Annotated in this window: 52 protein-coding genes (2 of these 52 running past the window's edge); 28 read left to right on the forward strand and 24 right to left on the reverse strand. The window is 34.6% G+C overall.

Annotation, left to right across the window (positions count from 1 at the left end):
* A protein-coding gene (locus CRT24_RS11260; protein WP_099371333.1) for an AraC family transcriptional regulator crosses the window boundary here: on the reverse strand, window positions 1-69 show its 5' end (the start). 834 nt of this gene lie to the left of the window's left edge; the window shows 69 of its 903 coding nt (coding positions 1-69); its start codon is at window positions 67-69; its stop codon lies off the left edge, out of view.
* 202 nt (window positions 70-271) lie between these two features.
* Between CRT24_RS11260 and CRT24_RS11265 the strand changes: the two genes are divergently transcribed.
* Complete coding sequence (locus CRT24_RS11265; protein ID WP_099371334.1) at window positions 272-1,033, forward strand: SDR family oxidoreductase; 762 nt, start codon at window positions 272-274, stop codon at window positions 1,031-1,033.
* 140 nt (window positions 1,034-1,173) lie between these two features.
* Window positions 1,174-2,370 (forward strand): OmpA family protein, encoded by a 1,197-nt coding sequence (locus CRT24_RS11270; RefSeq protein ID WP_099371335.1) that lies wholly within the window; start codon window positions 1,174-1,176, stop codon window positions 2,368-2,370.
* A 5-nt stretch (window positions 2,371-2,375) separates the two neighbouring features.
* On the opposite strand, the gene ppk1 is transcribed toward CRT24_RS11270, so the two are convergent.
* Window positions 2,376-4,397 carry a polyphosphate kinase 1 gene (gene ppk1, locus CRT24_RS11275; RefSeq protein WP_099371336.1) on the reverse strand — a complete coding sequence of 674 codons (2,022 nt, stop codon included), beginning with the start codon at window positions 4,395-4,397 and terminating at the stop codon, window positions 2,376-2,378.
* A gap of 326 nt (window positions 4,398-4,723) precedes the next feature.
* Here ppk1 and CRT24_RS11280 point away from each other — a divergent pair, with 326 nt between their 5' ends.
* The 4 genes from CRT24_RS11280 to CRT24_RS11295 all read left to right on the forward strand — a co-directional run bounded on the left by CRT24_RS11280 (window position 4,724) and on the right by CRT24_RS11295 (window position 7,994).
* The gene (locus CRT24_RS11280; RefSeq protein ID WP_099371337.1) at window positions 4,724-5,605 is read left to right on the forward strand and encodes a macrolide 2'-phosphotransferase; all 882 of its coding nucleotides are present in this window, start codon (window positions 4,724-4,726) and stop codon (window positions 5,603-5,605) included.
* 172 nt (window positions 5,606-5,777) lie between these two features.
* Window positions 5,778-6,521 carry a CPBP family intramembrane glutamic endopeptidase gene (locus CRT24_RS11285; RefSeq protein WP_180269120.1) on the forward strand — a complete coding sequence of 248 codons (744 nt, stop codon included), beginning with the start codon at window positions 5,778-5,780 and terminating at the stop codon, window positions 6,519-6,521.
* 75 nt (window positions 6,522-6,596) lie between these two features.
* Window positions 6,597-7,511, forward strand: a complete 915-nt coding sequence (locus tag CRT24_RS11290) for an NADP-dependent oxidoreductase (RefSeq protein ID WP_099371339.1) — start codon at window positions 6,597-6,599, stop codon at window positions 7,509-7,511.
* A gap of 123 nt (window positions 7,512-7,634) precedes the next feature.
* Window positions 7,635-7,994 (forward strand): DUF2200 domain-containing protein, encoded by a 360-nt coding sequence (locus CRT24_RS11295; protein ID WP_099371340.1) that lies wholly within the window; start codon window positions 7,635-7,637, stop codon window positions 7,992-7,994.
* A 14-nt stretch (window positions 7,995-8,008) separates the two neighbouring features.
* Here CRT24_RS11295 and CRT24_RS11300 read toward each other — a convergent pair whose 3' ends face one another.
* Complete coding sequence (locus CRT24_RS11300) at window positions 8,009-8,851, reverse strand: response regulator (RefSeq protein WP_099371341.1); 843 nt, start codon at window positions 8,849-8,851, stop codon at window positions 8,009-8,011.
* A 378-nt stretch (window positions 8,852-9,229) separates the two neighbouring features.
* On the opposite strand from CRT24_RS11300, the gene CRT24_RS11305 reads away from it, so the two are divergent.
* Window positions 9,230-12,214 carry a SusC/RagA family TonB-linked outer membrane protein gene (locus CRT24_RS11305; protein WP_099371342.1) on the forward strand — a complete coding sequence of 995 codons (2,985 nt, stop codon included), beginning with the start codon at window positions 9,230-9,232 and terminating at the stop codon, window positions 12,212-12,214.
* A 43-nt stretch (window positions 12,215-12,257) separates the two neighbouring features.
* Window positions 12,258-13,832, forward strand: a complete 1,575-nt coding sequence (locus tag CRT24_RS11310; RefSeq protein WP_099371343.1) for a RagB/SusD family nutrient uptake outer membrane protein — start codon at window positions 12,258-12,260, stop codon at window positions 13,830-13,832.
* A gap of 161 nt (window positions 13,833-13,993) precedes the next feature.
* On the opposite strand, the gene CRT24_RS11315 is transcribed toward CRT24_RS11310, so the two are convergent.
* Window positions 13,994-14,722 carry a hypothetical protein gene (locus tag CRT24_RS11315; protein WP_099371344.1) on the reverse strand — a complete coding sequence of 243 codons (729 nt, stop codon included), beginning with the start codon at window positions 14,720-14,722 and terminating at the stop codon, window positions 13,994-13,996.
* A gap of 31 nt (window positions 14,723-14,753) precedes the next feature.
* Complete coding sequence (locus CRT24_RS11320) at window positions 14,754-15,356, reverse strand: DUF2306 domain-containing protein (RefSeq protein WP_099371345.1); 603 nt, start codon at window positions 15,354-15,356, stop codon at window positions 14,754-14,756.
* Between the two features lie 171 nt (window positions 15,357-15,527).
* Here CRT24_RS11320 and mgrA point away from each other — a divergent pair, with 171 nt between their 5' ends.
* Window positions 15,528-16,556 carry an L-glyceraldehyde 3-phosphate reductase gene (gene mgrA, locus CRT24_RS11325; RefSeq protein WP_099371346.1) on the forward strand — a complete coding sequence of 343 codons (1,029 nt, stop codon included), beginning with the start codon at window positions 15,528-15,530 and terminating at the stop codon, window positions 16,554-16,556.
* Window positions 16,557-16,628: 72 nt separating this feature from the next.
* On the opposite strand, the gene CRT24_RS11330 is transcribed toward mgrA, so the two are convergent.
* A complete protein-coding gene (locus CRT24_RS11330) occupies window positions 16,629-17,159 on the reverse strand; it encodes a hypothetical protein (RefSeq protein WP_099371347.1) in 531 nt (176 codons plus the stop codon).
* A gap of 187 nt (window positions 17,160-17,346) precedes the next feature.
* On the opposite strand from CRT24_RS11330, the gene CRT24_RS11335 reads away from it, so the two are divergent.
* The 3 genes from CRT24_RS11335 (at window position 17,347) to CRT24_RS11345 (ending at window position 19,497) form a co-directional block, all read left to right on the forward strand.
* Window positions 17,347-17,928 (forward strand): Crp/Fnr family transcriptional regulator, encoded by a 582-nt coding sequence (locus tag CRT24_RS11335; RefSeq protein WP_099371348.1) that lies wholly within the window; start codon window positions 17,347-17,349, stop codon window positions 17,926-17,928.
* A 91-nt stretch (window positions 17,929-18,019) separates the two neighbouring features.
* Window positions 18,020-18,457 carry a carboxymuconolactone decarboxylase family protein gene (locus CRT24_RS11340; RefSeq protein ID WP_099371349.1) on the forward strand — a complete coding sequence of 146 codons (438 nt, stop codon included), beginning with the start codon at window positions 18,020-18,022 and terminating at the stop codon, window positions 18,455-18,457.
* Between the two features lie 131 nt (window positions 18,458-18,588).
* Entirely contained in the window at window positions 18,589-19,497 is a 909-nt protein-coding gene (locus tag CRT24_RS11345; RefSeq protein WP_099371350.1) for an NAD(P)/FAD-dependent oxidoreductase, read from the forward strand.
* Window positions 19,498-19,555: 58 nt separating this feature from the next.
* Here the strand turns inward: CRT24_RS11345 and CRT24_RS11350 are convergent, their stop codons facing one another.
* Window positions 19,556-20,338, reverse strand: coding sequence for an NIPSNAP family protein (locus CRT24_RS11350; RefSeq protein WP_099371351.1), 783 nt, complete (start codon window positions 20,336-20,338; stop codon window positions 19,556-19,558).
* Between the two features lie 150 nt (window positions 20,339-20,488).
* Between CRT24_RS11350 and CRT24_RS11355 the strand changes: the two genes are divergently transcribed.
* From CRT24_RS11355 to CRT24_RS11390, 8 genes are all read left to right on the forward strand, one after another.
* Entirely contained in the window at window positions 20,489-21,520 is a 1,032-nt protein-coding gene (locus tag CRT24_RS11355; RefSeq protein ID WP_099371352.1) for a tetratricopeptide repeat protein, read from the forward strand.
* A 65-nt stretch (window positions 21,521-21,585) separates the two neighbouring features.
* The gene (locus CRT24_RS11360) at window positions 21,586-22,881 is read left to right on the forward strand and encodes a voltage-gated chloride channel family protein (protein ID WP_257214026.1); all 1,296 of its coding nucleotides are present in this window, start codon (window positions 21,586-21,588) and stop codon (window positions 22,879-22,881) included.
* A gap of 164 nt (window positions 22,882-23,045) precedes the next feature.
* Window positions 23,046-23,711 (forward strand): MarR family winged helix-turn-helix transcriptional regulator, encoded by a 666-nt coding sequence (locus tag CRT24_RS11365; protein WP_099371353.1) that lies wholly within the window; start codon window positions 23,046-23,048, stop codon window positions 23,709-23,711.
* Between the two features lie 21 nt (window positions 23,712-23,732).
* Window positions 23,733-25,217: an NAD(P)/FAD-dependent oxidoreductase gene (locus CRT24_RS11370; protein WP_099371354.1), complete on the forward strand. Its 1,485-nt coding sequence runs from the start codon at window positions 23,733-23,735 to the stop codon at window positions 25,215-25,217.
* A gap of 6 nt (window positions 25,218-25,223) precedes the next feature.
* A complete protein-coding gene (locus tag CRT24_RS11375) occupies window positions 25,224-26,060 on the forward strand; it encodes a phytoene/squalene synthase family protein (protein ID WP_099371355.1) in 837 nt (278 codons plus the stop codon).
* On the forward strand, window positions 26,060-26,512 hold the full coding sequence (locus tag CRT24_RS11380) for a hypothetical protein (protein ID WP_099371356.1): 453 nt from the start codon (window positions 26,060-26,062) through the stop codon (window positions 26,510-26,512). Before CRT24_RS11375 ends, CRT24_RS11380 begins: the two co-directional genes overlap by 1 nt.
* 14 nt (window positions 26,513-26,526) lie before the next feature.
* The gene (locus CRT24_RS11385) at window positions 26,527-26,994 is read left to right on the forward strand and encodes a sterol desaturase family protein (RefSeq protein WP_099371357.1); all 468 of its coding nucleotides are present in this window, start codon (window positions 26,527-26,529) and stop codon (window positions 26,992-26,994) included.
* Entirely contained in the window at window positions 26,991-27,674 is a 684-nt protein-coding gene (locus CRT24_RS11390; protein ID WP_099371358.1) for a lycopene cyclase domain-containing protein, read from the forward strand. The genes CRT24_RS11385 and CRT24_RS11390 overlap by 4 nt, the downstream gene beginning before the upstream one ends.
* Window positions 27,675-27,701: 27 nt before the next feature.
* On the opposite strand, the gene CRT24_RS11395 is transcribed toward CRT24_RS11390, so the two are convergent.
* Window positions 27,702-28,661 (reverse strand): hypothetical protein, encoded by a 960-nt coding sequence (locus CRT24_RS11395; protein WP_099371359.1) that lies wholly within the window; start codon window positions 28,659-28,661, stop codon window positions 27,702-27,704.
* Window positions 28,662-28,824: 163 nt separating this feature from the next.
* On the opposite strand from CRT24_RS11395, the gene CRT24_RS11400 reads away from it, so the two are divergent.
* Window positions 28,825-29,892 carry a nitronate monooxygenase family protein gene (locus CRT24_RS11400; protein WP_099371360.1) on the forward strand — a complete coding sequence of 356 codons (1,068 nt, stop codon included), beginning with the start codon at window positions 28,825-28,827 and terminating at the stop codon, window positions 29,890-29,892.
* A gap of 224 nt (window positions 29,893-30,116) precedes the next feature.
* Here CRT24_RS11400 and CRT24_RS11405 read toward each other — a convergent pair whose 3' ends face one another.
* From CRT24_RS11405 to CRT24_RS11455, 11 genes are all read right to left on the reverse strand, one after another.
* Entirely contained in the window at window positions 30,117-30,443 is a 327-nt protein-coding gene (locus CRT24_RS11405) for a hypothetical protein (protein ID WP_099371361.1), read from the reverse strand.
* 130 nt (window positions 30,444-30,573) lie between these two features.
* A complete protein-coding gene (locus tag CRT24_RS11410; protein WP_218962616.1) occupies window positions 30,574-31,242 on the reverse strand; it encodes a response regulator transcription factor in 669 nt (222 codons plus the stop codon).
* Window positions 31,235-32,023: a sensor histidine kinase gene (locus CRT24_RS11415; RefSeq protein ID WP_099371363.1), complete on the reverse strand. Its 789-nt coding sequence runs from the start codon at window positions 32,021-32,023 to the stop codon at window positions 31,235-31,237. Before CRT24_RS11415 ends, CRT24_RS11410 begins: the two co-directional genes overlap by 8 nt.
* Window positions 31,984-32,622, reverse strand: a complete 639-nt coding sequence (locus CRT24_RS11420) for a hypothetical protein (protein WP_144034569.1) — start codon at window positions 32,620-32,622, stop codon at window positions 31,984-31,986. The genes CRT24_RS11415 and CRT24_RS11420 overlap by 40 nt, the downstream gene beginning before the upstream one ends.
* Window positions 32,623-32,624: 2 nt before the next feature.
* Window positions 32,625-33,368 (reverse strand): hypothetical protein, encoded by a 744-nt coding sequence (locus CRT24_RS11425; RefSeq protein ID WP_099371365.1) that lies wholly within the window; start codon window positions 33,366-33,368, stop codon window positions 32,625-32,627.
* Window positions 33,369-33,636: 268 nt separating this feature from the next.
* Window positions 33,637-34,800 (reverse strand): Gfo/Idh/MocA family protein, encoded by a 1,164-nt coding sequence (locus tag CRT24_RS11430; protein WP_099371366.1) that lies wholly within the window; start codon window positions 34,798-34,800, stop codon window positions 33,637-33,639.
* Between the two features lie 46 nt (window positions 34,801-34,846).
* Window positions 34,847-35,611, reverse strand: a complete 765-nt coding sequence (locus CRT24_RS11435) for an SDR family NAD(P)-dependent oxidoreductase (protein WP_099371367.1) — start codon at window positions 35,609-35,611, stop codon at window positions 34,847-34,849.
* 13 nt (window positions 35,612-35,624) lie between these two features.
* Window positions 35,625-37,331 (reverse strand): IlvD/Edd family dehydratase, encoded by a 1,707-nt coding sequence (locus tag CRT24_RS11440; protein ID WP_099371368.1) that lies wholly within the window; start codon window positions 37,329-37,331, stop codon window positions 35,625-35,627.
* 10 nt (window positions 37,332-37,341) lie between these two features.
* Window positions 37,342-38,232: an SMP-30/gluconolactonase/LRE family protein gene (locus CRT24_RS11445; protein ID WP_099371369.1), complete on the reverse strand. Its 891-nt coding sequence runs from the start codon at window positions 38,230-38,232 to the stop codon at window positions 37,342-37,344.
* Between the two features lie 8 nt (window positions 38,233-38,240).
* Window positions 38,241-38,927, reverse strand: coding sequence for a sugar phosphate isomerase/epimerase (locus CRT24_RS11450; protein ID WP_180269121.1), 687 nt, complete (start codon window positions 38,925-38,927; stop codon window positions 38,241-38,243).
* Window positions 38,928-39,218: 291 nt separating this feature from the next.
* The gene (locus CRT24_RS11455; RefSeq protein ID WP_144034570.1) at window positions 39,219-40,541 is read right to left on the reverse strand and encodes a hypothetical protein; all 1,323 of its coding nucleotides are present in this window, start codon (window positions 40,539-40,541) and stop codon (window positions 39,219-39,221) included.
* 400 nt (window positions 40,542-40,941) lie between these two features.
* On the opposite strand from CRT24_RS11455, the gene CRT24_RS11460 reads away from it, so the two are divergent.
* Window positions 40,942-41,808: a mechanosensitive ion channel family protein gene (locus tag CRT24_RS11460; RefSeq protein WP_218962617.1), complete on the forward strand. Its 867-nt coding sequence runs from the start codon at window positions 40,942-40,944 to the stop codon at window positions 41,806-41,808.
* A 74-nt stretch (window positions 41,809-41,882) separates the two neighbouring features.
* Here the strand turns inward: CRT24_RS11460 and CRT24_RS11465 are convergent, their stop codons facing one another.
* The gene (locus CRT24_RS11465; protein ID WP_099371372.1) at window positions 41,883-42,782 is read right to left on the reverse strand and encodes a helix-turn-helix domain-containing protein; all 900 of its coding nucleotides are present in this window, start codon (window positions 42,780-42,782) and stop codon (window positions 41,883-41,885) included.
* A 136-nt stretch (window positions 42,783-42,918) separates the two neighbouring features.
* On the opposite strand from CRT24_RS11465, the gene CRT24_RS11470 reads away from it, so the two are divergent.
* The 6 genes from CRT24_RS11470 (at window position 42,919) to CRT24_RS11495 (ending at window position 51,327) form a co-directional block, all read left to right on the forward strand.
* A complete protein-coding gene (locus tag CRT24_RS11470) occupies window positions 42,919-43,320 on the forward strand; it encodes a heme-binding protein (protein WP_099371373.1) in 402 nt (133 codons plus the stop codon).
* A 36-nt stretch (window positions 43,321-43,356) separates the two neighbouring features.
* The gene (fdhA, locus tag CRT24_RS11475) at window positions 43,357-44,550 is read left to right on the forward strand and encodes a formaldehyde dehydrogenase, glutathione-independent (RefSeq protein ID WP_099371374.1); all 1,194 of its coding nucleotides are present in this window, start codon (window positions 43,357-43,359) and stop codon (window positions 44,548-44,550) included.
* Window positions 44,551-44,860: 310 nt separating this feature from the next.
* The gene (locus tag CRT24_RS11480; RefSeq protein ID WP_099371375.1) at window positions 44,861-47,551 is read left to right on the forward strand and encodes a hypothetical protein; all 2,691 of its coding nucleotides are present in this window, start codon (window positions 44,861-44,863) and stop codon (window positions 47,549-47,551) included.
* 142 nt (window positions 47,552-47,693) lie between these two features.
* On the forward strand, window positions 47,694-49,712 hold the full coding sequence (locus tag CRT24_RS11485; protein ID WP_099371376.1) for an FUSC family membrane protein: 2,019 nt from the start codon (window positions 47,694-47,696) through the stop codon (window positions 49,710-49,712).
* 69 nt (window positions 49,713-49,781) lie between these two features.
* Window positions 49,782-50,276: a DinB family protein gene (locus tag CRT24_RS11490; protein ID WP_099371377.1), complete on the forward strand. Its 495-nt coding sequence runs from the start codon at window positions 49,782-49,784 to the stop codon at window positions 50,274-50,276.
* A 145-nt stretch (window positions 50,277-50,421) separates the two neighbouring features.
* Complete coding sequence (locus CRT24_RS11495) at window positions 50,422-51,327, forward strand: hypothetical protein (RefSeq protein WP_099371378.1); 906 nt, start codon at window positions 50,422-50,424, stop codon at window positions 51,325-51,327.
* 117 nt (window positions 51,328-51,444) lie between these two features.
* Here the strand turns inward: CRT24_RS11495 and CRT24_RS11500 are convergent, their stop codons facing one another.
* From CRT24_RS11500 to CRT24_RS11515, 4 genes are all read right to left on the reverse strand, one after another.
* Entirely contained in the window at window positions 51,445-53,460 is a 2,016-nt protein-coding gene (locus CRT24_RS11500; protein ID WP_099371379.1) for a BCCT family transporter, read from the reverse strand.
* Window positions 53,461-53,537: 77 nt separating this feature from the next.
* On the reverse strand, window positions 53,538-55,532 hold the full coding sequence (locus CRT24_RS11505; protein ID WP_099371380.1) for a hypothetical protein: 1,995 nt from the start codon (window positions 55,530-55,532) through the stop codon (window positions 53,538-53,540).
* Between the two features lie 11 nt (window positions 55,533-55,543).
* A complete protein-coding gene (locus tag CRT24_RS11510; protein WP_099371381.1) occupies window positions 55,544-57,073 on the reverse strand; it encodes a sialidase family protein in 1,530 nt (509 codons plus the stop codon).
* 7 nt (window positions 57,074-57,080) lie between these two features.
* Window positions 57,081-57,671: the 3' portion of a glycoside hydrolase family 43 protein gene (locus CRT24_RS11515; protein WP_257214027.1), read on the reverse strand. 324 nt of this gene lie beyond the right edge of the window; the window shows 591 of its 915 coding nt (coding positions 325-915); its start codon lies off the right edge, out of view; the stop codon is at window positions 57,081-57,083.

Raw genomic sequence — 57,671 nt, forward strand, 5'->3', positions numbered from 1 at the left:
ATGCAGGTTTTCTTTATGGTAGAAAGCATCATGCTCACTCACTGTTTTGATTTTAAGAATGTCGTCCATTATAATTATTTGAATATCCTAAAATTACCAAAATGAATCAATCCATCATTAAAATACTCAACTATCTGTGGAATTGGTAGCATATTCCGTGAATTGTATAATTTATTCTTTAAATCAATCATGACCTTTGTATTTAAGATATCGTACAAACAAAAACTTACACCACGGTGTATAATTTTAAAAACAAGAAAATCACATTACTATGAAAACAATGGAAGGTAAAGTTGCATTGGTTACTGGTGCAGCACAAGGAATAGGATTTGCTGCTGCCAAAGCCTTTGCGGAGGCAGGCGCATCCGTTGTATTGTCAGATTTAGAAGGAGAAATGCTGGATAATGCCGTACAAAAATTAACATCTAATGGGTATAATGCTATTGGTATACCATGTGACGTATCAAATGAGAGTCAGGTTGAGAACTTGATTAATAAAACAGTATCAAAATATGGTCGACTTGATGCAGCTTATAATAATGCTGCAATTCAAAACAAGCTTGCCGATGCTGCCGATCAAAGCAGTGAGGATTTTGACAGGGTGATCAGTATCAATTTAAAGGGCGTTTGGAATTGCATGAAATATGAGTTACAACAAATGCGCAAACAAGGTCATGGAGCAATCGTAAACTGCTCTTCCATTGGCGGTATATTAGGCGGTGCCCAAAGAGGGACTTATCATGCTGCAAAACATGGGGTAATAGGCTTAACAAAAAGTGCAGCTCTCGAATATGCTTCACAAGGAATCCGAATAAATTCGATCTGTCCTGGGATTATCCATACTCCGATGGTTGATAAAATGATGGCGGAAGGACAACAAGATGTATTGGATGCTATGATTGCTACCGTTCCGGCAATGCGTTTGGGAAAATCTGAAGAAATTGCAAATGCAGTTGTTTGGTTATGTAGTGACTCCTCGAGTTTTGTTATCGGACATACACTAGTGGTAGATGGAGGTTATAGCATTCAGTAAGCGTAAATACTTAATATTTAGTTAATTATAAATCGTTAAATTTTATTTTTATAATCAAAATACTTGATTTTCATTATTTGTTTAAGCAAATTTGTATTCAAAATTAACCAATACGAATATATCAGCTATTTGAGCAAATTATGAAAATTATATATTTTATCTTTACTTTCTGTTTAGTTTTATCCACTTCACAGGTTTATGCTCAAAGCTATTCTGAATTTTACAGGTTTTATCTCTCCGCTCAGGGCGGTATACCTGTATTCTGGGGAGACTTATCTACTATTGGAAAAAAATTCCATCCAGGATATACATTCAATATTCAACCAGGATTTAGATTCAACGATTGGATTTCCCTTGAATTTGATCTTGGAATTGGGAAAGGAAAGCTAGGTCCAAAAGACTGGCAAAAAGATTACTTGATCCATAGCAATGGAGTTATAGCTAAAGAAATCGGGGAATTTCTAGTCAAGGATATTTATAGTGAAATAAATTTTTATAGAGCAGGATTTCGTGTCCCTGTTAATCTAATGAATCTTACTTCAAAAAAGCATCGTTCCTTTAACATTGAATTAGCCCCTACTCTATTTCTAAATAATTTTAATCCTGGACTTTACAGTAAAACCAACTACAAGAAAATCAGTGATGGTCAAAACTCAAAATTCTTGAGTTACTCTTTTGGTGGAGATCTAAGTTTTATAAAGCAAATTAATCACAGAACGTTCTTGTATTTTCGACCAGGTTTATATTGGTTAGAAGATGAAAGATTTGAAGGTATCACGAGGCATGATCCCACAAATTCTAATTTGCAGTTTGATTTGGCTTTAGGAGTAAGAATAAAATTAGGCTATGATCGGAATAGAAATATTGCTATTAGCACTTCTAGAGTGAGAGTATCTCCTGCTCATATTAGAATACCGAAGGTTGAAAAATCAACTAAAATAATTTCAATGGAAATTAAAGCTGATCCCGTAGATTCAATTCCGATAGCCTTGACGTTGAAACCAATCACAAAAATAGATACTGTGTTTTACGAATTCGATAGCTTCGAAATAACTTCCAACATACAAAAAGACGTTTTGAACGAGGTTATTTCTTTTGCAAAACTTCATCCAAAAGCAACTATTCATATTGAAGGTTGGACGGATTTGAGCGGTTCCAAAGGCTATAACCAAATTCTTTCAGAACGTAGAGCCAATACAGTTAAGAACTATCTCATAGAAAATGGAATAGACCAATATCGAATCCAAACCAAAGGAATGGGAATAGATTACGATAATGGAATATCGGAAAAAGGAAGAAAGTCAGTAATTGTTGTGAAGTTATTGACTCCCCAATAATCAAACTATTTCTCGTCCAAAAAATCCCGGATAGCTATTTGGGAATTGATCCCTTTTATGGTCTCTATTTCAACATTTTTTCCATCTTCACCAATAAGGGAAGCATTTACGTCATCATCAATCTGGATTTGCAGATAGGTCAGTATTTCCTTTTTCTGCTTTTTACCATTAATCGGGAAGCATACCTCTACCCTGTTGAACACATTGCGGAACATCCAGTCCGAAGATCCTAAAAACACTAAATCATCTCCTGCATGGTAAAAATTAAATATCCTAGAATGCTCAAGGAATCTGCCTACAATCCTTTTGATTTGGATATTTTCACTCATCCCTTTTATACCCGGAATCAATCGACAGATCCCACGTACGATCAGCTCTATTTGAACTCCTTTTTGAGATGCCTCATATAGTTTTTCTATCAAACTTTCTTCTTCCAAGTTATTGAGTTTGATTCGAATCTTTCCTTTTCTACCGGCTTCAGCTTCCTTGATTTCGAAATCAATCAACTTTAGGAATTCTTCGTAAAGATTAAAATGAGCAACGAGAAGATGTTTGAATTCAATATTATCGTCGACTGTTTTCCTTCTGTTCTGGCTCAAGAAGACAAACAACTGGTGCAACTCTTCCAAAATTGCTTGATTGGAAGTCAGCATGGAATGGTCAGTATACTGTTTGGCTGTATTTTCATTCAGATTACCGGTGGAAAGCAAACCATAATATTTATTGTTCTTTATGACCAAGGCGACTTTCGCATGAACCTTTATCTTGGGGATACCATACGAAATATGAACACCTTCAGATTTCAGTCTCTTAGCCCAAAGGATATTGTTGCTTTCATCAAAGCGAGCTTTCAGTTCTACAAATACAAAAACTTTTTTTCCGTTTCTTGCGGCATTTAATAAGGCATGACCAATTTTTGAGTCTTTAGCAAGTCGATAAACTGTCGTATAGATATGCGAAACATTTGGATCGAGAGCAGCCTCATTGAAAAACCTGAGCACCAAATCATAATCATGGTAAGGCGTGTGCAGCAGAATATCTTCGTGATCAAGGACATCGAAAATATTAGGCATTTCAAAATTTGAGGAATCCAACTGAGAAACCGGCTTAAAGGGTTCGAATTGCAAATCTTGATTGTCTATTGGAAAAGAAAAAAAGTCTTTAAGGTTGTGATAAAGACCACCTTTCATGGTATTTGATTTCTTAAGATTCAAGTATTCAAGGGCATTTTGCAATTCCGATTCCGGCAGGTTAAAAGGATAAAGTAACCTTGTTGCTAATCCGAAATCTCTTTTCTTCAATTCTTTGCGCAGTTCTTCACTCAGATCTTTACCTGCTTCTTCTTTTATGTTCAATTCAGCTTCACGCGTAACCTTAAAGCTATAAATCTGACTTAAATTTTTAAATAGATCATTCTCTTGAATAAAATGCTTGATAATATCATCTATAAAAAAGACATAATCGTATCCATCATGATGAATAACTTTAAATCGGGAAGCATTTTCACTTGGGATTTTAATAATATAAGCGTTCTCCTCTTTGGTAGTACAATAGAAGTAAATTTGATTGTTTAGAGGAAAAAAATCAGGTACTTTCTTAAGGTCCACAATGTGTATATATGAAGCGAGATTCACCTGAAAATGCTTTCTGAGTTCAGGTATTGCAAACTCAGGAATTTTATTTCCATAATTCAAGATTATACCTTCTTCCCTTAATTTCGGAAGGATACTTTTCACCAGAATTTTACCGAATAATTTCTGTTGCCTTCTGATGATTTGTTTGATCTCCTTATAAGTACTTGGCTGAGAATCCTCTACTTGACTTTTAGTTTTGTTTTTCTTGATGATTTTTCGCTTCCCATATATCATGGGTATTCTAACGCGAAAGAATTCGTCGAGATTAGAGGAATAAATGGCAAGGAATTTCATCCTTTCCAAAAGTGGAGTTGACTCTTTTTTCGCCTCCCCTAAAACTCGTTCATTAAAATACAACCAACTGATATCCCTGTCAATGAATTTCGCTTCCATATTTATCTTGAATCTATTCTAAAACTAATTTTTCTATAAGCAAATATGATACAAGATAATTGTAAAAAATGATAATAAAATGTTAAAAGAGTCATAAAAATGGGGAATAATTATTCGATTAAATTTTATTCATATATCATCGGAATAACTTTTGAGAGTTTAATGCTAATGCTAATTGAGGAGAAATTTATCTTCTCATTTTAGAAAATAAATTACCAAATTTTTCAAGATAAATTTATTTTTATTGTTTTATATTAAATAGGTTACGATAAATTGAAAGATTTATCTAAAATCGAAGGATATAATACAACAACCATCAAAAAATTATGACTAGAGAAGAAATTCAAAACCTTACTGAAAAACATGGTCTTGTAATAACAGATGATATTACCTTCAATGATATGGGAATCGACTTTAGGGTTGGAATGGTTACAGATATTAACGGTCAAAAATGGATCCTCCGGATTCCTAGACGGGAGGATATGTCTGTTCAAATTGAGGAAGAAAAGCATATTTTGGATCTAGTAAAAAAACATCTATCAGTAGAGGTACCTGATTGGAGGATTGCAAACCATGAATTGATAGCTTACCCCCTTCTTACAGATAAACCTGCTTTAACTTTCGATGCCAATACTTATGAAGTGACTTGGAATTTGGACAAAGAAAGTCCCAATTATGTTCCTTCTCTAGCAAAGGTACTTTTAGAACTTCATGGCATTTCTGAATCTGAAGTGAAAGAAAAGGAATTAAAGATAAAATCTAGCTCAGAAATCAGAAAAGAAATCGAAGATCAACTTAAGCTTGTAAAAGCTGAAATCGGTATTTCAAATGAGTTGGAAACACGGTATAAGAATTGGCTTGACAATGAACGTCTTTGGCCAGCATTCTCAAAATTTATCCATGCTGATCTCTATGCGGGCCATATCCTAACCAATGAAAAAAATGAAGTTTCCGGTATTATTGATTGGACTACTGCACATATGGGTGATATAGCAATGGATTTTTCTGGTCATTTAAAGGTTTTTGGGGAGGAGAGCTTAAAACTGTTGATTGAAGAATACAAGAAACTTGGCGGTCAAACTTGGGAACATCTCTATGAACAATCGGTCGAAAGAGCCGCGGCCACCGCCCTAGCTTATGGATTTTTCGCCGTGGAAACAAAAAATGATTTTCATATAAAAGGAGCAAAAGAAATGTTGGGAGTATAAATTTGATTTCAAATTTATTTCATATCTTCCATCACAAACCAATTATATGCTAAGGATTATTTACCACTTTTTACAATTCATTAAAAACCCATCGGATCATAAATTAAGACCATTAACAAAAAATACAGTCTCTAAAATATTTTTCAGCTTATTTCTGTTTAATATAGCTATAATGGTTCTTATTCTTCCTTTATTATATTACATTGATTTTTTGGTGCCATTAATAAATCATCCGGATTTATTATTTGAATCGCCAGTTGGTGTTATAATAGCTATTGGAATATTTGCTCCACTAATTGAAGAATTTATTTTTAGATATTTTCTGTCATACAAAAGGTTTTATGACAATTTCATTTCTAGAAATAATTGGAGAAAGAGATTCAGATGGATAGTATACAGCAGTACTTTGATTTTTGGACTTATTCATTTAGAGAACTATATGAACGACAGCTGGATCTTCTATTCGGTTGCCTTAATCATCGTACTACCTCAAATAATAATTGGATTTATATTAGCATATATTCGAGTTAGATTGGGTTTCCGATATTCAATCTTTTATCATGCTCTATGGAATCTTTCAATTTTAACTTTCGGGGTTACAGCCACTTATTTAATGAACCCAGTTATAGAGTATAAAAAAAACAATATAGAATTAAAAGTTGATTGTACTCCATTTAGAGATCGATATATTGATAAATTTGATATTGATAAACAGCAGGACACCATCTATAATATTGACATCAAACAATTCCCTTTGCAGGTCATAGTTGATAGTATTTATGGAAAAGGAGTATATCATGTAAATGATCAGTTCCTAAATATTCAATTAAAATCAGAAGCAGGAATTCACAAGGATGAATTTCTGAAAATAATGGATGAAGAATTTACGATTATAGACAAGGTTACCTTGAAGTAACCGGTAACCAAAAAGTAAGTCATAGTAATCTTTCTTTACAGTATCTTTAGTTTTGTCTCAACAAAAAAAAGCAATATGAAAACTAACAATCATACTACAAAAATTCTATTAGCAAAATCCTACGGTCCATCTGAAGTTTTGGAAATTCAAGAATATAAATTAGAGTCTTTACCGGAAGGTTTTGCGAGGATACGGACGAAGGCTGCCGGTATCAACCCAATTGATGCACGCAGAATGACTGGTGAATTCAAACATGCAGGATTACCACAAACATTTGGAACTGAATTCAGCGGTGAAATTATAGCTGTCGGTCAGAATGCTGAGGGTTGTAAAATTGGTGATGCAGTATTAGGTTCTGGCGGAAGTTTCACCCATGCCACGATCATCGATGTGCCTATTGGCAATTTAATCCGTAAGCCTGAGAATATTTCTTGGGAAGTGGCAGGTTCAATTCCTGGGGTTGCACAGACTGCGATGACGATTTTGGATGAAATTGGTCCTGTTAAATCCCTGTTGATACATGGTGCTTCTGGTGGTGTTGGTTCAATTACGGTCCAACTAGCCAAAGAAAGAGGAATTGAAGTTATAGGAACTTCTTCAAAAAGAAACTTAGAATATGTTCAAGGCCTTGGAGCAATAGCTATCGAATACGGTGAGGGATTGATCGATAGAATCCAAGCTGCCCATCCAGAACCAATTGATGCAGCTGTAGATATGGCGGGAACTGAAGAAGCTACGCAAACTTCATTGGCGACCGTTAAAAAAGATGGTATAATCAGTACAATCGCTGGAAAGAAAACTTCTTCGGATAGGGTTATTCCGATTTGGGTGAAACGCAATCCTAAAAACCTTCAACATGTAGTTGATGGTATTGAAGGTGGCACTTTCAATTGGGAAATTGATAGCGTATTTCCATTTGAAAATGCAAGTGACGCATATAGCAAAGTCTTGGAAGGTCACACCAAAGGAAAAACAGTGCTATCATTCTAGACAGGAATATGAATGTAGTTCAAAAAGATAAAATCTGAATAAAATAATGAGAAAATATAGCATATGAAGGTTGATGGAGACATCAACCTTTTTTGTATTTTTATTCGTTTAAAAAATCATACCATGAAAGCAGGCGCTAACGAAAGAGTTTATAAAATGTCCTTTGCGGGGGTCTATCCCCATTATATTGCTAAGGCTGAAAAAAAAGGTCGGACCAAGGAAGAAGTTGATGAAATCATTTTTTGGTTAACTGGATACAATGAAAATGATCTCAAGAGAATATTGGAAGATAAGACCAATTTCGAAGATTTCTATAATAATGCTCCCCGTTTTAATCCGAATGCCTCACTTATAACTGGGGTAATTTGTGGATACCGAGTTGAAAACATCGAAGAACCACTCATGCAAAAGTTAAGGTATTTAGACAAACTTATTGACGAGTTGGCTAAAGGCAAATCTATGGAAAAGATTTTGAGAAAATAATTCTTCAGCTAGGCTTAAAGGTAAACACTTGGCCTTACACCAAAGTATTTATTGAAATCTCTGGAAAAATTAGATTGAACCGAATAACCAACCATAGAAGAAACTTGGGTCACGGTATATTTCTTTGTTTGAAGTAATTCGGCTGCCTTTTTTAATTTTGCATGCCTGATCAATTCATTAGGCTTAAGGCTGGAATATTTCTCTACCTTTCTATATAAGGTTGGTCTACTCACATTCATCAGTCTTGCCAGAAGGTTTACCGTAATATCCATCATTGAAATATTCTCTTCTATCAATAAATTCAACTTATCCATAAAGTGGTCTGTTGAAATTTGGTCGTTCTTTTTGGATTTGTTATTTCTGGTGTTTGTGAAAAAATTTTTTATTTTCTGTCTGTTAAGGAGGATATTCTGTATCTGAGCTTTTAAGAATTCCAGGGAGAATGGTTTTTCAATATAAATATCAGCGCCGTTATTGAGACCTAAAATTTTCAATTCAATTCCATACTGTGATGACATGAAGATAACGGGTATATGACTTAACTGGGGGTCGCTTTTGATTTGCCTACACAGAAGTATCCCATCCAAATCGGGAATCTTGATTTCCGACAATACCAAATGAACTTCTTGTTGATTAAGAATTTCGAGCGCCTCTTCTCTGTTACTAGCTCTCAAAATAGCATAATCCACCTTTAATTCCTTATTCAAATATGCCAATAACTCCTTATCATTTTCTACTAAAAGTATGGTCGGATTTGAGGCATCCAAATTGGAACAAATTGCCGGGAACTGCACTTTATTTTTTTCTAAGTTTTGGTTGGATAGGTATATAAAATTTGAATTAAGAGCTGAATCCATAACGTAAGTTTAATGTATGCTTATAAGGTTACTGTAAAATACAAATTAATTCTAAAACCTTTAGTAAAGATGTTTAACCACGTAATAAAAAATACTAATTAAGTAGATTTTTACCGACACCGTTCCCAATGATACGGTTTGATATAAGATTGAGACCATTTGATTTCTTGATTGTAACATATTTGTTGATTTTTATATATATAAATAACCAAAAACTAAACAAATATGAAAAAGACTACCCAGTTCGACCATGTTTGGAGCTTCACTTCATGGAGATCCGCATTACGAAAGTGCTTTAATTAAAAGCAAAATTTTCAGGATTTTATTATCCTACCCAATTCTATAAACCATTCATTTAAAACATTAGATTCTAATTGTATGAAAAAGACATTACTTAAAATGTACGTCCTTACTCTTATGGCCCTAATCGTTTCCATGCCAGTTTTTGCACAGCAGAAAACTCTTAATGGATCGGTTCAGGATGACACCGGCAGCCCATTAACAGGTGCTACAGTCAAGGTTAAGGGTACGAACGTTGCAACCACAACAGCTACCGATGGATCATTTACATTGGTGGTGCCTGAAACCGCAACAACCTTAGAAGTTTCCTTTATAGGTTACCAGACCAAGGATGTTGCCATTACCGATGGAAATATCAATGTACAACTTGCAGCTTCAGATGACCAAGGTCTTGATGAGGTCGTTGTTATCGGTTATGGTACTGCCAGGAAGAAAGACCTGACAGGATCCATGGTAACCATTCAGGCAAAAAACTTTAACAAAGGATTGATGACAGCACCAGATCAATTGATTCAGGGTAAAACGCCAGGTGTTATGGTGATCAATAATACTGGTCAACCAGGTGGCGCGGCCACAGTTCGTATCCGGGGTAACTCGTCAATCCGTGCGAGTAACAACCCTTTGTTCGTATTAGATGGTGTCCCAATGGCAGGAAACTCCCCTCTTCCTGAAGGTCGTGGCGGATTTTCTTCTGACCGAGGCAATCCATTGACATATTTAAATCCTAGTGACATTGCAAGCATGGACATCTTAAAAGATGCTTCTGCAACTGCAATTTATGGTTCACGTGGTGCCAATGGGGTTGTAATTATTTCAACTAAAAAAGGAAATGCAGGATCACCGGTTATTCAAATTGGTGCATCGGCTGGTATTTCAGGAATGCGTGAATATCCTGATGTTCTAGATGCTGCAAGATTCAGAGAGGCATTGCAATATTACACACCAGGCGAAATCGCAGAGGCAGATTTTGGAGGTAATGAGGATGCATTTAAAGCAATCACCCGTCAAGCCCTTACCCAAAACTATTATGGAGATGTTTCTGGAGGTACAGATCACGGAAAATATAGGCTTTCAGGTGGTTATTTAAATCAAAATGGTGTCATCAATGGCTCTCAATTGAAAAAATATACTGGAAACTTCACCGGTAACTTTAACTTTTTGGAAAACAAAAGATTAGGCTTGGATTTTTCATTGTTCCTAACACAATTGGATAACCGATATGCACCTATCAATGCAATGGTAGGATCAGAAGGTAATGTGATCTCTCAAGCAATGCAATGGAATCCAACCCGTCCATTAAAGGACGATCAAGGTAATAATACTTTTGTGAGTACGACAACAAGAAACCCATTGACAAGTATTGATGCATTCAAGGATCAAGCAACAACCAATACTTTCGTTGTCAATGTAGCTCCATACTATAAGATCACTGATGATTTGGAATATCGCTTTATTTATAGTGCAATGCGCCAAATAGGTAGTCGTGAAGGTATGTATCGTTCAGGATTGATCGACCCATCTGCGGCGGAGAATGAACAAGCATTTATTTCCAACAACAATGAGACGAATTTGCAAATGACGCATACCCTATCTTATAATAAACAAATCAATGAAGATTGGAACGTTAATGCATTAATAGGTTATGAATATTTGAATTTCAATTACAGAAACAACATGACCTTTGGAGGTGGATTTAAATATTTGGGATTAGATTATTTTGATTATTTGCAATATTCTCCAGTTTCGACACGTGATATTTCATCTTACCGAAGTCCAAAGAATGAACTTCAATCCATGTTTTTACGTGGAGGATTCAACTATAAAGACCGATATTTATTGACAGCCACAGTTCGTAGAGATGGTTCAACTAAATTTGGTAAGAACAATAAATACGCCATCTTCCCTTCTCTAGCGTTAGCATGGAATATTGCCGAGGAAGATTTCATGGAATCGAATGAAATTTTTGATCAATTAAAAATCCGCTTAGGTTGGGGTATGACTGGTAACCAAGAATTCCCATCAGGAGCTTCATTGAACAGGTTGGTATTTGGAAATCAAAGTGTTAGTCAGGTCAATTACGGTAATGATGACTTGAAATGGGAAACCTCATCTACTATCAATGCGGGTATTGATTTTGCCATTCTTAAGAGCCGTTTATATGGATCCATTGATTATTTCAACAAGAAAACAACGGATGCTTTGTTTGAACAAACGTTGGCACAACCAGCACCAGGCGGACGTATTTGGGTGAATTTGGATGGAGAGATTGAAAACAAAGGTGTTGAAATTGCGTTGACCGGAACTATCATCAACAATACAGATTGGACTTGGGATTTAACAGCAAATGCGACTTTCTTAAAAAACAATGTAAGTGGATTGATAGGCTACTATGAAACAGGTGCCTTGAGAGGTCAAGGGTTTTCAGGAGTATTAGGTCAACGTATGGTTAACGGTCAACCGTTGAATGTATGGTATTTGGCAGAATATACAGGTATTGACCCTACGACTGGTATGAGTATGTACCGAGGTCTAGACGGTAGTTCTAGCACGGAAAATGACCCTGCCATCAATAAATTTTATGCCAATAGCCCTAACCCAACCACATTATTGGGATTATCAACTAACGTAAGTTATAAAGACTTTACGCTATCTGCTAATATGAACGGTGCAATGGGTCATTATTTATTCAATAATACGGCAGCGACCGTTTTAGGTATCAGTAACCTGTCTTCGCGAAATATTGGAGGTCAGTTTTTTGACACGTCGGTTAAAGAATCCACATCTAATTCTGCGGCACCATCCACAAGGTTCTTGGAAAAAGGTGATTACCTGAAATTGGCAAACTTAACATTGAGTTATCGTGTTGGAGATATCGGGAAAACATTCAAAAACTTCAATGTTTCATTGACAGGCCAGAACTTGTTTATTATAACAAAATACACTGGTTTCGATCCTGAAGTGAATACAGATGGAGCAACCAATGGAATTCCATCTTTAGGTATTGAGTATTTACCTTACCCACCATCGAGGAACATTCTGTTGGGTGTGAATTTTTCACTTTAATCCGTAGATATCAACGTATTTGATCATTAAAAAATTTAGACAGATGAAATTAAAATCAATATTATATTTAGCTTTAGCGGGAACCCTAATGGGAGGTACAATTTCCTGTACAAAGCTTAATGAGGAATTTAATAGCGAGTTGGAGGAAGGAGATGCTTCGAATGTAGATGCTGCGGGATTATTGATCACGGCCTATAATTCATTGAATACACCATACCAACAGGAGCAGCGTTGGGTATTGCAGGAGATTTCCACTGATGCAGCGATGGCACCTACAAGAGGTGGTGACTGGGATGATAACGGTATGCACCGTGCTATACATCTACACACTTGGAATGCCGACAACGGTTATATGAACAACACCTTTGTTAGTTTAGGGAGTGCGATTTTCAATGCTACTAATGTTCTGCAATTCAATCCTAGTGCACAACAGGCGGCTGAAGCTCGATTTTTGAGAGCATTGACCATGTTTGACATGTTAGATTTATGGGGTGTTGTGCCTTTGAGGGAAGGAGAATCATTTGAAGATTTCCGTATAGCTCCAGAAGTTTTGCAACCTCAGGCTGCAATGGATTATATTATCAAGGACTTGGAAGAAATTATAGCCAGTCTACCCGACAATGGGCCGAATGCAGCATATATTGCGAACAAAAATGCTGCGAAAACCTTGTTGATGAAGGTATACCTGAACAAAGGAACCTTTTTAAACAGACAGGCTCCTACTTATCCGGCTGAGGACATGAATAAAGTAATTTCTTTGGCCAAGGAGATTACAGCATCTGGAAAATACAGTGTTGCTGCAAAAGGCAAGTATTTCGATAATTTTGCGCCTGACAACGATGCAAAATCCACAGAAAACATATTCACCCTATTCAATAAAAATGGCGAACGTGGCGGTAATGTAGATCGTACCTGGAACACGATTGCTCATTATAATATGAGGCCAGGAGGCTGGAACGGATGGTGCACTCTCTCGGATTATTATGATAAATTCAGTGCCACTGACGAGCGCAGAGGTATTTATTATGATTATCCAGCAGATACAACATCAAATAGAAAGAAAAACTTCCACAGACAAAATGTTGGTTTCTTTGCAGGTCAGCAATATAATTGGACTACCAACCAACCGTTAATGGCTCGTAACCCGTCGTCGGCACCGCTCTCATTTACAGCAGCAGTTACTATCAGAACTTCTGGGGCAACACTTGAAACTGCAGGGATTCGTCCTATGAAGTATGCCTTTGACTATGCTGTAACAGGTCAACGGAATAATGATTGGGTAGTTTTCAGATATGCTGATGTATTATTGATGCAAGCTGAAGCCATACTACGTGGCGGAACAGGATCTCCTGCAGAAGCATTAACACTTGTGAATTCTATCCGAGCCAATAGAAACGTACCAGCATTTACATCATTGACGCTGGACAATCTGTTGGATGAGCGTGCAAGAGAACTTTACTGGGAAGGATGGAGACGTCAAGACTTAATCCGTTTCGGAAAATTCTTGCAGCCTTGGCAAGAGAAACAAGTAACAAACGACCCTAAAGTCCTTGTTTTTGCAATACCAAGTCAACAAATCGCTGTTAACCCTAATTTAACCCAAAATGAAGGGTATTAAGGTTGGAAATTTAGATAAGAGACATAAGACACAAGACAAGAGACATAAGACAATGGACAAAGACAATAGTTCTAGATAAGTTCTATTGATGGAAAATCAAGTAAAGGGTCGACAAAAATGTCGACCCTTTTTTCATGACACTCTAGTTTTGAAGAATTAAGTTAGCCTTCTCCTACCTCAATTGTTTTTTGAACTTTAGGGGTTATTTCTTTATCTACCAACAACAATTGGACACCCTCTAGTTTATAAGTATGTTTTTCTGTCCAGTCCCATCCCCTAGCCTCTCTAAGATTAAATCCACTCGCTTTAAATGAAATTATAATCTGACTGCCTTTGACATCCATATTTATTTCATCAAAAGTATCTTGTATAGTTGCCCCATCAGGCATAGTCGGACATGCTTCCAGGCTTTCCATTATTTCTTTATCTCCGCGAAACCATTTCCTTAAAAAATCCAAGTGGCTTGGCGAACATTGATAACCTAAATTCAAGGCCCACAAAACCTTGCATTTTAAATTGCTTCTATTTTCATCCGCTTTCCCATCCCATTCACATTCATTGCCTATAAATGTTGATGCTAATCCGAGAACAGCTTTTTCAGGTTCAGAAATGGTACTTAGATAGTTTTCATCCAAAACAATCGTATTGATATCAGTCTTATATTCTTCACTGTATTTTGTTTCACGCCAAAGTACCCTAACACTTTTATCAGTAAGATTATATTTAATAATATCTTTATTGATAGAATTTAAAGTATCAGAAACTATTTCTTCCTTCTTTATTGAATCTTTCCCTGTAATATCCGACCCCCTTTGTGAATTTGAATCACAAGAATGAAAAACCAAAGGAATTAAAAATAAGAGTATGCTCTGTTGAATTAATTTTACCATAAAAAATCAGTTTTTGGGATTTAACCTATTATTACAGCTTCAATTTTCTGCTAATAAAAGCTGCAACCATTATATTTGGAACCCAACATAACCATGCCACAATTTTATAAGCTGATGAAGGTTCAAATGAAATATTTAATAATGGAAGATAGATTCTAAGTGTAACAGCGGAAAAACATGCAGCATAACTAAAAATCATCCATTTTTGATGTGAATTTATTCTGCCTTTTTTAATTTGGTTGAAAGCCTGTAGCGTACTTCCTAGCCAAATTATTCCCAAAATGACAAAGCCTAATGATGCGACAGCACCTTCATTTGCAAAGAATCCCATATATATACCTGCAATTGAACTTGTAAAAACAGAAAGTATATATAACAAACCGATATTTCGATGAATAAAAGGTTTATTAAGTCGAATTTTTGGAAGGAATTGAATCCATCCAACCAATAAAGCCAACCCACCAAAAACAATGTGAAAATAGAATGCTGCCATCCATAGATTGTCTTTTAACAATTCAGAGATTTTTGTTCCAAGAAAAGTATATTGATGAGGTACAAATACATACATTAATGGATATAAACCGATCAAAATTGCCATGATGGCAATGGGAACAAAAAATACTTTTCTAGACATTTTTCAGAAAACAATAAGATCACGATTATTTTATAACTCACTTAAAATTAATCATTAATAAATAGAATTAGATTAAAAATCCTTTCGCAGATTATAAAATGATATTGGCATCGTTGAAACCAAAACAATAATGATTATTTTCAGGTTTTAAATTCAATCAATTTAAACTATATGGACTGGAAAGCTAAGAGTGACCGTTACGATCATATGCTCTATAATCGCTGTGGCAAGAGTGGATTAAGTTTGCCTGCTATTTCTTTGGGGTTGTGGCACAACTTTGGGGATGACACAGCACATTCAAAAAAAGTGGACATCTGCACAACTGCATTTGATTTGGGGATTAATCATTTTGATTTGGCCAATAATTACGGCCCTCCTCCCGGCAGTGCGGAGCTTGCCTTTGGCCGGATTTTGAAAGATCAGTTTGCAGGCTTGCGTGACGAACTTATTATTTCTTCAAAAGCAGGATACCTCATGTGGCCAGGACCTTACGGCGAGTGGGGAAGCCGAAAATATGTTATCGCAAGCTGTGATCAGTCTCTAAAGAGGATGGGTGTTGACTATGTTGATATTTTTTATTCGCACCGATTCGACCCCAATACACCTTTGGAAGAAACTATGATGGCATTGGATCAAATTGTACGATCTGGCAAGGCTTTATATGTTGGTATATCTTCTTACAACTCTCAAAGAACCAAAGAGGCTTATGATATTTTAAAGTCTTTGGGAACTCCTTTTATCATCCATCAACCGAGCTATTCCATGTTGAATCGTTGGGTAGAATCTGATGGCCTATTGGATACTTTGGATAATTTGGGCTTAGGTTCAATTGTATTTTCTCCCCTTGCTCAGGGAATGCTGACCAATAAATATTTGAATAAAGTACCTGCGGATAGCCGTGCCAGTCAGGACAAATCATTGAGTAAGGAATTTCTCTCAGAGGATAATCTCAAGAATATTTGGTCTTTAAATGAAATTGCCTCATCAAGAGGGCAATCATTGGCACAAATGGCCATATCTTGGGTTTTAAAAAATAAAAGTGTAACCTCCGCATTGATTGGAGCAAGTAGGCCAGAACAAGTTGTTGATTGCGTTGGAGCCTTGAAGAATTTGGAATTCTCTGAGCAGGAGCTTCATCAGATTGACCAATATGCAAAAGATGCTGGCATCAATATTTGGCAACAATCAGCTGAACTGTAAAAAATTCTAAAAAACATAAGTCGTATACAATGCATACGACTTATGTTCCTACTCAATAAATAATTTTATCAATTAATCGATTCTTAATTTCAACTCTTTAATTACTTTTTCCATCCATTCATCCTTTTCCTCAAAGGTGCTAAGTTCATCATTGTCTTCAGCTTCCGACAAGCTTTCGATAATTTCCTCTGTGTATTTTAAGTTGAGTAAATTTCCTAGGTGAAATATATCCTCTTCAGACATCTCATTTTCAAACCAAAAAGATACTTCATCCAGAAAAGCACCATCCCAAGTAAAGCAATTAGGTTCTTCAATGTTTTCTTCCAATGAATATAATATAAATCCGTTACGATGAGTATCAAATGCGAGGATCGTCGATCCTCTTATTTCCAATATTGGTTTATATCTATCTAATTTGTAATGTTCTTGTTCATTGGGAGATAGGTCCAGAATAGAATAAGGTTTACTATAATCATATCCTAATTCTTCCCTGAAAACTGGATCACTAATCTTCTCATTATAAATTTCTAATATAATTGGTGGAAGATCTAATTTTTGGATCCATTCACGTAATTCTGCTTCTGTAATTTTACTGTTTTCCATAGTAAATATTTTTAATGTTTCTTTATGGGAATTACTGGTTTGTTATTTTCAAATATGCCTAACAACAGTCTAATTTAACAACAACTTTTCATTACAAACTGTTTACTAAGGCGAAACATGTATCTACTAATTATCTACCATCACATTATTTTATCTTAATTTGCATATTAAATCCATTTTTGATTACATGAATTCCAGTAAAATTATTAGTCATTTCAGAAAATTTATTGAACTAAGTTCACAGGATGAAAAAGAGTTGGATAAATTTTTCAAATCAAAAATTTTCTCCAAGAAAGAGCATTTATTACTGGAAGGAAGTCGCTGTAAATATCATTATTTTGTCTTGGCAGGCTGTTTAAGATTATACTATATCAATGAGAAGGGAATTGATCAGACTATTCAGTTTGCTATTGAGGATTGGTGGCTTACTGATTACAATGCATTTTCACATCAATCTAATGCAAATTTTTCTATTCAAGCTGTCGAAAAAACAGAGGTAATAATTCTTGACCACAAGGATCAAGAAGAGTTATTATTGAAATTTCCAAAATTAGAACGATACTTTAGATTACTGTATCAAAAAGCCTATGCAGCTTCACAATTTCGGATTAAATACCTTTTCAATTATTCCCGGGAAGATATCTATCATCATTTTAATGATAATTTCCCTGAATTCACGAATAGAATTCCTCAGAATTTATTAGCCTCGTTTTTAAATATGACTCCAGAATATTTAAGTGAAATCAAAGCTAAAAAAAGGAAAAAGTAATTAGCCTGGATTCTTAAACTGGCTTAAGTTTTCTTTGTTAATTTACCTGTAATTTTGACTTATCAAACAAAAGAACTTAATAAAATATTCAATGAACAAAAGAATAAACATCCAGGATCTTGAACCTAAAGCCTATAGAGGCATGCTTGCCTTAGAAAGCTTTTTAAATAGCTGTGGGCTTTCCAAAACACATTTACACCTAATTAAAATTAGAGCGTCTCAAATGAATGGTTGCGCTTATTGCATCAATATGCATACACAGGATGCATTGAAAGATGGTGAAACAGCTGCAAGATTATTTTTATTGGATGCATGGCGAGAAACAGAAAGTTATTCATCAGAAGAAAGAATAATTCTAGCGATTACTGAGGAGGTTACTTTTATCCACAAACATGGTTTATCAGATAAAACATATGATGAAGCAAAAAAAATCTTTGATGATAATTATATAGCGCAAATCATAATGGCAGTGGTTACCATAAACGGTTGGAATAGAATAGCCATTAGCACCCTGAAATTACCTGAATAAAGTAATGCTTCAATAATGAGGCTTTATTTTATGACAATATTATTAAACGCAACTTAGTAGCATTTACATTTGTATATCTATATTTGTTAAGTTTTAGCTCATTAGTCTGATTACTGATTTATAATCACAATATGAAAACGGATAATAAATATGATGTCATTATAGTTGGAGGAAGTTATGCTGGACTTTCAGCCGCTATGTCCCTAGGACGTTCCAGAAAAAATGTTTTAATACTTGACGGTGGTTTACCTTGCAATCGCTATACACCCTATTCTCATAATTTCATAACACAGGACGGTATAGTTCCAAAAGAAATTGCTGATAAAGCTAGGGAGCAGGTTTTAAAATACAAAACGGTTGACTTAAAAAATTCTTTAGCGACCGAAGGTGGAAAAGTTAATGATTATTTTGAAATCATTACCGACACAGGTGAAGTTTATAATGCTAATAAATTGATTTTTGCAACCGGTATTAAAGATTTGCTTCCCTCCATCAAAGGTTTTTCAGAATGTTGGGGAAAGACAGTTATTCATTGCCCTTATTGTCATGGATATGAGTTCCGAGATAAAAAGACTGGAATTATGATCGATAATGAAAAGGCGTTTCATATTGCTCAACTTGTAAACAATTTGACTGATAAAATCAGCATTATTACAGGTGGGAAGAATTTTTTAAACCCGGAACAATTAAAAAAATTAAAAAAACACAACATCTCAATAATCGACAAAGAAGTTGTTGAAATGGAACAAACCGAGGGAATTATTAAAAATGTAGTTTTCAGTGATGGAAGTAAAATTGCTTTCGATGTTATCTATTCTTCAGTACCATTTGAACAAAATTCAAATATACCTAACCAACTAGGTTGTGCATTGACCGACCTGGGGTATCTTCAAGTAGATAGTTTCCATAAAACAACGGTTCAAGGCATTTTTGCTATTGGTGATAATTCAAGTCCTATGAGATCCGTAGCCAATGCTGTAGCAACAGGAAATTTTGCCGGCGCTATAGTCAATATGGAGTTGACAGCTGAAAGGTTTTAAAAATGGAACTAAAATATATAAGGCCGATTTAATTCTTTAATCAGCCTTTTTACTTATTTTAAATGTCTGAATAGTCAGCTGGGATACAGAGGATTGTTACATTTTTTGAGACATTATTTTGATACTTAGGCATCTCTGCCATAGGTTTATATAGAGGACCAAAAGCTTTCCAATGTTCATCTCTATCTTTCATGTTTTCAAAGGTTGTCAAATAAATAAGATTTGGCATTGTACTACCTGCTATCACCTTCCCATAAAAAACTGCATTGAAGTTCAATTTTTTGAAAATACCTATTTCACCATCATTGAACATTGATATTTTATTCAAGGATAATTTTTCGGTTGGTCCCTCATAGCTTCTTAATTCATATACACGTTCATTTTTATTTGATTTTAGCTTAGGAATATCCATAAATGGCATGCCCTCAAAAGCTTGCATCCATATAGTTTCGACTCGCGTAAAAGGAGGATTACTATGAGATGCATCTAAGTACGATTTTCCTGCTTCCAGATATTGTTTGTCCTTTAATAGGTTTTTCTCTAAATGGACAAACTTTTCAAGGTCGTTGGCTGAAGTAAATACATAGATTATTTTGTCCTCATTATTTTTATTTTCAATGGGTTTAAAAACAGCAATATGCTTAAATCCCAATTTATGCATTGCAGGTAAATATGCCTTTTCTAAATATTGATCAATGGAATGCTCTTGGTCCAAACTTTTAAAATGATATACTTTAAGTTGAAAGTAAGCTGATTTTGAAATAGAATAAGAGGTAGAAACGCAGAAAAAGAACAAGAATAGAATCAATATTCTTAATGGAGTATAAGAAATTTTTAACATAAACTTTGATTTTAGGTTTAGTGGAATTCAAGATAAATGTGTTTTATCTTAGGTTTCACCTAACAATGTTAGGGAAATTTATAAAATCCAGCAATTTATTTTTATTATCTTTAACGTAAAGAACCAATCTGATTATTAATAACCCTGATTATGAGAAAATTAATTTATGTTTTCCTCTTATTTTTCTTTGTACATTCTAATTTATTGATTGCTCAAGAAACTGATTCAAGAACTGAGGAATTAGAGAAGCTTTTTATTGGGGAAAAATACGATGATATAATTGCTAAATATTCAAAGGATTTTGAGAACCTAGAAGCTGGTTCGTTATTTTATATAGCATACGCTCATTCGATTAAAGAAAATTATGAGAAAGCCCTAAGCCTTGTAAATTTAGCATTAGAAAAGGAGGATAATTCAGCCAGTCATTTTCTAAAAGGGACTATTTTAAAGAACATTCATAGACCATCAGAAGCTATTACATCCTTTCAAAAATCAATAGAGCTTGACCCGAATGACCTCTATGCATATAATGAAATTAGCCTGATTTTCGTGGATATGGAGAAGTTTGACCTTGCGGTAAATATAGCTCAAGAAGCCTTAAAACATGTTGAAAAAGGTTCTGATGAGGATTTAATGTACAATTATAATTTGGGACTTTTTGAATCATTACAAGGCAATTTTGAAAAATCAATTCCTTTTTTCGAATATGTAATTCAAATGAATCCGAAAGATTATACTGCTCAATCCAAATTGATTCAAAGTTATTACCATCTGAAGGAATATGAGAAAGCAGAACCCTTAAAAAAGAATATTTACAAGGCTTATGCAGACAGTTTGCTTGTAGGAACTGAACAAGAAGATATGTTTTGTGTTGAGCAATTTAATATTGCTGGAAAGAAAATCTTAGCATTTGAAAGATATGAAGATGGGAAAAGTACTAAAATATACAATAAGCATTGTTTTTATATTTTAAAACCTGATGGCACACTTGATTTTAGAGTACAGTCTGAATACTCTCCTTTTGCTGAAAATGGTGAAATGTTGTATTATTTATGTGCTACTTATTCTGTAACTTCTAGATATAATTCAGGAATTGCATATACAAATGATTATTCTTATCAAAAGGTCTCAAAAGATGCCAAAAAATTGATTGAAGAAATCTTAGCCAAAAGGACGAAATAAGATTGTCGATAGGGTCTTAATTGATAAATTTTTATAAATTTATCAGGTATTCTATTTCAACAAACGTGCAAAAATCAGCTTTTAAGAAATCTAAACTTTCTTTACGATTTTTCTTTCGACATTATCCGGGATTGATTTATATCCTTAAATGGACACTCTTCAGTCTGATCATTGGATCATTTATTGGTTCTGCATCAGCTGGTTTTTTGATCTCCTTGGATTGGGTCACAAATTTTCGGGAAGATCATATCTGGATGATTGCATTTTTACCTGTTGCGGGTTTATTGATTGGTCTACTTTATCACTATTATGGAAGAAATGTAGAAGCTGGAAACAATCTTCTCATCGACAATATCCATCATCCTAAGGACATTATTCCGTTGAGGATGGCACCTTTTGTATACTTAGGCACAATTGTTACTCATTTATTTGGAGGGTCAGCAGGACGAGAGGGTACTGCTATTCAAATGGCGGGATCAATAGCGGATCAATTTTCAAAGCCTTTCAGGCTAAGTTCATCGGATAGAAAGATTTTATTGATTGCTGCAGTCGCCGGTGGATTTGGTTCTGTCTTTGGTACTCCGTTGGCAGGGGCAATTTTTGGAATGGAATTCTTTTTGCTGGGCAGAATAAGATATAATGCAATCTTTCCAGCATTCCTAACCGCAGCATTTGCAGATTGGATCACCAAATTATGGCAGGCAAAGCATACCCATTATCATATTGATTTTGTACCTGAATTATCACTTCCAAACCTACTCTATGCAATCATTGCTGGATTAATCTTCGGAATTTGTGCATCAACATTCAGTAAATTAATGCATAAAACATCTGATATCTTCAGAACGAAAATCCAATATCCGCCATTGCGTCCTGTGGTTGGCGGTATTATCGTTGCTGCTGCAGTATTCTTGATGGGGAGTTCAAAATATATAGGATTAGGAATACCAGTTATTGTTGAGTCATTTTCCAATCAATTGCCATCCTATGATTTTGCTTTAAAAATGATTTTCACCATTATCACCCTATCCGCAGGATTTAAAGGTGGAGAGGTCACTCCTTTGTTTTTTATTGGAGCAACCTTAGGAAATGCTTTAGCCTTATTCATTCCTCTACCTTTGGCTTTACTGGCAGGAATGGGCTTTGTAGCCGTATTTGCTGGCGCAACTAATACTCCAATTGCCTGTACGATAATGGCAATCGAACTGTTTGGTGTAGAATGTGGCGTATATGTGGCAATAGCATGCGTAGTATCCTACTTGTTATCTGGGAATACAAGTATTTATAAAAATCAGCAGATCGGAGAAGCCAAAAATCCCAGATTTTCTAGCCTAGAAGGTAAAAGAATAAGTGATTTGTAAGGTACAGTTTCTTTTTTAAGAACTAAAAGGGGTTACTTAAGTATTCCCCTTTTTTTGGTTTATACATATTAAAATATTAACCAAGAACTATTTAGTATACTTTTATACTATTTTTAAATTATTTAAAACATTTTTAGTTTATATTTGTACTATATTAAATATTTATGGAAATCAACTTTCTAAAAGATTTAGTCGAGCTAATTGCAGAATTTGAAGAAGAAAGCAAAGAATCAGCTCTTTATCAAAATGATATCCAAGGATTTAAAGAGTGGATTGCAGATACTCAAAGGAGATCAACTGAAGAATCAGAACCGGATTGGGAAGGTAAGAAAAATGGAAGAAGTGCGGATAGTGTAATAAGTACTTTTATTGTTCATATGAATAGATATGGCAAATCATATTCAAAAGCAGCTATTCAAGGGTCTGATTTTTCAGGACAGGAGGATTTTATTTATCTGATCAATCTAAATTCTTTTGGTCCCATGTCGAAAATGGACCTAATACGTAAAAATGTTCATGAAAAGCCTGTGGGTAATCAAATTATAAATAGGTTAATCAAACATGGATGGGTAGATCAGGTAGAATCTGAAAAGGACAAAAGGAGCAAGTTGATATTTATTACAAAAGCTGGGAAAGATGAATTAGAGAAACATATGGGAAAGATTAGAGAGGCTACTAAAATTGTTTCTGGTGACCTCACCCTTTCAGAAAAAATGACATTGATTCAGTTATTAAATAAATTGAGTGTATTCCATAAAGAGATATATGATAAAAACATCGAAGGAGAAGATTTGCTCAGGGAAGGTTTGAAAAAACAAGCGGATACATAAATCCAGATATACAAGATCGAAATGTTGAATAATAAATCAAAAAAGAGGATTGCAATAATTGGTTCTGGTTTTTCGGGCTTATCGGCGGCTGCCTATACTGCTCAAGCTGGTCATGAAGTTCATGTTTTTGAGAAACATGATCAGCCAGGTGGACGTGCAAGGCAGTTTACCACTGACGAAGGTTTTGTTTTTGATATGGGACCCAGTTGGTATTGGATGCCAGACATTATTGAGGATTTCTTTTCTGATTTTGGATATAAGACCACTGATTTTCTAGATTTAGTATCCTTAAATCCACAATTTGAAATCAAGTTTGACAGTCAAAGCATTTGTATTCCAGAAAAGTACGATGAATTGAAGGAATTATTTGAAGAACAAGAAGCTGGTTCCGGAGCTCAGCTGGATAAGTTCATGGAATCTGCGAAATTCAAATATGAAGTTGGAATGCGGGATTTTGTTAGGAAACCATGTCACAATTGGCTCGAATTTGTAAGTCCAGAAATAGCCAGCTCTGCTATAAAATTAGATCTTCTAACAAACTTCAGGAAGTATGTGTCCAAATATTTTACCAACCAAAACCTAAGGACTATCATGGAATTTCCGGTGATCTTTTTAGGAGCATCTCCAAAAAATATACCTGCTCTCTATAGTTTAATGAATTATGGAGGGTATGCACTTGGCACTCATTATCCGATGGGCGGTTTTTATCAGTTAGTTTTAGCTATGAAGACAGTGGCAGAACATCAAGGCGCCAAATTTCACTTCAGCCAAACGGTAGAAAAAATTGATGTAGAAGAAAACAATGTTTCCTATTTAACCATAAATGGTGTAAGGCAAAGTTTTGATGTTATCATCTCCTCATCAGATTATCATCATACAGAATCTTTACTGCCACAGGAATTTCGGAATTACAGAGAAGATTATTGGCAAAGTAAAACCTTTGCTCCCTCCTGTTTGATTTATTATCTCGGAATTAATGAAAGAATCCCGTCCTTAAAACATCATACGTTATTTTTTGAACACGATCTGAATGAGCATATTGAAACCATTTATGGTGAGAAAAAGTGGCCAGAAAATCCATTGTTTTATTGTTGTTGTCCTTCAAAGACTGATCCGAATGTAGCGCCTGAGGGATGTGAAAACATATTTCTGTTGATGCCATTGGCGATTCATATCGAAGATTCTGAAGAAACTCGAGAAAAATATTTATTTGAAATGATTTCAAGGCTTGAAAGCCATGCTGGAGTCGAAGATTTGGCCTCCAAAATAATCTATAAGAGAAGTTATTGTGTCAGTGATTTTATACATGATTATAATGCATTTGGCGGAAATGCTTATGGTTTGGCAAATACCTTAAGTCAAACTGCTGTTTTAAAACCAAAAATCAAGAACAAGAAAGTTCTGAACTTATTTTACACAGGTCAGTTGACAGTACCAGGTCCCGGCGTTCCTCCATCTATTATTTCAGGAAATATTGTAGCAAAAGAAGTTAATAATCTTAGATAAAAAACTATGAAAAAACTATTTGATGAGTTGGCCTATGAGGTTAGCAAAAAAACAACAGAAAAATATAGCACTAGTTTTTCTTTAGGAATATTGGCCTTAAGTCCATCAATTCGTAAGGCTGTCTATGCTATTTATGGTTATGTTCGCTTAGCCGATGAGATAGTAGATAGTTTTCATGGATATGACAAAGAGAAGCTATTACGAAGGTTAAGGATCGAGACCGACCATGCTCTTCAAGAAGGAATCTCTTTGAATCCTATTTTACAGTCTTTCCAAGAAACTGTCAATCATTATAAAATTGACCAATATTTAATCGAACGGTTTTTACATAGCATGGAAATGGACCTTCAAAAAATCACTTATGACTCGGAGCTCTATGATGAATATATTTATGGTTCTGCTGAAGTAGTGGGTCTAATGTGTCTACAGGTTTTTACAGAAGGTGATAAAGTACGCTATGAAGAGTTAAAACCTTATGCCATGAAATTAGGTTCAGCATTTCAAAAAGTAAATTTCCTAAGAGATCTTAAGGACGATTATCAAATATTGGGAAGGAGTTATTTCCCAAATATCGATATGAGCATTTTTGACAACGATATAAAAAGTAAGATTGAAAAAGAAATTGAACTGGAATTTAAAGAAGCTTTTATTGGGATCAAGAAGTTGCCAAGCTCATCGATATTTGGAGTTTATCTTGCCTACAAATACTACCTTTCTTTGTTTGAGAAGATTAAGAGTAAATCATCTCAAGAAATACTCCAGAGTAGAACTCGGATTCCGAATACCCAAAAAGCTTATGTTGCTTTGAAGAGTTATTTGAGATATAAAACAGCTTTTTTATAATGAAAATGATCTCGATACTGTTATTCTTGATCAGTTTTAATATTAATGGTGTTGATATTGATTTTGTCAGGACAAATTATACTGCTTCGATTAAAGACAAGCAATTATGTTCAAGAATGATTTCCGAATTGAAGAAAAAAAATGATAGTCCGATCAATTTGGGTTATTTAGGCGGGTTGCAAACTATTTGGGCAAATCATGTTTTTAATCCAATAAATAAGCTCAAGACTTTTAAGGAGGGAAAAAATAATATTGAAAAGGCGATTAAATTAGATCCCGAGAAAGTTGAACTCAGGTTTATTCGATTATCGATTCAAAAAAATGCCCCTTCATTTTTAGGGTATAATTCGAACATTAATTCAGATAAGGAGTTTATAAAATCCAATCAGAAGGCAATCAGTTCAGCAATAGTCCGAAATAATATCAACGAGTTATTTTCAGTCGGTGATTAATAAATTGTAATACCATGATTTTAAACATATTCATATTGATTTTGACCTTTATTTTGATGGAAGGTGCGACATGGATCATTCATAAATATATTATGCACGGATTTTTATGGTATCTACATAGAGATCATCATGACCATAGCAATACAACGGTTATGGAAAAAAATGATTATTTCTTTGTCATATTTGCTTTACCGACTATCGCATTGATGTATTTTGGATCATTGGATAATTACAATTACTTATTCTTTATTGGACTAGGTATTATGCTATACGGTATTGCCTATTTTTTTGTTCATGATATCTTTATCCACCAACGGTTTAAAATTTTCAGCCATACCAAAAACCCATATTTTTTGGCTTTAAGAAGAGCTCATAAACAGCACCATAAGCATCTTGGAAAAGAAGATGGAGAATGCTTCGGGTTTTTATATGTACCAATAAAGTATTTCCAAATGTATAAGAACAAAACTGATAACTCATGAAATACACTTATTTATTAATATTATTTTTCACGGTCATCATTTGTTTTATAGCATCTTTTGATAAAAGAATAAAATTCAACAAACAGTTTATACCCTTTTTGAAAGCAGCTATAATTGTAGCTATACCATTTATTGCATGGGATATATGGTTTACAAACCATGGAGTTTGGTGGTTCAATGAAAATTATACAATCGGATTAAACATTGGCCCCTTGCCTTTAGAAGAATGTTTGTTTTTTATCTTTATTCCTTTCTCCTGCATTTTCACTTATTTCTGCATTGACAAATTCTTCAAATTAGAATGGACATCAGCATTTAACAATATTATTGTTTTTGTAAGTATCATTGTTTGTTCTTTGATAGCACTGCTTCATTACGATAAAATATATACCCTAATAACAGCTATTGTAACTATCTTCACATTAATATATTTGCATTTTATAGTTCGAGTAAAATGGATTGGACAAGCCTCCTTAGTATTCACGATATTAATGTTAGGATTTTTCCCTGTGAATGGAGTTTTAACTGGTACAGGGCTTGAATCCCCTATCGTAAATTATAACCCAAATGATTTTCTAGGAATTCGAATGCTAACCATTCCGATAGAAGATGCTGTTTATGGATATAGTCAGTTTTTGTTGGTTCTCTTTTTCTTCAAAAAATTTGAAATTAAAGATTGAGGCGTTAATATAAAAAATTACAAAAATTTAATTTTCGAGATAAAAATACATTCTGTGAAAATTATAGAAATCTTCGTTGGGTATTCCTCTTTCATTATTGCTCAACTTAAGGACAAACTCAATAAGTTCTTTTCCTTCTATTGGGTCACCTTTGTGAATTAATGGATCACTTAATTTGTTATTCGAATGATCAACCATCATTGAAATTAATGTTTTGCCATTATTTTTCGGTGAATTTGAAAAATAAACTGGTTTATCTTTAAAAAATTCATTTAAGACAAATGCATATGACAAAAATTGCATATTATAATTRGCATCTATTTTATTATTTAATATCCAATTTTTATCTAAGATTTTAATTTTTATCACCGTATTTATTAAGCCTGAAGCATAATATATTGCAGGCATCCATTTATCGAAAATCAAAGTATCTAATATTGGAATTAGCTCATTGTCCTTATTATTTAAAAATCTTGTACCTCCTTTCGTATCAACCAGAATCTCTATGGGATCATACCAATTTTTAATTTGTGTGGAATCTATATTTTGATGAAGGGCGGAAATTAATTTATTTAAAAATATATTCATTCCTCCTTTATAACTAGGAAAATACTCATGTGGACCAAATGAATATATTTTATTATCAACCGTATCAATTTCTGAATAAGAATGGCTAAAATGAAGCTTGCCATAATCCCAAATAAAACTAAAGTGGTGCAAATGGTTTTTTAAAAGTTTATTTGAGTAGTCCTTAAAAATTTTCAACAATTTTTCCTTTTGATTTCTTTCCCATAAATCGGTCGCTGAATCCATTGAAACTATTCCTTCTTTATCAATTGTAATACCAGCTGAAAATCTATAATTAACTAATAATGAATCATTGAATTCTGAAATTACTTGTTTATCTAATTCTTTTATTAATGAGTCTTGTTGAGGATACACAGCAAAACAAAATAATAATTGTGCAATAATTAATAATGGTTTCATAATCTAATGATGAAAATCATTGAGAAAATGCATATTTATTTTTAATAAAAAACATCAATTGTCCACCCTTTATCCTCTCTATTAATCAGCTCTTTGTAATTTTGACCTTAAGGATTTTTGTATTTCTTCTAATCCTGTTAAATTTAATGTAAAACTAATTGCTATGTGGAAAGACACGAAGCTTACCGATCTTTTAAATATTGATCTTCCAATAGTTCAAGGACCATTTGGGGGAAGAATTTCTTCAATAACTTTAACAACAGCTGTTTCAAATGCAGGAGCATTGGGTTCATATGGGTGTCAACCCTTTTATGCCCATGAGATTATAGAGATATCAAACAATATTAGAAAGGAAACTTCAAAGCCTTTCAACCTGAATTTGTGGGTTAACGATGTGGACCCAGAAACGATGAATTTCAATGAACAAAGCTTAACTGATATCATCAAGATATTCCAACCTTACTTTGATGAAGTTGGCGCCGAACCACCTACATATCCTTTACCTGAAAGCCCCACCTTTGAGAATCAAATAGAGGCAATTTTTGAAGTAAAGCCGGCAGTTTTCAGTTTTGTGTTTGGGATTCCCTCTGAAGACATTTTGGAAAAATGTAGGCAATTGAACATTAAGACAATTGGTGCTGCAACCACATTAGATGAGGCTATAGCGATTGAAAACGCTGGTATAGATGCTGTTGTAGCTACTGGTATTGATGCTGGAGGTCATAGAGTTTCATTCTTGGATAAGCCAGAAAATTCCTTGGTAGGGACTTTTTCTTTAATACCTCAAGTTGCTGACCATGTAAAAATCCCTATCATTGCTGCTGGAGGAATAGTTGATGCTCGAGGAGTTAAGGCAGCTTTTGCTTTGGGAGCAGACGCTGTACAGATAGGTACAGCATTCCTAGCGACGGAGGAATCAGGCACAAGTAATATACATAGAAAAAAATTGTTTTCAACTGACGCACGCTATACAACTTTAACTAAATTGTTTACAGGTAGATTATCTCGAGGACTCAGAAATCGATTAACAGAAGAACTAAAAGATTATCAGAATTCAGTTGCTCCTTATCCATTGCAAGGGAAGATTGTTGGTAAACTTGGAGCATATCCCGCGAATACGGAATCAAATCCTGATTTTAAGTCTTTTTGGGCTGGCCAAGCTGCTCCCCTATTAAAATATCATCACGTCAATGAAGTTATTGAAAACATTGTCAATGAAATGGACAAATAAAAAAAGCCTTCAGTCGAGCGGCCGAAGACTTTATTAACTAAACTTAATCAATAAACATCTGTGATGCTTATTTGAAATACCCAAACATTCCAAATTTTCAAGTTTTTTTCCTTGAATGTGGAGAGAAGAATATAGGGTTTAACAATTAGTGTGATTTTAGATAAATAAAAACTATGATTGATTGGTTTTAAATTACGCTCTATTCCATATTGAATGTTTACATATTAAGCAATTGAAGATTGATTTTTTAATCCTATTGTCTTTTCGAGAATTTGCTTGGCATCTTCTAAAAAGCGACTGTTTTCTTGATCCAACCTATTATAAATGGTTCTAATGTTGTTCTCAAGCTGAACCTTAATATTATTCCATTTCTGTTCTGATTGTTCTTTTATTTTTTCAGAAGGAGAACTCAGATCTTCGAGATATTTTTCTTGCAAAAAATTATAGGCAACAATCGTATTAATATAATTCGACATGGTTGGGTCGTAAGAATCTACATTATTGTTCAACAGTTGTTGATTGCTGAAAGTATTATTTTGTAAGGTTGACATAATCGAATTCTTGAGGTTAAAATAATATTCAAGCTATTACTCTCTTGATATATCAAATTTAAGGACTCAATCATTCAGTAGCTAGAGCGAAAAAACTGAAATTTAGGATTCAGTATTTATACGCAATCACTTACTTTTTGGGGACGAATATTTCATTGGCTAAGGCATATATTACTAACCCAACAGTGTTTTTCAATCCTAATTTATCTAATATCCGCTGTCTGTGACTTTCTACAGTACGCTTACTGAGAAACAATTGTTCAGCAATTTCTATATTGGTATATTCTTCACAGATTAAACGGATCACTTCAATTTCTCGTTCTGTCAATTGATCTTTTAGGTCAAATGATACTTTTTTATTTGGATTGTTTAGATATTGATGCAGTAATTGATAGTCTGACGCTGAAACATATACTCCAGTTTGATAAACAGTTTGAATAGCATTTTTTAATGTTTCGGTATCAATTACTTTAGGAAGAAACCCAGAGACTCCAAGCTTCAACATATGACCAATCATATTAGATTTATAATGAGAAGAAAGGATCAGGATTTTAACCTTGGGAAAATTTGGCAAAATTTTCTCTACCAACTCAAGCCCTGAGATTGGTTCCATCTGAATGTCCAAAAGTAGAATATCCGGAATTTCAATTTCAGGCAAGCTGTAGAAATCGTCCATTAAAGTGGATGAATCACTGTTTTTATAAACAACCTTACAATTTGGAATTCTTTCTATAAGCAGACTCAATCCTTCGATGAATAATGACTCATCATCCATTAATGCAATTTTAATCTCATTCATGACCTTCATGCTTAGAGAAAACCATAATTAACCTTGTTCCCTTTCCAATCGACGAGCTCAGCTTTGATTTACCATTAAGTAATTCTACCCTTGTATTCATATTCGAAAGACCCATTCCTTTTTTATTATCCATAGAAAACCCCCTCCCATTATCTTTCAATAAAAATGATATGTTAGTACCTGTATCTCTGATATAAATTTGCAATTTGTTTGCATGGGCGTGCTTAATAGTATTATTGACAAACTCCAGGATTATTCTGTAGACTTGAACTTCAAAGCTTAAAGGTCTTTCAGTATATGGCCGTAATAAGAATAGCTTATAATCATATCCGACAAGATTACTTTCCATTTCTTCTAACGTGAGTACCAATCCAAAATATTCTAGGTTCACCGGATACATTCTATGAGATATCTCTCGCGTTGTATCTATTAATCCGTCCAATTTTTCTCTAAAAACCAAAAATTGATCTGAATCCAATTGCTCCTGGAAACTGTTTAAATTAAGCTTAAGCACTTGCAATTTATTACCTAGTTCATCATGTAGCGTCCTTGCAATTCTTTTTCTTTCTTCTTCCTGCGTATTGATTGCCAATGCCTTCGAATCTACCTCAAATTGCAATTCCTGTTGATGTCTCAAATTATTCTCTTCTTGTAGTCTCCTATAATATTGATTATACAATAGGAAAACAAATACGACAATAATAATTGCCAATATCAACAATATAGAAATTTCATAGATCTCTATATAGATTTTCGCGTAGAGTAGAAATAATAAAGGCATACGGCATATAAACTACAAGACAATATATTATTGATGGACCATAAATATCCGGCATATTCTATGTTCAGAGATTGCAATTGATTTAATACAAGAAATAATATCGTTGATACAAAATAATAAAGAAAGAGGGCAAATTGCACATAAAACAATTTCTTAGAGTGGTTTTGATAACCTGCTTTCAATGAAAAGAGCAGACATCTTCCAAGTTCAAGCACAATAATAATATTCGATATTGGTTTGATCCATTTCATCCAAAAAATGGGTTGAAATTCATTGTACACTGAAGCGGCAATCAATAAAAGGAATGTTCCCAAATATAATTTTGAGAATTGATTTTTATGAGGTGCAAGACTGTTGGTGAAATTTGTTAATAGTAAGAGTTCCCCAGCTACAAAAATATTAAATAGGAATTTCATATCTGTAGCATACAGAAAGTAGATAAAGAGTTTTGATATGATTTCAATTGCCAACAAAAACATCAAGAACATCCTTAGATTTCTTCCTGGGTCGGAATATTTAAAATGGTCTTTAATATTCCAAATACTAGCCAAGAATAACATGACGTTAGAAATTCCTATGGTCACGTATAAAAACAACATAATTAATCTTCTTGAATCGTTAATTTATCCTTATCTCGACAGAATGGCGGGCATGGCTGAGACCAGTTGAAGACATTACTTTGAACAGATAAAAAGTTAGAATTTTCGAATAGTTCACTTTCATCTTGTACAAAAATGATGGTCGGAAGGAATTGATTATAAACCTTGGAATATTTAAATGCAAATAATGCGATTACATCACATTCTCCTGCTCCGATATCTTCAATCGGAACGGTAAACATATTGAAAATCCCTTCACCTTTTGACTCACTAACCTGTTTAAAGAACCAGTCAGCAGCATTATTTCTCCAATCTTCAATTTCTTTTAAAATAAGATCTTGACATTCGATATCATGTGATGGAAGAGGTAATTTTTCTTTGTTAATTTTAGAAATAACTTTTAGGTCTTTGGAAAGGATTGCAATTTTTGTCAGTGTAGTGACTTCTTTTTCTACAAATCTCAATTCCCTATCAAGCTCAGTTAAGTATGAAAATGGATATTCTTGGAGTTTGACATCTGCACCTGAGGCATCAATAGGAGAATAAATTAAAACAGCCTTGCGTTCATGTACTCCAACAAAAATATGAAAGTAATCTGCTTGGTTGTTTTTCTTAATCCATTGAATATCTTCCCTTGTAATTACGAAAACATTATTAGATGGAAAAAGCCGTAAAACTTCATTTAAATTTTTTTTAGAAGATTGCCACTTTTTGAGTGCTTTCTGACAGTCTTTTCTAGTTAGCATGATTGATTAGTTTAATTGTATAAATATACATAATCTATACCTGTCAAGCAATCAACCCATCCTATTATTTAAATTACAACATATTGATTATTAATAATTTATAGAATTATAATTATTCAATTTATAGATTTTTATATCATAATATTTTATAATTAATTTTAATAGTTAATCCAATGGATTAACTATTAAAATTTGTTTATATCTCGTAATGGAAAAATTTTTAATATGAAATCTATCCTCTCAAAAAATTCATTTTTAAAGTTTTAATTTAAAATCTTGTCCATTTTTCATCTGAGTCATTGGATTCGATTATTTTATCAATAAATTTCATTCCTCGGATTCCTTCTTCTATTCCTGGATATTCAGGGAAATCCACCTGTTGGTTATCTCCGTTAATTTCCTTCAAGAGTCTTACCGCAAAAGACTGATAGATATTTGCAAATGCTTCCAGATATCCTTCTGGATGTCCGGTTGGTGTTCGCGTAAATGCTGAGGTATATTTTGCTAAGGGATAGCCTTGGTTTCCACCGGTTCTATAAATCTGAATTGGTTGATCCACCCATTTAACCAGGAGTGTATTTGGTTCTTCCTGTCGCCATTCCAATCCAGCCTTTTCTCCATATATCCTCAATTTTAAGGCATTTTCTTCACCGGTTGCTACTTGCGAGGCACTTAAAACACCAGTTGCCCCATCCTCAAACTTAAGCAATACATCGCCGTCATCATCCAATAACCTTCCTTCTCCATAAATATTGAGGTTTGCGCATAGATGTGTAATTTTCAATCCTGAAACATGTTCAGCAAGGTGAGCAGCATGCGTACCTATATCTGCCATACAACCACTTTTACCACTTCTTTGAGGATCTGTTCTCCATGCTGCCTGAACACTGCCTGTATTTTCAATTCCTTTGCTCAACCAACCTTGTGGATATTCCACCATGATCTTACGAATTTTACCGATTTTATTTTGATCAACGAGTTCTTTTGCTTGCTTCACCATTGGATATCCTACATAGGTATGTGTCAGACATAGCATCATGCCTGTTTCTTCCACAACCTTTGCCAATTCCTCTGCTTCTTGGAGTGTAAATGTAACTGGCTTATCTATTACAACATGAAAGCCATTTTTCAACGCAAGGACTGCGGGTTCAAAATGAACGTTGTTTGGAGTTACGATTGACACAAAATCCATCCTGATATCTTCTGGCAATTCTCTTTCTCTCTCAATCATTTCCTGAAAAGAGGAGTAAACTCGATCAGAAGGAAGTGCAAGATCTTTCCCAGAATCAATTGCAACATCTGGCCGAGAGCTGAAAGCTCCACAAACCAAATCAATTTTTCCATCTAACAGAGCAGCAGATCGATGTACCGCTCCAATAAAAGAACCTTGTCCGCCACCAATCATTCCCATTCTCAATTTTCTATTTTCCATAATCAAACATTTAAACCAGTATTTATCGAAATTCAAAATTGCTTTTTTAAAAAGGTGAAGGACTAACAGATGTCCATCCACCATCCACCACTAAGGTCTGTCCAGTAATATGTCGAGCTTCATCACTCACCAAAAACAAAGCTGCCTGTGCGATATCATTAGGACTTGCAGCAGAGCCTATTGGAGTTAAATTAGCCCAGGTTCGAACATAATCAGGATCTTCCAATGTTCTTTCGGTCAATGTGGCTCCTGGTGCTATTGCATTCACATTAATTCCATAAGGTGATAATTCAAGGACCAAATGCTTAGCCAACAACTCAATCGCTGCTTTAGTCATCCCATAAGCAGCAAGATCTTTATGCGCCTGATGTCCTGTAACTGAAGAAGTGAACAAAATCGATCCTTTCTTTTTATTATCGATCAAATATTTGCCTGCAGCTTGAGCCAAGAAAAACGCTCCACCAATATTTACTTGTAAAACTTTATATAGATCCTCCGGCTTATAGTCCAAGAAACCACCGAATAATGTAATTCCAGCATTTGCCATCACAATGTCTAGTGAATTCGTCCGAGCTATAGCAAATTCCACAAGTTCCTTATTAAAATCAGCTTCAGCTACATCACCAGAAAAAGGTATACAAGTGCCTAACTGAGAAATTTCATTGGCTGCTTTCTCGCTTAATTCTAGGTCCACGTCATTTAAGATTACCGTAGCACCTTCAAGAACTAAACATTTGGCTATTTCATAGCCAATACCTTTGCCCGCACCAGTAACTATTGCTGTTTTATTTGCAAATCTTTTTTTATCCATTCTTATTTAATTATTAATGTGAATCTCTTAACACTTCACTGCCGGATCCTCCTTTTAAAAAGTCTAGGTCAGCTCCTAAATGCGATTGTTCAACATGATCCACATATAATTTGCAATATCCTCTTGTATATTTATTAAGGTCTAACTTTAAATTTTGTTTTCTTTTTGCCAATTCCTCATCTGCCACCAAAAGATTCAATTGTCTAGCTTTTACATCAAGTTCAATCATATCACCATTCTGCACAAATGCTAACATTCCACCTACTGCTGATTCTGGTGAGATATGCAGAACAACGGTTCCAAAACCTGTCCCGCTCATTCGACCATCTGAAATCCTCACCATATCGACAACTCCTTTATCCAATAGTTTTTTAGGGATCCCCATATTACCCACCTCGGGCATTCCGGGATAACCTTTAGGCCCTACATTTTTTAGCACCAAAACACTGTTTTCATCAACATCCAAATCTAAAGAGTCTATTTTGACTTTATAATCCTCTATATCTTCAAAAACAACTGCTTTACCAGTATGTTTCATGAGTGCTGGAGTTGCAGCAGAAGGTTTAATGACAGCGCCATTTTCACATAAATTTCCTTTCAATACAACAATGCCGGACAATGGATTGAAAGGATTTTCAATGGTTGATATAACGGTGTCGTTGAGGCTCTTTTTGTCTGAGCTATTATCTCCTACGGTTTTACCATTTACTGTCAGTGCATCTGTATTCAGGAATTTTTGAATACTATTCATGACAGCAGGAATTCCACCTGCATAATAAAGATCCTCCATAAAGAATTTCCCTGAAGGTTGTAGATTAGCAACTAATGGAACACCCTTAGAATATTTGTCAAAATCTTCAAGATCAAGCTCGACACCTATCCTACCGGCGATTGCCATCAAATGAATAGCAAAGTTGGTAGACCCACCTATAGCAGCGTTTACCATGATTGCATTTTCAAAAGCCTCGCGTTTCAGGATTTTAGACATTTTTAAATCTTCCTTAATCATTTCAACAATTCTTCTTCCTGACATTCTTGCCAATACTTTTCTATTCGCATCGACTGCAGGGATTGCTGCATTTCCTGGCAATGTCAATCCTAATGCTTCCACCATACTTGCCATCGATGATGCCGTACCCATTACAGCACAATGACCCGCACTCCGACACATTCCTGCCTCTGCTTGATTCATTTCCTCTTCTGTTATTGTGCCTTGTTTGGAAGCATCCGCAAAACGCCATACATCACTAGTACCTATATCCTTTCCTTGAAATTTACCAGTTAACATTGCTCCTCCAGAAACTACCAATGTAGGGAGGTCAACACTGCAGGCCCCCATCACCAAAGATGGAGTTGTTTTATCACAACCACATAACAATACCACACCATCAATTGGATTTGCCCGGATAGACTCTTCAACATCCATGCTCGCCAAATTCCTGAACAGCATGGCAGTTGGTTTCATCAATGTTTCCCCAAGTGACATCACTGGGAACTCAACAGGAAATCCCCCTGCTTCTAAAACTCCCTTTTTTACGGCCTCCGCCAAATCACGGAAATGAGCGTTACATGGGGTTAGTTCAGACCATGTATTACAGATCCCAATAACCGGCTTTCCTTCAAACATATCCGCAGGAATACCCTGATTCTTCATCCAGGCACGATAAATAAATCCGTCCTTTCCTTTTCTACCAAACCATTCTTTACTTCTGAGTTTCATAATTAGGTGTTTAAAATTTCTTATTAAATGCTTTCATCTCCATTCCTTTGGAGTCCATCTGAACCATAAATACTTTTCCACTATCAGGGTATTTTTCCAATTCAGTATCTGTCAGTCCTTTTCTTGAACTTGTTATAAATAAGGTGTCTAAATTTGGACCTACAAATGCACATGATGATACATGGGGAACAGGCAGATCGATTTTTGCAACCATTTTACCAGTATCAGTATCATAACCTACAACAGCAAATCCTCCCCAAATGGCTACCCATAATACTCCATTTAAATCCATTGCCATGCCATCCGGAAATCCAAGGTTTTCAGAAATCTGAATCTGCCTAGATGTAGCCCTCCATTCATTATTGTAAAGATTGTATTCTTTAATAATTCGACTCCCACTATCAGTATGATACATATTATTCGCAATAGGAGTCCAACAGGGACCATTTGAAATGCTCAGCTTCTCCAAAATTTTAATAATCTCGCCATTAGGTTTTAAATAAAATAAATCTCCTGCTCCTTCTTCATGATCAATATGAGTTGTACTGAACCATATATTTCCATCTGGATCTACTGCACCATCATTGCAGCGAGTTTCTTTCCAGTCTATATTCAGGTCATTAAATACTATACACGATTTTTTATTTAGATCATATTCTGCAAGACCTCCTTGTATAGTTGCCAACAAAAAATCATTTTGTCCCTCTATTTCAAATATGGCAGAAACCATTTTTGCATTCGGATAAGTAAAAACTTGTTTTTGATTCCAATTATATTCCAGGATTTGATCAGAAAGAATATCAACCCAAAAAACTGATTGACGCCCAATATGCCAAATTGGCCCCTCACCATGTTGGTTAATGGGAGAATGCAGGGTTTCAATCGTTTTTTGTGTATGCATAGTTTAGTTTATTTTGATACTTGGGTGATATAATTTACGGATTCTTTTACATCTTTTAAATTATCTTCCCAATCATGTTCACATTCTATGAAAACATACCCATCAAATTGTTGCCGTTTCAGTTCTTCAAAGATTTTGGGATAATCTATAATTCCAGTGCTGATATTGACATCTGTTGCATTTAGGTTTCCAAATGAGTCTAAATCTTTTACATGGACGCTGATTACATTTCCTTGAACTTTTTTCAAACATTCTACAGGGTCCAATCCACTACGTACCCAATGACCTATGTCAGCACAGATTTTCAGATTTTCTCTGTCTTTAATAGCTGCCAATGCAGAATCTGGATGCCAATATTTACTTAATCCTTTAGCATGCTCATGTATGGCGAACTTCATTTGATATTGACCAGCCATTCTATTGATATCATCTAGAAATTGAGGGTCAGGTTCACCAACCATAAATTTTAATCCAATTTTTTTTGCTTGATCAAATAGATGCTTCCATTCTTCTAGAGTCTTGGCATCAGCATAGATAGACGGCATGGTCATCTTAGTTGAATCTAAGGTTTTCTTAAGTTGTCCAACTTCTTCATCAGATAGGTCTAACAATCTTTTTGTTCCAAATTGTCCTCCCAGTTCATGGAATGAAAATCCCTCCACTAAATTAACATCTGCTGACTTAGCCTTTTCCACAGCATCAACAAATGAAAATTTATTGAAAGAGTATAACGCAACTCCAATCTTGATGTTTGAAGGAGTTTCCTTTTTTATATTAGAACAACTGAAGGTGAGAGTTGAAATACATATTAATAACAGATTAAAGGCAATTTATTTTAAGCTATTAATTTTCATGACATTTGTGGTTTAGGCTGCTGCAAAAAATTGCGAGCAATAATTGTATATCATTAAAAATACATAATAAAAAAACACCTTTATAAAGTTTAAAGGTGTTTTTATGAAATAATTTAGATACTTATAAATTATTTAACTCTTCAGTTTATCAATAGATTCAAATGCGCCGCTTTTTTTCAACAGCCACATTCCCAATTTTTCTTCAGCCACTCCTTCTTTGATTTTATATGTAAAAATAGGGAGTCCTTCGGGGTCACTTTCAATATTCATTTTGAAAAACCCTATGGATGGAATATGTTCCAGTTCTTTTGAAAGTTCAGTGATATGGGATGAAACAATTACATAAGGTCCGTCTACAGAGGCAAGATTTTCAAGCACTCTCAAGATTGCGTTTGAGGCGTCGCTGTGGTTAGTCCCCTTAAAGAGCTCATCTAGGATGATAACGGCATTTGAGTCTTTGGGCAATTGGTCTACTATGGTTTTCAGACGCATGGCCTCTACATAAAAGTGGCTATACCCAAGTTCTAGATTATCCTGTAAATTGATACTTGTAAATACTCCATCGATTAAATCCGTTTTTATAGATTCCGCAGGAACAGGAAATCCAATATGCGTAAGATAAAGAGCCGTTGAAATGGTTTTTATAATAGAAGATTTTCCGGCCATATTTGCTCCTGTCAAAAACCAAATCTTTTTGTCCCTTTCCATTCTGACATCGTTTACCACTGGATTTTTATGAAAGATATGATATACTCCATTCATTTCTATAACTCCGGTTTCGTTTTTTGGAAATACCTCTGGATAGCAGAAATTATGAGCTTTAGAGACTTTGGCAACAGAAAGGAAGGCATCAATTTCATAAAAGAATTCAATTATCTTCTTGATTTTAGGTGCCAATGTGTATCGGATCATTTTATCAAAATTCTCAATATTAAATATATTGATCCTTAATTTATCAGCATCATATTTCTTTTTCTTAAAGATCAAGGAAAGACAATCTTCAATCAACTGAATAATATTTTCAACATCTGGATAAGCTACATCTTGATTGATTTTCTTATAATAATTCTGACATTTAATCATAAAATCACAGGCTTCTTGTATGGATCTCTTTTTATAATAATATGCCGGAGTTCTGACTCCTATAAAATCCATCAGTGTTAATGAGGCGGCCCGTCCGGAATGAGATGATTTCACATATTTCTCTAAATCCTTTACTATCACCCGATAAAAAAGGAAGTCTTCATCTGCAACAGGTTCCAATCGGCGGATTTTGATCTGCCTATCTTTAATAATATTGACATCTAGCACGGGGTTATAAAAGATATCCATTAGATAGAACATGCCTCCATCTGTGATGGTATTGTCAAAAAATTCTAAAATGGTACGGCTATGTCTATCCCGGAGTTGAATGTCTTTTAGAGTTTGTTCATCAATTAAAAATTTATCGCTCATAATATGTGATTTGACAGATGCAGGTTTTATAAGGTATTCAAACAATTTTTTGATGTATAATTAAAAATACAATTTTCAATTTAGGAAATGGTGATAATAATGTTTTATTATTATTTGCATTTAAAAAATCAGTCATCAATTTTTTATAAATGATGCAAATGGATTAAAAAATGCACAGGAAAAAATTAAAAAATATACAATCTTATATTTTCAGAGAAGTCAAAGCTCGGTAATCACCTTTATTTTTTAATAAAATTTAAACAACACAGTACTTAACTATTTAAATTTTAAACTATTACTCCCTGTTTAACTTATTAATTAAATTATTAGTAGATATTTTACTACATAAATTCATTAAAATGGCATGAATTTTTCTTTTAGAGAATTAAAAAGTTCTATTATGAAATTATTACAGATTGACAGTACCCTTCCCGTAGCAAGCGGCCTTCTCGACCAAGGCAGCATATGGATGGAGAAGATTAAAGACATGGCTCTTGCCTACGCTCCGAAAGTACTTGGCGCTATTTTGGTCTATTTAATTGGACAATGGCTTATTGGTCGTATCGGCGCAATTATCAAAAAGATGCTATCGAACAAGAATTTCGATGTTTCCCTTCAAAAATTCTTGGTATCAATTGTCAAGGTTACATTAACTATTCTGATGTTCCTTGCTATAATTGGCATGTTGGGAGTAAATATTACAAGTTTTGCTGCACTATTGGCTGGAGCAGGTCTTGCTATCGGGGCAGCACTGAATGGATCATTGGGAAATTTAGCAGGTGGTGTTATGTTAATGGTTTTTAAACCTTTCAAAGTAGGCGATTTAATTGAAGCACAAGACAGTTTGGGTCTTGTCACTGAAATTGGAATTTTTAATACTACCATCCTTTCTCCAGAAAATAAAACAATTATTCTTCCAAACGGAGCCCTTTCAACAGGTGTAATTACTAACTATAATACTCATGGTAATCTAAGGGTAGATTTGAAAATGGCTATTTCAGTTAATCAAAATATCGATCAGGCCAGAGAAGTTGCTATTGGGGCTATGAAGCAACATGCTATGGTATTGGCAGAACCTACTCCTGAAGTAAGCGTATTAGAAGTTGCCGATGGCATGACTACATTGGCAATCAGACCCTACACTACCCAAGACAATTATTGGACAGTTTATTTTGAAGTTCAAGAATTAGTAAAAAAAGCTTTTGACAGTAATAACATTGAAGGACCAATCCCTCATAATGTCATTGTCAACAGATCAAACAATTAGACTAAACTACATATATTTATATCCAAGTTACCCCGACCATTGTTGGGGTTTCTTATTTTATAAAATCTTAGATTTTACTTGCCAAATTTTTTAATAAAATCCCCGGGAGTACAATTATGAAAAGCCTTGAATTGTTTTACAAAATAGCTTAAGGAACTGAATCCTGTCTGATAGGCTACGTCAGAAATATTTGAATCTGCCTGCAACAATAAATTCCGGGCATTCACCATTCTTTCTTGTAGGATATATGCTCCAGGTGTTTTTCCACAATAGGTTTCAAACATTCTGTGCAAGGTACTTTTGCTACAGTTGCCAACCTTCATCAAAATTTCTGAGCTCAATGTCTGCCCTAAATTTTCCTTAATATAATTCTTGATAACATGCAACTGGCTCTTTGCAGTAATGCTATTCTGTTCTTTTAAGTGTTCCTTTTGGGATTCAATTATGCGAATCAGCAAAGACTTCAACAATAAGTCACTCAAAGGAAGGTTAGGTTCGTCTTGAGTAGCGACATGTAACAGTTCGTTGAATGCACGGACCAAGCCTGAATTATTGTTGAAGTGAAAGTTCGAAAAATCCAAAGTCCAGTCTTGGCCTTCTGGATAATTAATATTCAAGAATTTCAATTGACTTTCAAGGGAGTCCTTTGAGATCAGGATGGTTGCACACTGGACTGGATTTTTAAGATCTGCCTCTGGAAAATCAGCGAAAATAGTCTCTCCTTCAGGCAATATTAGTGAAGAACCAGGCAAGAATTTAAAGGTTTCCCCTTCTTTGGTGTAAACTGTTTTATGCCCCCGGATCATACTTGAAATGGACAGGCCTTCATAGGTGATTTTCACTTTGGTAGATGACTGGAACGTTTCAAAAATATTGACCTCAAACTCGCCACAATCGAAACGTGTTTGATGCTCTTGCCCACTTCGTAGATGTTCGGGAGTTTGAATGGACAATAGGTCGATGGTATTACTCATAACAACTATTGATTAACGGTAACATAAAGTTAAAATTTTATTTTGGGACTATAGTAATACTTAATGAAACTATACTTACACAATCCTTCTTGCACATAGAATAACTTTATGGATATAAACTTAAAATTTAAAAACTATGAGTAACATCACATTAGAGCAAGCACGAAAAGTTGTGGATGCTGCTATTAAAAAATCGGAAGAATTAGGCGTAAAAATGAATATTGCTGTTGTAGATGCTGGCACCAATCTGGTTGCTTTCAACAAAATGGACGATGCTTGGTTGGGTTCAATTGATATTTCCCAAAAGAAAGCTCGTACAGCTAGGTATTTCAATATGGACACTGGCGAGATTGGCAAACTTTCTCAACCCGGGGGTTCACTATACAACATCGAACATTCCAACAATGGGTTGATTACATTCCCTGGTGGCGTGGTAATCAAAGATGGAAGTGGCAATATCATCGGAGCCGTAGGTGTCAGTGGAAGTACGGTTGAGGATGACCATGCTGTAGCGTCAGCTGGAGCTTCTGCACTGTAATTTAAATCAATTTTTAAACACTTAAACTCAAAAGTTATGTGTCAAAATCATGGAGTTGTGTACATGGGTCCAGGCGAGGTTCAAGTACAAGAAATAGATTATCCTAAATTGGCATTAGGAGATCGAAAATGTGAACACGGGGTTATACTAAAAATTGTTTCCACGAATATCTGTGGTTCGGATCAGCATATGGTTCGAGGCAGAACAACTGCTTCCGCAGGCCTTGTCTTAGGGCATGAGATTACGGGCCAAGTTGTGGAGGTAGGTAGAGATGTGGAATTTATAAAAGTTGGAGATATTGTTTCAGTACCTTTCAACATTGCTTGCGGAAGATGTAGGAACTGTAAGGAAGGCAAGACAGGAATTTGTTTGAATGTAAATCCTTCGCGTCCTGGCGCGGCTTACGGCTATGTGGACATGGGCGGATGGGTCGGAGGACAAGCTGAATATGTAATGGTTCCGTACGCGGATTTCAACCTGTTGAAATTTCCAGACAACGACCAAGCATTAGCTTACATCAAGGACCTGACTATGCTTTCCGACATCTTCCCTACTGGATTTCACGGTGCTGTTTCAGCAGGTGTTGGTCCAGGTTCGGTTGTATATGTTGCGGGTGCTGGCCCAGTAGGATTGGCATGTGCTGCAAGTTGCCATTTGCTGGGGGCAGCAGTTGTCATAGTTGGCGACCTTAATGAGGAAAGATTGGAACAAGCTAGAAGTTTTGGCTGTGAAACCGTAAACCTTAACACAGATGTAGAACTTGCAGATCAAATAGCAGCTATTGTCGGAGTACCAGAAGTAGACTGTTTTGTTGATTGTGTCGGTTTTGAAGCTAGAGCGCATTCCCATGGCGGCAGTTCTGAAGAGCAACCTGCGGTTGTATTAAATCAAGCTATGGAAATTACGCGCGCAGGTGGAGCAATAGGAATTCCAGGTCTTTATGTGACTGAAGATCCCGGAGCCGTAGACGGAGCTGCAAAACAAGGAAACCTAAAAATAAGGTTTGGTTTAGGTTGGGCGAAATCTCACTGCTTCCATACTGGCCAATGTCCGGTGATGAAATATCACCGTCAATTGATGAATGCCATACTATATGATAAAATTAAGATTGCAGATGCGGTTAATGTACAGGTGATATCATTGAATGATGCACCACAAGGATATGCTGACTTCGACAAAGGAGCAGCTAGGAAATACGTGATCGATCCGCACGGAATGATTAGAGCATAATTGTTTGCATAGTACCAATCTAAGGCAAGGAGCTCGCAGATTTTTTCCTTGCCTTTTTTTAAAACTATGCAATAACACATAAAAATTTTTGACCTTTCCGAAGACTATTATCTTTAATAATAGTTAAGGACTACATCTACATTTACACATGAAAACAAAACCTCAACAATAGTTGAGGTTTTTTAAATTAATTACGATTGAAAAAAACAATTCTCAGACTTGAGATAAATGCTAAATAATGTTAAATCAATTTCTCCTGAATTAAATTTCATTTTTAAGTATTAATTTAGGGTAACCAAATCTAGCCTTTATGCCGAAATTCTACCTGACCTTTTTACTGAGTATTATACTTTCACTTTCTTATGCCCAAAACAATGCAACGATTAAAGGCGCTGTTTTTGATTTTGAGAGAAAACCTTTAGAAAAAGCAACTGTTAGCATAGTCTCAGAACAAGATTCCATAGTATTGACATACGGCCTTACAAACTCAAAGGGAGAATTCGATCTAGTCAGAATTCCAACTAATAAAAATCTAGTATTCTTTATATCTCATGTTAATAGTTTACCATTTAGCAGGCGATTGAATCTAAAACCCAATGAAAAATTAAATCTTGATAGTATAATTTTAGGAGGTAATTCCATTGAGGAGATTCAAATCACTGTTTCACCTCCTATCCGAATGAACGGAGATACATTAGAATATAAGGCTGAATATTTTAAAACTCGCCCAAACGCTACTGTTGAGGAACTTTTGAGCATTTTACCAGGACTTCAAGTAAATGCTGATGGTTCTATTATTTATCAAGGGAGAGAAGTGACTGGAATTCGGGTTAACAATAAAGATTTTTTTGCTCAAGATTTGAAGATTGCAACCAAGAATCTTGATGCGTCCTTAATCGATATTGTCCAATTTATTAAGGATAAAGGAGAATCTAAGAGAGAAATTATAGATGATTCAGAGCTTCCTATCGTCTTAAACCTAAAAATGAAAAAGGAGTTTCTCAAAGCTAATTTCGGAAAATTTTACGGAGGTGCTGCCACCCGTGACAGATACGAATCAGGAGCTTTGGTGAATACCTTCAGAGATACGCTTCAGGTAAGTTTTATAGGTTTTGCGAACAACATCAACAGACAGGGATTTGATTATTCAGAATTAAGTGAACATGGTGGAATGGGTAGAGCCGAAAACCATAATTATGTCAGTTATGGGAGCAACGGTCTTATGAATCAAATATCTGCCGGCATTAACTTGAACTATGACATTAAGAAAAAATTAAAGACCAATCTCATGTACAATTTTCGTCAGAATGACTTTTACGATGACAGTGAAAATAACTCTGAAATTTTCTTGAATGACATTCAAGAAAATTCTACTGGGAAATCGAATAACGAAAACCAAAATTCCAATCATGAACTCAGAGCTTTGATAAGGTACCATATCGACACAACCTCGCAAATATCCTATTCTACGAACCTAAACAATAATAAACATACTTCTAATTATTCGGGTTCGTCAAATAGATGGAGAGGAGAAAATATTTCGATACTAGAAGGCAATAACAATTCCGTCTCCAACAACCACAGCAACAACTTTAATCATAATTTTAATTACGAAAAGAAATTCAAGAACAAATGGTTTTTAAGCATTAACAATTCAATAAGTAGCCGTGATGGCAAGGTAAATCGCGATAATATAACCAACGAACGGTACTATTTATTTAATGACAGTCTTATTAACCAACATCAAATATTGAACTCTACGACAGGATATTTAAATTTAGAAAACAGAGTAAATATTCAGATTCCAATAAAGAAAAAAGCAAATATTGATTTTTATGGAAGACAAATAATAAATAATCAAAAATCCGTCGAGGATATACAGAATAAAGTTAATTCGGACATTTTCCAGGAAAGAAATGATATAGCTAACAATAAAGGTCTAAAGATCAACACCTATCAGATAGGGACAAGATGGAATATCACCGCAGTAAAGGACCTACCAATAACCTTAGGCATCAAATGGCATTATGTATCAAATTATTTTGATTATTATCAAAAACTAGAAAATATTAAAGATAAGAATACTTATTGGCTACCTGATTTAAGATTATCGTTTAAAGGATTTGTTTTCCAATATGAACGTTCTGTTGAAAACCAATTTTTTAATAGAATAATCACAGTCAATTCTGACCTGTCACCAACCTATACAACTTTAGCAAGCCCTTATTTTGAAAATTCTATTCACAATAAATTTTCTGTACGCTATCAAAAAACCTTCACCAAATCAAAAATCAATTTTTCCACTTACATTTCGCAAAATAATGAGTCAAACAGTATTGGAAATATTTCAACATACAATATTGAAAACAGTTTTTCTACAAACGGCGCATATCAATCCGGGCCAACTAAAAATAGAAATTTCAATCTTTCTTTATCCAAAACATTTTTACAGAATAAAGATTGGAACCTCAGCTATCGTACTTATGTCTATGCTAGCATATTTAATAATTATGCTATAGTTAATGGAGAGGAAAATAAATCTGACATGACCTATGGTTCATGGAATAATACGATCACTTTTAGTTATAAGAAAGCTTTTACTTTCACTCCAATGTATGCTTATGGACTTAACAGCACAAAATTCAAATTTAGCTCTGAAAACTTTAGAAATGTAAATAATGATTCTCATAGTATCGGGGCTACTTTATTATTGAACAATGTCAAAAAGTTCAGATTAGAAAGTTCATACACGATCAAAAATCAGGTTGTTGGGGTTAATGAACAAAGACAAAATCTCCATTTAGTCAATGCATCAATTTATTACCCAGTTTTCGGAAAAGGAGAATTGAAATTATCAGCGTTTGATATCCTGAATCAAAATGTTTCCAATTATTACGGGTCAGGCGGGAATAGAACATATTTCTTTAGGACCTCGACACTTCGACAATATTTTATGCTTGGATTAGTCTATAAATTCTTAACTACTGACAATAAAAAATAAATTAGGAACAGAACAAATAACACTAATTCTGTTATAAAACAGAATTTAATATTGGTTAAAAATAATTAATCAATATCATATTTTAAAAACCATTAAAATTTTGTATTTTTGCGCCAAAATATATTAATTCAATTATAAAATATTGATTACAGCTGCTTTTTCACAGCTTGCATCATTTTTAAGGACAGAATCAAGTCTGGATGCACTGCGGAACATTTTGGTCGTTATAATTCCAAGTACTTTCATCTTTTATTTCATAGATGGTCATATTGCAATCGCCTTCGCTGTTGGCGCACTATTGGCGGCATTGACGGATGTTCCTGGAAATAAGACTGATAAACTTTCTACAGCAGCCTATTGCCTACCGATATTCTTTATTACTGCTCTCAGTATTTCCTTCGCACTCCATTTTCATTCTTGGACAATAATTTTAATGCTTGGCATCTTTGGTTTTATTTATACCATTATAGCATTACTTGGATTCAGGGTAAATGTCGTTGGGAACCTAGGATTGATCGTTGCAAGTTTCACAATTGGTCTGCGTCCAGTTGACCCCATGCAATTCAGTTTGTCTTTAACAGCAGGGGCACTATTCTTTTTCGTTGTCTGTATTATTCAAGTTTACCTTAGCCCATACAGATCACTCCGTTTCGCGGTAGAGAGCGGCATCAAAACTATGGCTAAGCTCATCAGTCTTAAAGTAGATTGTTATGATGAAAAAGTCCCCTTAACTAAAGCTTACAAAGAATTAAGCGCATTGCATATCAAGGTCAGCGACCAATTAGAAACTATAAGAACTATTCTTTTAAGGGACAAAAAATTGCATTCTGAAAAAGACCAAGAAACAAAAATTTGGCTTGCGAAACTATATCAATTAATCGATTTATATGAATTGCTCATGGCAATCGACAATGATTATGAGCAAATCCGAGAAACATTAAAAGGCGGAAATACGCTTAAATTAATCCGAAAGTCCCTATCCTTGCTTTCAAAAGAAACAAAGTCTTTGCGTATTTCATCCAAAGTCAGGAAGAGCAATCCTTCGAGGAGATTAAAATTAGAGGAGCTGTTACTCCAATTGGAAATGGAAGAAGCAGAAGCTTCCCCTGCTAAATGGAACCTGATATGCTCTATAAGCACTCAATTAAGACATATTTCAGATATTTTGCAAAACATCCAAGTAAAACAGGTTTATCAGGATAATACATTGGTGGACAGCAAAAACTACATTGATTTTGTCGCACCACCAAGTAACATAAAAACAATTCAAAAGAATCTTTCTTTTAAGTCCCCAATCTTTTCTTATGCTGTACGTATGGCGATTTTATTGATGGCAGGAGGACTTATCGGTTATTTTCTACCAGAGTATCGATATGCATCTTGGATTTTATTGACCATTATTTTAGTTGCTAGACCCAGTTATCATATTACTCAGAAAAGAAATTATCAGCGTATTATCGGTTCAGTAATTGGCATTGCAATAAGCTTGACTCTATTACTGTTGATCAAAAATCTATTGATATTGGTTATTATTGCTGCATTTTGCCTTTATCTTTTCTTACTATTCAACAAGCCGAATTATTTAGTATGTTGTATTTTTATTACAATTACCATTCTTGTAGGTCAGCATATTCACGAAGGTGAAATTCACGACATTCTAGGAAGCAGATTTGCTTTTACTTTGTTGGGATCAATATTTGCAGTGTTAGGATGTTTGGCAATTCCAATAAATCATTACCGAAGTGTTGAACACAGTACGAAATCACTAATCCATCATTTTCGGTCGTATTCTGAAAAAATTCAAGAAAGTTTCAATTCCCACAACCTTAATTACTACGACCTTAGATTGTTTAGAAGGTTTACACAAGCATCATTGGCACAAACTTACGATTCCTTGGATCAGCTTGCCAAAGAACCATTGAAAGGCAAATTTCTCAAAGAAGATATTCTTCATTTCCAAACACTGGCATATCGAATAAATGCACTTTTAGTTGGGCTTTCTGTCAACCTCACAAAACTTGGAATCTCATTGGAACAGGAAATTATGTCAGAAAAGATAAACTTCATTAATTCGCTGATTGATGAATCTGAAATGCTTTCCCAACAACTAGCAACTAAGAAAGAAAAGAAAAATCTCTCTGTTAAATTAAAGACTTCTTAATAAAACTTGCCATAGGACAAGTGGTTCTTCCCTGAATATTTCGGAAATTAGGTAAAAATCACCATAGCTATGCAAATCAATCAACAAATATCAAAGGTTCTTAACGATACATTTGACCACAGCATCAAATTAATTTCCGGACTTTCAGAAGAAAGTATAAACGAAAAGCCAGAAGACCAAGGTTGGACTGTAGGTCAGATCGTTGACCATATCCTTATAAGTAGTTCCGGTATCCCTGATTCCCAAACAGAAGAAATCAACCGTTCTTTTGATGAACTAGTGCCTGTTTTAGACAAGATATTCCTTGACTTTAATACCAAATACCAAGCGGACCCAAGCCAGCTACCTAGAAAAGATGTTTACGAAAAAGATGATCTGATTAAAAAACTTAAGAATTGCAAAACTAATCTTCTTGTTGATATTAATGACAAAGATTTAACCCTTTTATGCAAGGATATGGAATTTCCACAAATCGGATACCTGACAAGATATGAATGGCTTAGTTTTATCAATGTTCATGTTCAAAGACATAACCATCAAATTGAAAACATATCCGGCAGCTAGCTAAAATTGGTGGAAATCTAACTCCCATTCGCTTAGCGGAGTCGAAGCGAGAACCAATTCCCGGTCGCTGAGCCAACATTAGGAAACGTTTTTTATTTCTCCAATCAATTTTATGCAATTCTCATCCTTTTTGAATCATTAATGTATGAGAACACTAACCATTATTATCCTAATTTTATTTGGCAAAAATTCTTTAGCTCAGAGTGATTCTGTACTAATTTCCATAATCGATGATCTTGAGAGAATTGTTGAACCGAGACTCGAGAATGACAGCACATTTTCAATAGTAGTAGAGCTTGATTCAAACAAAAACCTGATTGCGTACAATAAAAATGACCAATTCAGGATTATTAAAATCTTCGAGAGAATCAAGAGCTCATTAAAAGAGAACTATTTATATAGTTACTATTTTTTTAAAGATGGAGTTAGTGATAAATTATTCTCCTCATTTTTCTATGAAGAATTTGGATTTATAAATTACGAAGTACCTGCAAGCTATCCAGGAGGAATAAATGCATTTCTGAAAATCTTTTTAGAGGATTTAAATGGTAAAATTGATAAAAATAAAATAGACCAATACAACTGGAATAAACCAATTAGGTTTATAGTAAGAAAAGATGGGTCTGTACAATTTTTAGAAGACAATAATTTTGCAGAAATAATTGACATACATAAGTTTAAAAAATGGCAACCAGCTATTGACATGGGTGTTCCAATTAATCAATTTTTTAAAACAGACCCGATCAATAAAGAAAAATACTTAAATGAAGGAAAAGTAGAAGCAGAGCTATACAGTTTTGATATTTTGGATAGTCTATTTAAAGAACAACCTGTTTACATTGAAAATTATAATAAACCAGACACTTCTGATGTCAATATATTATTGTCTTATGTCTTTGCTAGAAATACATTAGAGGAGCCACGGATATTAAAAGGTGATAGAAAGCTTGCAAATCAACTCATTGAATTTATACAGGAAAGTGTTAATAAGGAAAACTATTTAACAAACCGGCATAAACCTAGAAGAATTTATGTCTTCTTAAAAGATTAAATGGTTAATCAATTAATTTTGAAGCCGAATTTATGATCGGCCTCCGGTCGCTGAGGAGCCGGATGCGAAAACCAACTCCCGGTCAGATAGCGGTGTCAAAGCGAATCAATTTCACTTTTATCTCATTCGGCGATTGGCGTTGCTACTAATAAACATTTCGTTTTTCTCCTCTGATATAATGGTCACAAATCGCTCATAATGCTTAAGGATATCAGCTATTAGCTCATCTTTTGTGAAGAATTTCACATCATAACCTTGTCGTGCATCGCCGAAATAGGCTAAAGGGAAGAATGCTTTTCCTTCCTCAATATTTGACAAATTTTCTTCTGTTTGAAAATATTCAGGTACTTCTTTAGATTCGTTTCTAACTCCGTAAATAAAATTGTTCAGTAGATCATATTGAATTTCAATCTCTATAAATTTAGGATCATTGCCTTCATTAATTTTGGCTTCCACATTATTTTGATTGAATTCATTTTGGAGTTCCATAATTGCAGGTTTTGCGATATCATCAATATATTTATCAATATCACTTTGCGAATCCACGGTTACAATTTGCTTCAATCGATCTTTCCAAAATTTACCTGACCAAGGCACTGTTGACACGGAGAATTCTTGCTCATAATATTTTTTGTCGATTGATAGAGCTTTCAATAAACAGGCAATCATAATAATTATGATTATTGAAAAAGGTAATGCTGTAATTAAGGTCATACTTTGCAATGCATCCAACCCACCGGCATTCAAAAGAAATAATGCCAAAACCGCCAATAATATTCCCCACCCGGCAATTTGCCATTTTGGAGAAATCTTAGCGTTTTTAGTAGCGATACTATCCATAACAAACATTCCTGAATCAGCAGAGGTTACGAAAAAAATCATGATAATGGCAATTACCATAAAGCTGATAATCTTTGTCAGAGGAAGGTATTCCAAAAACCTGAACATCAAAGCATCCGGATTATTTGCCAATGCACTTAATGCACCTTCGGCAACATGATTGTCAAGCCAAATAGCACTGTTTCCAAAAACGGACATCCACATAAAATTGAAAACTGTTGGCAAAATCAATACGGCTGCAATAAATTCCCTAATAGAGCGTCCTTTGGATATTTTGGCAATAAACAGCCCAACAAAAGGAGACCATGAAATCCACCATGCCCAATATAAAATTGTCCAATTGTAAAACCATGGTAATGATGCTTCCTCATAAACATGAGTATTGAATGTTAAACTGAAAAAATTATTGATATAATTTCCAATTCCTTCAGTAAAACTACCAATAAGGTACACTGTAGGACCCAAAAACAAAACAAATAGCATCAAAAGAATCACTATCATGATGTTGATATTGCTTAATATCCTAACTCCTTTGTCCACTCCTGTTGTTGCTGAAATAACGGAAATAGTCACAAGGGTGACCACAATCAATATTTGGTAGGTGAAGCTGGTACTTGGAACAATATTTAAAATCTCAAGTCCCGAATTAATTTGGACGACTCCGAAGCCCAATGTAGTAGTTATACCGAAAAAAGTACTACATAGGGCAAATACATCAATAGCATTGCCCCATCGCCCTTGGATCTTGTTTTTAAGCAATGGATATAAACAACTACGTAGGGACAAAGGCAGCTTATATCTATAAGCAAAGTAAGACAAGGCAAGTCCTACCATACCGTAGATTGCCCAAGCATGGATGCCCCAATGAAAAAACGTGTACAGCTGTGCATTTTTGGCACTGTTGACATAGGAATTTTTTGAGAAAATCTCATTTGAATAATGTTGCATAGGTTCTGCAACACTAAAATACATCAACCCAATTCCCATACCTGCCGCAAATAGCATAGATATCCATGAGAAAAAGGAATAATCTGGTGAACTATCATTTCGACCCAATTTAATATCACCGTATTTACTGAACATCAAAAAGATCAGAAATAAAACAAAGATAGTTACCGACCAAACGTAGACCCAGTTTAAGTTAACGAATATGAAATTCTTGACGATATTCAACCCTTCATTAACGGCTGCAGGAAAGATAGCAGAAGCTAGGCATATCCCAACAATAAATATTAAACTGGGAACAATAACTCCTGAATTGAGCGTTGATTTTATTTTTCTTGGTTTTGACATTAATTAAAAAGAGTTTATATGTAAAGGCATAACTTAACATATAAACTCTTTTAAAGCAAAATTGATTTTATTATTTTTTATTTAAAAAACTCTTCTACCCTATTTGGAGAAAGCATCTGCCATAAAGATGCTACTGTCCATCCTGGGGCAAAAATATCATTGTAAAATCCTTTTCCGTTTTTCCCATAATCCCAATTAGTATGTTGAACGACCTCTGGGTAATATCCTACTTTAGCAATATTGAACATATGGTCAGGAACTGGCATCAACTGCAACATAGATGATTTGATTACATTTGAGAATTCTGAAAACCTAGCTTCCTTACGCTCATTTGCCAACCAATCCAATACGGTTGCAAATTCAAAAATAAATACATCGATATGGTTATTTTCTACTGAAACATTTCCCCATCCCCTTGATTGGAAGCCTACATCACCAAGCATCTGTCCTTGCGCAAAAGGAACATCCCAAGTATAATACCAAGTAAGGCAGAAATATGCAGCTCGCATGCATTGATCAATATAATGCTGTTTTTCCTTGCCCTTGCTAACCATCGCCATATAATACATAGCTGTAGATGCATATAATGATGCTTCTTTATCTTCGCAGTTTGCATCTAATGTCGAGGAGAAATAATCTGACTTATTGATAATTTCGTTCTCTAAGTAATCTGCAGATTTTTTTGCTTGATCCAAGTAAGATTTCTTTTTAAAATATTTATAGGCCATGGTCAAAGGCAGTGTTGCAGAGGGAGTACTTCCTCCACTTTCATCCTTAACTACAAAATTATCGTCGAATTTTCGAGGAAAACTACCGTCTGCTAATTGCAATTTGGCAAAATTTGCAAGGATTTTTTCCATTTTCTTTTCCCATTCGGCATGATTTCTTCCTTTTGATTTCTCATAATGAAGATAGTTCAGAATGGCGAAAACCCCTTCGGATTGTCTTCTTATACTGTAAACATCAGTTTCATTATTATGGGTATAATCTACAAATTCCCTAAAGAATCCGTTTTTTGTAAACCCATGTTCTAAATAGCTGGCGAATATTGCATTGGCGTCATCCTTTAATTTTTGATCGCCGTGTTGTTCAGCATATTCCAAAGAATTATAGGCATTCAGCAATACGCGCCCTACAAATCCAATTTCTGCAGACCCTGTACTAGCACAATCATCTGTACGCATATGGACGCCAGAATAATACTTTAGGTCATACTTATCTACATAACTTTCCTTAAAGAAATTGGTTAAGATTTTTTTTGCATCCTCATTGCTATAATCAGGCTTCAAAGATGCAGGCTTTTGTGTGTCATAGGCGTAAGCCCAAATTTTAGAAACAAAATCACTGTAATCATTTGCTTTCCCTTTAGAAACTTCCCAAGTTAATTTTCTTGTCTCTCCTTTTTCTAATTTTTCAAAAGCAATTATTTCAGGAACAAGAGTTAACTTACGGATATAGGTTTTAGGAGCTTCATGATAAGGAAACCCAAACACTAGAGCCGACGATCCGGCTTCATTTTTAAAGCCAGTAAAGCCTAAATCCGTTTTCGAACTTAAAATCACCTCCCCCGATTGATGTTGTGCTATAGCATCTTTTTTCAATTCATCTCGTCGAATTACTGAATAATAAGATTTATTTTGAGCACTGAAAATTCCTGTCAATGGAGTGCTTAATCTATCCTCTCTTACCTGCCAACTATCGCTGGTTGCAAAAGATGGAGCTTCTTTAGGTGACCTTAGATTTTTATGATACCAAAATCCCGGCATTATATATTCGCTCTCATCATGCTTATAATCTGAGATTTTATAGGTTTTTTCAAAATTATAGTAGACTAGATCTTTTGCTGTAATTGTTACCTCTATAGTAGTACCATTATTACCATCCACAATTTTTTGTTGTATTTCAACTGGAAGATTATCAGATGATGTCAAGTTTGTTCCATCCAACTTCAAATCAAATTTCTTCGAATGGTTTCCAGGTGATTTCAAAGTAATGGCTTGGGTCATTTCTTGGCCCTGTGCACTTAAAAATAATGCAACGGCAAGTACGGTTAATGATAGGTTTATTTTCATATTTTTTGATTTTATTTTTCAATTTTTATCCATGTTTCAGGATTTTCCTCAGTCATGTTAGCAAGTTTTTCAATTCTTATATTGCCATTATTGTCGACATAACGAAAGGCTAGACCCAAATGAAAATTACTTGGCAAAGTAGCCAATGAAACACTTTTCTCCTGAACTTTCTCTTTGGAGACTGGAATAACAATTTTCTCAGTATTATTTCCATTAATATATAAGAGGTATTCCTTCATCTGATAATTCTTATCAGTATCGGAATTGGTACTTTCAAAAGTAAACTTGAGGCTATTATCGACCTTAAAAGCCCTTACCCTCAGGTTCAACAAAGAGTTGCTCCCTATAAATATATCTGCTGTATCTGAACTCAAAATCACTGTATTTGGAATTAAATACCCTTTTATTAGCCATGGTGATATTTTTTCAGACTTAAAATTGGTCGAGCTTAATGCCACGACCGTATTTTTGTCCCAATTAGCAAGAGAATTCCATTTGGCTTCCTTGTTTAAAGCAACAGGAAAAGGTTGAGTAATATTTTTAAATGATTTTGCTTCAGTATTTCCAATTGCCACTTCCATTGTTGACAATTCCCAATTATGGTTTCTATTTCTATTGGTTTGATATGAAAGTAAAAACTGACCATTTGACAATTTAATTAGGTATGGAGCACCCATATAAATTGAATCATCAACTGCTTTTTCCAATGCATACCATCGATTTTTAGAGTCAGAAAGAACAGGTTCAGCCCAACTATTAGGAAGGTCACTTTTAATTATGTAAGGTTTGAATTGGTCAATTTTATTGTCCTCCACTGTTAAATAGATCACTTGGTCTGTACGAACAGCAACAGGCATACCATCTCTTCTCCCTTTCCTAAAAGAAACTGTATGGGGAGTTGACCAATTGTCTCCTCGATCATTGGATTTTATGACAGAAATTTCCTGCTCGTTAGATTTTTGATACGGTCCTTCGTTTGCAAAATAAATATGAACTTCTCCATTTGGAAGTTGTAAAAATGATGGCTCCCAACACCCATCAATAAACTTTTTTCCTGCCTCATATAATATTTTCACTTCTGACAATTGACCTGTTTTAATATCCATTTTTTTCAATCCTATAGAAAATGGAGCAACATCATCCTTTCTTGGTCTATAATTGCAAGCAAATAGAATATCACCATTATCAAGTTCAATTATTTCAGGATTAGCTGCATTTATACGGACTGTTTCAGAGGAACCATCTACATGATAAGGATAGGAAGAAAAAATCACCTCAGGATTAGACCAATTTACTCCTTGATCAAAACTTTTTTTAAGATGGATATCTCCTTTACGATTTTCATAGATGGCAAACAGATTTCCGTTACGCAGCCTTATCAATCTAGGGTAACCACCCTCATCGGCAAGTTGTTGCATAGAAGAATAATCCCAAGCAACCCTTACATCAGAGGAGTGATCGAGGTCTTGTGCATTAACGAAATTGATAGCACAACAAACACTGATTATCCATAATACAAATTGACACAATCGAAAGACCATAACAATTTTATTTTAATTTAGGTCGAATGATTTCTTTGGAAATCGTCATTACAGGTACCGCATCATCTGTAAAACTAACATCTGCAATATACATCGCTCTAGGATGGATGCTTTCTTTTGAATGATGAGCATGAAAGACAATTTTCATTTTACCTTCTTTATCAATAAACATAGCGCTATGTCCTACGCCTACCAAGTCTTCAGGCATTTGTAAAATTGGGTTTTTATCATACTTTACCCACGGTCCTTCTACAGATTTTGAAGTAGCAAAACCTACTCCGTAGGATTGGCTTTCATAACTATTAGCTGAATAGGTCAAATAATATAAATCTTTATGTTTTACAACGAAAGCACCCTCATTAACCCTTGGCCACACCTTTTCCCATTCTTGAGAAACATGAATACAAGGTTTCATACTTTCGGTATCAATGGTTTTTAGATCGTCCTTTAGTTTTGCGACCCAAATATTCAAACCATCATTAAATCTGTCAAAAAATAAATATGGCTTTCCATCTGAATCGATATAAAGTGAATTGTCAATTGCTTTTTCATTAGGCAACATTGGCTCCTTCACATCCTGTACAAAAGGACCATTTGG

It is taken from the genome of Sphingobacterium sp. 1.A.5 (assembly GCF_002734235.1).
Lineage (GTDB): Bacteria > Bacteroidota > Bacteroidia > Sphingobacteriales > Sphingobacteriaceae > Sphingobacterium > Sphingobacterium daejeonense.

What these genes read in the sequence shown, in the direction of transcription:
- CRT24_RS11265 (WP_099371334.1), top strand. Translation starts at nt 272, where the DNA reads ATGAAAACAATGGAAGGTAAAGTTGCATTGGTTACTGGTGCAGCACAA.
- CRT24_RS11270 (WP_099371335.1), top strand. Translation starts at nt 1,174, where the DNA reads ATGAAAATTATATATTTTATCTTTACTTTCTGTTTAGTTTTATCCACT.
- ppk1 (WP_099371336.1), bottom strand. Translation starts at nt 4,397, where the DNA reads ATGGAAGCGAAATTCATTGACAGGGATATCAGTTGGTTGTATTTTAAT.
- CRT24_RS11280 (WP_099371337.1), top strand. Translation starts at nt 4,724, where the DNA reads ATGACTAGAGAAGAAATTCAAAACCTTACTGAAAAACATGGTCTTGTA.
- CRT24_RS11285 (WP_180269120.1), top strand. Translation starts at nt 5,778, where the DNA reads ATGGTTCTTATTCTTCCTTTATTATATTACATTGATTTTTTGGTGCCA.
- CRT24_RS11290 (WP_099371339.1), top strand. Translation starts at nt 6,597, where the DNA reads ATGAAAACTAACAATCATACTACAAAAATTCTATTAGCAAAATCCTAC.
- CRT24_RS11295 (WP_099371340.1), top strand. Translation starts at nt 7,635, where the DNA reads ATGAAAGCAGGCGCTAACGAAAGAGTTTATAAAATGTCCTTTGCGGGG.
- CRT24_RS11300 (WP_099371341.1), bottom strand. Translation starts at nt 8,851, where the DNA reads ATGGATTCAGCTCTTAATTCAAATTTTATATACCTATCCAACCAAAAC.
- CRT24_RS11305 (WP_099371342.1), top strand. Translation starts at nt 9,230, where the DNA reads ATGAAAAAGACATTACTTAAAATGTACGTCCTTACTCTTATGGCCCTA.
- CRT24_RS11310 (WP_099371343.1), top strand. Translation starts at nt 12,258, where the DNA reads ATGAAATTAAAATCAATATTATATTTAGCTTTAGCGGGAACCCTAATG.
- CRT24_RS11315 (WP_099371344.1), bottom strand. Translation starts at nt 14,722, where the DNA reads ATGGTAAAATTAATTCAACAGAGCATACTCTTATTTTTAATTCCTTTG.
- CRT24_RS11320 (WP_099371345.1), bottom strand. Translation starts at nt 15,356, where the DNA reads ATGTCTAGAAAAGTATTTTTTGTTCCCATTGCCATCATGGCAATTTTG.
- mgrA (WP_099371346.1), top strand. Translation starts at nt 15,528, where the DNA reads ATGGACTGGAAAGCTAAGAGTGACCGTTACGATCATATGCTCTATAAT.
- CRT24_RS11330 (WP_099371347.1), bottom strand. Translation starts at nt 17,159, where the DNA reads ATGGAAAACAGTAAAATTACAGAAGCAGAATTACGTGAATGGATCCAA.
- CRT24_RS11335 (WP_099371348.1), top strand. Translation starts at nt 17,347, where the DNA reads ATGAATTCCAGTAAAATTATTAGTCATTTCAGAAAATTTATTGAACTA.
- CRT24_RS11340 (WP_099371349.1), top strand. Translation starts at nt 18,020, where the DNA reads ATGAACAAAAGAATAAACATCCAGGATCTTGAACCTAAAGCCTATAGA.
- CRT24_RS11345 (WP_099371350.1), top strand. Translation starts at nt 18,589, where the DNA reads ATGAAAACGGATAATAAATATGATGTCATTATAGTTGGAGGAAGTTAT.
- CRT24_RS11350 (WP_099371351.1), bottom strand. Translation starts at nt 20,338, where the DNA reads ATGTTAAAAATTTCTTATACTCCATTAAGAATATTGATTCTATTCTTG.
- CRT24_RS11355 (WP_099371352.1), top strand. Translation starts at nt 20,489, where the DNA reads ATGAGAAAATTAATTTATGTTTTCCTCTTATTTTTCTTTGTACATTCT.
- CRT24_RS11365 (WP_099371353.1), top strand. Translation starts at nt 23,046, where the DNA reads ATGGAAATCAACTTTCTAAAAGATTTAGTCGAGCTAATTGCAGAATTT.
- CRT24_RS11370 (WP_099371354.1), top strand. Translation starts at nt 23,733, where the DNA reads ATGTTGAATAATAAATCAAAAAAGAGGATTGCAATAATTGGTTCTGGT.
- CRT24_RS11375 (WP_099371355.1), top strand. Translation starts at nt 25,224, where the DNA reads ATGAAAAAACTATTTGATGAGTTGGCCTATGAGGTTAGCAAAAAAACA.
- CRT24_RS11380 (WP_099371356.1), top strand. Translation starts at nt 26,060, where the DNA reads ATGAAAATGATCTCGATACTGTTATTCTTGATCAGTTTTAATATTAAT.
- CRT24_RS11385 (WP_099371357.1), top strand. Translation starts at nt 26,527, where the DNA reads ATGATTTTAAACATATTCATATTGATTTTGACCTTTATTTTGATGGAA.
- CRT24_RS11390 (WP_099371358.1), top strand. Translation starts at nt 26,991, where the DNA reads ATGAAATACACTTATTTATTAATATTATTTTTCACGGTCATCATTTGT.
- CRT24_RS11400 (WP_099371360.1), top strand. Translation starts at nt 28,825, where the DNA reads ATGTGGAAAGACACGAAGCTTACCGATCTTTTAAATATTGATCTTCCA.
- CRT24_RS11405 (WP_099371361.1), bottom strand. Translation starts at nt 30,443, where the DNA reads ATGTCAACCTTACAAAATAATACTTTCAGCAATCAACAACTGTTGAAC.
- CRT24_RS11410 (WP_218962616.1), bottom strand. Translation starts at nt 31,242, where the DNA reads ATGAATGAGATTAAAATTGCATTAATGGATGATGAGTCATTATTCATC.
- CRT24_RS11415 (WP_099371363.1), bottom strand. Translation starts at nt 32,023, where the DNA reads ATGCCTTTATTATTTCTACTCTACGCGAAAATCTATATAGAGATCTAT.
- CRT24_RS11420 (WP_144034569.1), bottom strand. Translation starts at nt 32,622, where the DNA reads ATGTTGTTTTTATACGTGACCATAGGAATTTCTAACGTCATGTTATTC.
- CRT24_RS11425 (WP_099371365.1), bottom strand. Translation starts at nt 33,368, where the DNA reads ATGCTAACTAGAAAAGACTGTCAGAAAGCACTCAAAAAGTGGCAATCT.
- CRT24_RS11430 (WP_099371366.1), bottom strand. Translation starts at nt 34,800, where the DNA reads ATGGAAAATAGAAAATTGAGAATGGGAATGATTGGTGGCGGACAAGGT.
- CRT24_RS11435 (WP_099371367.1), bottom strand. Translation starts at nt 35,611, where the DNA reads ATGGATAAAAAAAGATTTGCAAATAAAACAGCAATAGTTACTGGTGCG.
- CRT24_RS11440 (WP_099371368.1), bottom strand. Translation starts at nt 37,331, where the DNA reads ATGAAACTCAGAAGTAAAGAATGGTTTGGTAGAAAAGGAAAGGACGGA.
- CRT24_RS11445 (WP_099371369.1), bottom strand. Translation starts at nt 38,232, where the DNA reads ATGCATACACAAAAAACGATTGAAACCCTGCATTCTCCCATTAACCAA.
- CRT24_RS11455 (WP_144034570.1), bottom strand. Translation starts at nt 40,541, where the DNA reads ATGAGCGATAAATTTTTAATTGATGAACAAACTCTAAAAGACATTCAA.
- CRT24_RS11460 (WP_218962617.1), top strand. Translation starts at nt 40,942, where the DNA reads ATGAAATTATTACAGATTGACAGTACCCTTCCCGTAGCAAGCGGCCTT.
- CRT24_RS11465 (WP_099371372.1), bottom strand. Translation starts at nt 42,782, where the DNA reads ATGAGTAATACCATCGACCTATTGTCCATTCAAACTCCCGAACATCTA.
- CRT24_RS11470 (WP_099371373.1), top strand. Translation starts at nt 42,919, where the DNA reads ATGAGTAACATCACATTAGAGCAAGCACGAAAAGTTGTGGATGCTGCT.
- fdhA (WP_099371374.1), top strand. Translation starts at nt 43,357, where the DNA reads ATGTGTCAAAATCATGGAGTTGTGTACATGGGTCCAGGCGAGGTTCAA.
- CRT24_RS11480 (WP_099371375.1), top strand. Translation starts at nt 44,861, where the DNA reads ATGCCGAAATTCTACCTGACCTTTTTACTGAGTATTATACTTTCACTT.
- CRT24_RS11490 (WP_099371377.1), top strand. Translation starts at nt 49,782, where the DNA reads ATGCAAATCAATCAACAAATATCAAAGGTTCTTAACGATACATTTGAC.
- CRT24_RS11495 (WP_099371378.1), top strand. Translation starts at nt 50,422, where the DNA reads ATGAGAACACTAACCATTATTATCCTAATTTTATTTGGCAAAAATTCT.
- CRT24_RS11500 (WP_099371379.1), bottom strand. Translation starts at nt 53,460, where the DNA reads ATGTCAAAACCAAGAAAAATAAAATCAACGCTCAATTCAGGAGTTATT.
- CRT24_RS11505 (WP_099371380.1), bottom strand. Translation starts at nt 55,532, where the DNA reads ATGAAAATAAACCTATCATTAACCGTACTTGCCGTTGCATTATTTTTA.
- CRT24_RS11510 (WP_099371381.1), bottom strand. Translation starts at nt 57,073, where the DNA reads ATGGTCTTTCGATTGTGTCAATTTGTATTATGGATAATCAGTGTTTGT.